The 41861-nt window shown below is 41.9% G+C and carries 42 protein-coding genes and 1 riboswitch; of the genes, 9 read left to right on the top strand and 33 right to left on the bottom strand.

Annotated elements, in window-relative coordinates; translation table 11 throughout:
• Positions 1-102: 102 nt before the first annotated feature.
• The 8 genes from cbiB to LJE11_RS13180 form a co-directional block, all read right to left on the bottom strand.
• Positions 103-1080: an adenosylcobinamide-phosphate synthase CbiB gene (cbiB, locus tag LJE11_RS13215; protein WP_062807572.1), complete on the bottom strand. Its 978-nt coding sequence runs from the start codon at positions 1078-1080 to the stop codon at positions 103-105.
• 100 nt (positions 1081-1180) lie between these two features.
• Complete coding sequence (locus LJE11_RS13210; RefSeq protein ID WP_161233281.1) at positions 1181-2575, bottom strand: cobyrinate a,c-diamide synthase; 1395 nt, start codon at positions 2573-2575, stop codon at positions 1181-1183.
• Between the two features lie 174 nt (positions 2576-2749).
• On the bottom strand, positions 2750-4801 hold the full coding sequence (cobK, locus tag LJE11_RS13205; RefSeq protein ID WP_173720149.1) for a precorrin-6A reductase: 2052 nt from the start codon (positions 4799-4801) through the stop codon (positions 2750-2752).
• Complete coding sequence (gene cobJ / locus LJE11_RS13200; RefSeq protein ID WP_161275974.1) at positions 4794-5525, bottom strand: precorrin-3B C(17)-methyltransferase; 732 nt, start codon at positions 5523-5525, stop codon at positions 4794-4796. The genes cobK and cobJ overlap by 8 nt, the downstream gene beginning before the upstream one ends.
• Entirely contained in the window at positions 5518-6639 is a 1122-nt protein-coding gene (locus tag LJE11_RS13195) for a cobalt-precorrin 5A hydrolase (protein ID WP_161275973.1), read from the bottom strand. The genes cobJ and LJE11_RS13195 overlap by 8 nt, the downstream gene beginning before the upstream one ends.
• A gap of 73 nt (positions 6640-6712) precedes the next feature.
• Positions 6713-7489 (bottom strand): precorrin-4 C(11)-methyltransferase, encoded by a 777-nt coding sequence (gene cobM / locus LJE11_RS13190; protein WP_161275972.1) that lies wholly within the window; start codon positions 7487-7489, stop codon positions 6713-6715.
• A 255-nt stretch (positions 7490-7744) separates the two neighbouring features.
• The gene (gene cbiD, locus LJE11_RS13185) at positions 7745-8905 is read right to left on the bottom strand and encodes a cobalt-precorrin-5B (C(1))-methyltransferase CbiD (protein WP_227226142.1); all 1161 of its coding nucleotides are present in this window, start codon (positions 8903-8905) and stop codon (positions 7745-7747) included.
• A 321-nt stretch (positions 8906-9226) separates the two neighbouring features.
• Positions 9227-10570: an MATE family efflux transporter gene (locus tag LJE11_RS13180; protein ID WP_025576959.1), complete on the bottom strand. Its 1344-nt coding sequence runs from the start codon at positions 10568-10570 to the stop codon at positions 9227-9229.
• Positions 10571-10929: 359 nt separating this feature from the next.
• Here LJE11_RS13180 and LJE11_RS13175 point away from each other — a divergent pair, with 359 nt between their 5' ends.
• Positions 10930-11829: an RluA family pseudouridine synthase gene (locus LJE11_RS13175; protein ID WP_055152929.1), complete on the top strand. Its 900-nt coding sequence runs from the start codon at positions 10930-10932 to the stop codon at positions 11827-11829.
• A gap of 93 nt (positions 11830-11922) precedes the next feature.
• On the opposite strand, the gene LJE11_RS13170 is transcribed toward LJE11_RS13175, so the two are convergent.
• Positions 11923-12687: a type III pantothenate kinase gene (locus LJE11_RS13170; protein WP_025576961.1), complete on the bottom strand. Its 765-nt coding sequence runs from the start codon at positions 12685-12687 to the stop codon at positions 11923-11925.
• 37 nt (positions 12688-12724) lie between these two features.
• Entirely contained in the window at positions 12725-13936 is a 1212-nt protein-coding gene (coaBC, locus tag LJE11_RS13165) for a bifunctional phosphopantothenoylcysteine decarboxylase/phosphopantothenate--cysteine ligase CoaBC (RefSeq protein WP_195382855.1), read from the bottom strand.
• Positions 13937-14403: 467 nt separating this feature from the next.
• Between coaBC and LJE11_RS13160 the strand changes: the two genes are divergently transcribed.
• On the top strand, positions 14404-14967 hold the full coding sequence (locus LJE11_RS13160) for a class I SAM-dependent methyltransferase (RefSeq protein ID WP_025576963.1): 564 nt from the start codon (positions 14404-14406) through the stop codon (positions 14965-14967).
• A gap of 129 nt (positions 14968-15096) precedes the next feature.
• On the opposite strand, the gene LJE11_RS13155 is transcribed toward LJE11_RS13160, so the two are convergent.
• Positions 15097-15912, bottom strand: coding sequence for a peptidylprolyl isomerase (locus LJE11_RS13155; protein WP_227296083.1), 816 nt, complete (start codon positions 15910-15912; stop codon positions 15097-15099).
• A 246-nt stretch (positions 15913-16158) separates the two neighbouring features.
• On the opposite strand from LJE11_RS13155, the gene LJE11_RS13150 reads away from it, so the two are divergent.
• Positions 16159-16638 carry an S-ribosylhomocysteine lyase gene (locus tag LJE11_RS13150; protein WP_008704822.1) on the top strand — a complete coding sequence of 160 codons (480 nt, stop codon included), beginning with the start codon at positions 16159-16161 and terminating at the stop codon, positions 16636-16638.
• Positions 16639-16862: 224 nt separating this feature from the next.
• On the opposite strand, the gene LJE11_RS13145 is transcribed toward LJE11_RS13150, so the two are convergent.
• Positions 16863-17345, bottom strand: a complete 483-nt coding sequence (locus LJE11_RS13145; protein WP_227296082.1) for an SH3 domain-containing protein — start codon at positions 17343-17345, stop codon at positions 16863-16865.
• 199 nt (positions 17346-17544) lie between these two features.
• The gene (locus LJE11_RS13140) at positions 17545-18540 is read right to left on the bottom strand and encodes an XdhC family protein (protein WP_227296081.1); all 996 of its coding nucleotides are present in this window, start codon (positions 18538-18540) and stop codon (positions 17545-17547) included.
• Between the two features lie 82 nt (positions 18541-18622).
• On the opposite strand from LJE11_RS13140, the gene LJE11_RS13135 reads away from it, so the two are divergent.
• Complete coding sequence (locus LJE11_RS13135; protein WP_118669996.1) at positions 18623-19834, top strand: dicarboxylate/amino acid:cation symporter; 1212 nt, start codon at positions 18623-18625, stop codon at positions 19832-19834.
• Positions 19835-19891: 57 nt separating this feature from the next.
• On the opposite strand, the gene yedF is transcribed toward LJE11_RS13135, so the two are convergent.
• On the bottom strand, positions 19892-20506 hold the full coding sequence (gene yedF / locus LJE11_RS13130) for a sulfurtransferase-like selenium metabolism protein YedF (RefSeq protein ID WP_022381449.1): 615 nt from the start codon (positions 20504-20506) through the stop codon (positions 19892-19894).
• A 29-nt stretch (positions 20507-20535) separates the two neighbouring features.
• Positions 20536-21906, bottom strand: a complete 1371-nt coding sequence (gene hydA, locus LJE11_RS13125; protein ID WP_227296080.1) for a dihydropyrimidinase — start codon at positions 21904-21906, stop codon at positions 20536-20538.
• 366 nt (positions 21907-22272) lie between these two features.
• Between hydA and LJE11_RS13120 the strand changes: the two genes are divergently transcribed.
• The 3 genes from LJE11_RS13120 to LJE11_RS13110 all read left to right on the top strand — a co-directional run bounded on the left by LJE11_RS13120 (position 22273) and on the right by LJE11_RS13110 (position 25284).
• On the top strand, positions 22273-22905 hold the full coding sequence (locus tag LJE11_RS13120; protein WP_020993722.1) for a helix-turn-helix transcriptional regulator: 633 nt from the start codon (positions 22273-22275) through the stop codon (positions 22903-22905).
• Between the two features lie 329 nt (positions 22906-23234).
• On the top strand, positions 23235-24503 hold the full coding sequence (locus LJE11_RS13115) for a sensor histidine kinase (protein WP_008704836.1): 1269 nt from the start codon (positions 23235-23237) through the stop codon (positions 24501-24503).
• 64 nt (positions 24504-24567) lie between these two features.
• Positions 24568-25284: a LytR/AlgR family response regulator transcription factor gene (locus tag LJE11_RS13110; protein WP_020993721.1), complete on the top strand. Its 717-nt coding sequence runs from the start codon at positions 24568-24570 to the stop codon at positions 25282-25284.
• Positions 25285-25376: 92 nt separating this feature from the next.
• Here the strand turns inward: LJE11_RS13110 and LJE11_RS13105 are convergent, their stop codons facing one another.
• Entirely contained in the window at positions 25377-25562 is a 186-nt protein-coding gene (locus LJE11_RS13105; RefSeq protein ID WP_062807559.1) for a hypothetical protein, read from the bottom strand.
• A 362-nt stretch (positions 25563-25924) separates the two neighbouring features.
• Between LJE11_RS13105 and LJE11_RS13100 the strand changes: the two genes are divergently transcribed.
• Positions 25925-26452, top strand: a complete 528-nt coding sequence (locus tag LJE11_RS13100; protein ID WP_062807558.1) for a hypothetical protein — start codon at positions 25925-25927, stop codon at positions 26450-26452.
• Between the two features lie 281 nt (positions 26453-26733).
• Here LJE11_RS13100 and ilvC read toward each other — a convergent pair whose 3' ends face one another.
• The 3 genes from ilvC to LJE11_RS13085 all read right to left on the bottom strand — a co-directional run bounded on the left by ilvC (position 26734) and on the right by LJE11_RS13085 (position 29660).
• A complete protein-coding gene (gene ilvC / locus LJE11_RS13095; protein ID WP_008704844.1) occupies positions 26734-27753 on the bottom strand; it encodes a ketol-acid reductoisomerase in 1020 nt (339 codons plus the stop codon).
• A 128-nt stretch (positions 27754-27881) separates the two neighbouring features.
• Complete coding sequence (ilvN, locus tag LJE11_RS13090; protein ID WP_008704845.1) at positions 27882-28379, bottom strand: acetolactate synthase small subunit; 498 nt, start codon at positions 28377-28379, stop codon at positions 27882-27884.
• A gap of 228 nt (positions 28380-28607) precedes the next feature.
• Positions 28608-29660 carry a tyrosine-protein phosphatase gene (locus tag LJE11_RS13085; RefSeq protein WP_227296079.1) on the bottom strand — a complete coding sequence of 351 codons (1053 nt, stop codon included), beginning with the start codon at positions 29658-29660 and terminating at the stop codon, positions 28608-28610.
• A 245-nt stretch (positions 29661-29905) separates the two neighbouring features.
• On the opposite strand from LJE11_RS13085, the gene LJE11_RS13080 reads away from it, so the two are divergent.
• Complete coding sequence (locus tag LJE11_RS13080) at positions 29906-30850, top strand: AEC family transporter (protein ID WP_025580981.1); 945 nt, start codon at positions 29906-29908, stop codon at positions 30848-30850.
• Positions 30851-30867: 17 nt separating this feature from the next.
• On the opposite strand, the gene LJE11_RS13075 is transcribed toward LJE11_RS13080, so the two are convergent.
• From LJE11_RS13075 to LJE11_RS13010, 14 genes are all read right to left on the bottom strand, one after another.
• Positions 30868-31677 (bottom strand): HAD family hydrolase, encoded by an 810-nt coding sequence (locus LJE11_RS13075; RefSeq protein WP_025580980.1) that lies wholly within the window; start codon positions 31675-31677, stop codon positions 30868-30870.
• Positions 31678-31730: 53 nt separating this feature from the next.
• Complete coding sequence (locus LJE11_RS13070) at positions 31731-32999, bottom strand: M18 family aminopeptidase (protein ID WP_177964118.1); 1269 nt, start codon at positions 32997-32999, stop codon at positions 31731-31733.
• 132 nt (positions 33000-33131) lie between these two features.
• A complete protein-coding gene (locus LJE11_RS13065; RefSeq protein ID WP_008704853.1) occupies positions 33132-33458 on the bottom strand; it encodes a cupin domain-containing protein in 327 nt (108 codons plus the stop codon).
• Positions 33459-33594: 136 nt separating this feature from the next.
• Positions 33595-34446, bottom strand: a complete 852-nt coding sequence (gene folK / locus LJE11_RS13060; protein ID WP_008704856.1) for a 2-amino-4-hydroxy-6-hydroxymethyldihydropteridine diphosphokinase — start codon at positions 34444-34446, stop codon at positions 33595-33597.
• 57 nt (positions 34447-34503) lie between these two features.
• Positions 34504-35313, bottom strand: coding sequence for a dihydropteroate synthase (gene folP, locus LJE11_RS13055; protein ID WP_020993717.1), 810 nt, complete (start codon positions 35311-35313; stop codon positions 34504-34506).
• A gap of 39 nt (positions 35314-35352) precedes the next feature.
• Positions 35353-35850, bottom strand: a complete 498-nt coding sequence (locus tag LJE11_RS13050; RefSeq protein ID WP_008704860.1) for an HD domain-containing protein — start codon at positions 35848-35850, stop codon at positions 35353-35355.
• Positions 35847-36404, bottom strand: a complete 558-nt coding sequence (folE, locus tag LJE11_RS13045) for a GTP cyclohydrolase I FolE (RefSeq protein ID WP_008704861.1) — start codon at positions 36402-36404, stop codon at positions 35847-35849. The genes LJE11_RS13050 and folE overlap by 4 nt, the downstream gene beginning before the upstream one ends.
• 135 nt (positions 36405-36539) lie before the next feature.
• Positions 36540-36636: riboswitch (THF riboswitch) on the bottom strand.
• 65 nt (positions 36637-36701) lie between these two features.
• Complete coding sequence (locus LJE11_RS13040) at positions 36702-37685, bottom strand: ATP-binding protein (protein ID WP_008704862.1); 984 nt, start codon at positions 37683-37685, stop codon at positions 36702-36704.
• Between the two features lie 5 nt (positions 37686-37690).
• A complete protein-coding gene (locus LJE11_RS13035; RefSeq protein WP_008704863.1) occupies positions 37691-38149 on the bottom strand; it encodes a DUF4869 domain-containing protein in 459 nt (152 codons plus the stop codon).
• A 237-nt stretch (positions 38150-38386) separates the two neighbouring features.
• Positions 38387-38800: a hypothetical protein gene (locus LJE11_RS13030; RefSeq protein WP_008704864.1), complete on the bottom strand. Its 414-nt coding sequence runs from the start codon at positions 38798-38800 to the stop codon at positions 38387-38389.
• Between the two features lie 14 nt (positions 38801-38814).
• Positions 38815-40344 (bottom strand): Y-family DNA polymerase, encoded by a 1530-nt coding sequence (locus LJE11_RS13025; protein ID WP_008704865.1) that lies wholly within the window; start codon positions 40342-40344, stop codon positions 38815-38817.
• A 36-nt stretch (positions 40345-40380) separates the two neighbouring features.
• A complete protein-coding gene (locus LJE11_RS13020; protein ID WP_008704868.1) occupies positions 40381-40836 on the bottom strand; it encodes a YaiI/YqxD family protein in 456 nt (151 codons plus the stop codon).
• Positions 40837-40846: 10 nt separating this feature from the next.
• Entirely contained in the window at positions 40847-41215 is a 369-nt protein-coding gene (locus LJE11_RS13015; RefSeq protein ID WP_020993716.1) for a VOC family protein, read from the bottom strand.
• Between the two features lie 27 nt (positions 41216-41242).
• Positions 41243-41653 carry a peptide deformylase gene (locus LJE11_RS13010; protein ID WP_008704871.1) on the bottom strand — a complete coding sequence of 137 codons (411 nt, stop codon included), beginning with the start codon at positions 41651-41653 and terminating at the stop codon, positions 41243-41245.
• Between the last annotated feature and the right edge of the window lie 208 nt (positions 41654-41861).

Genomic DNA, 41861 nt, shown 5'->3' with positions numbered 1-41861 from the left:
CAGGATTCTTACCGCTTTTTAGTCAGGATTGCGAACTTGTTTCGCAATTACCTATATACATGTTTTATATTAATAACTATTCAGCAATCCACGTTACCGGAATTATAAAAAGAAACAATATCGCACCGCGCTTCCGATCAGAAGAAATATCACAGCCCCCAGGATCGCTGTTGCATAAAGCAGACGATTGGAACGTCTGATATCCTCCACCTCCACAGGGCGGATTCCATCTCCTATGGTTGGTTTCTCATAAAGCTTTCCGAAATAGTAAGCATTGCCTGCAAGCTGTACCTCCAGCGCACCTGCCATTGCTGCCTCTGTCTGTGCAGAGTTGGGGCTGGCGTGATTTCTTCTGTCTCTGCGGTAGATCTTCGCTGCATTTTTCACATCCATTTTTACAAATGCAGAGGCTGCCACCATCAGCCATCCTGAAAGTCTGGCTGGAATATAATTGGCCACATCATCCAGCTTTGCAGCGCAGCGACCAAAATACAGATATTTATCATTCTTATAACCCAGCATGGAATCCATGGTATTGATTCCTTTGTAAAGAAACATCAGCCACACTCCGCCGATTGCCATATAAAGCATCGGTGCTATGACACCGTCAGAAGCATTCTCTGCCACAGTCTCTACTGCCGCCTTTGTAACCCCCTCCTCTGTCAGCGACTGGGTATCACGACCTACGATCATAGATACTGCATAACGGGCTTCATCCAAAGTTCCGTTTTTCAGTCTGTCATAGACTTTCATGCTCTCTGTTTTCAGAGATTTCGTTGCCAGAAGCTGATAACACCAGAAGGTTTCCAGTGCGAATCCCGCCCATACTGAGATTCCATAGAGAATATGCAGCATCAGAAATGGGATTCCACCGCTTAACAGACAGACAAGGATCACTTCCACTGTACCTGCAGCCAGTTCGCCCTTATCTGTTTTCGGAAAAATCTTTCGGAGTATTTTTTCCAGAAATGCGATCAGATTTCCGATCAGACATACCGGATGATACAGCCATCTGGGATCTCCTATCATAAGATCAAGTATGAAGCCTGCTGCAAGGGCAGGCATACTGTAATATAACATAATTATAAAACTCCTTGATGCCTTCCGGATGTTTCAATATTTCTGAAACGCCCGGAATTCGGTAATTTACTACTATTTTACCACCTCTAAATCCGGCTCATTATTCTTTTGAATTATGATATTCCAGACATTTCATGAGAAAAGCCCTGGGAATCTGGGGATTTCCATAATAATAGATATGAGGATATCCTGCCAGCAGGTTACTGCTGCTGTGCATACAGTCCCATCCTCTTTTGCTCATAGGCTTCGCTGCATGGAAATCACTTCCACAGTTCTCTGAATCAAAATAGTGGAATTCATGAGCCGGAATCTCACCGATCTCCTCTGCACTTCTGCCGAAAACAGGCTTCCCGGCAGTTAATGTGATATATCCAAATCTGGTCAGTCTGGGAGTGCGGAAACATTTTCCGGGGATCACTCCGCAGGTTTTCCGGAACACTCCGCCCATATCCTCCATCTGCTCATGAAGATACATAAAGCCTCCGCATTCTGCCATACATGGCATGCCCTGTTTAACTGCCTGTGCAATCTCTTCTTTCATGGATGCATTGCGTTCCAGTGCCTCTCCATTTAATTCCGGATAACCGCCATAAAGAAGAATCCCCTCCAGATCTGCAGGAAGATGTTCATCATGAACTGGCGAGAAATCAACCAGCTCTGCCCCCATTTCCTGAAGGAGACGAAAATTGTCTTCATAAAAGAAACAAAAGGCTTCATCCTTTGCCACTCCGATACGCAGCTTCTGTGGCAGACAATATCCATATGTCTCGTCTTTCTGTACCAACGATTCCGGCACCTGCAGCTCCTCTGCATGCCTGGCAAGTGCAAGGATCCTGTCAATCTCCAGTGTGTCTTCCAATATTCCGGCAAGCTTCTGCAAACGTTCCTTCAGATCAGAAATCTCCTCAGGAAGCACAAGACCCAGATGACGGCTCTCGATCACACAGTCCTCTACCTTTGGCACATATCCAAGAACCTCCACCTCAAGCTGTTCTTCCACCAGCTTCTTCATTCTGGGATAAAGCATGGGAGACATCTGGTTAAAGATCACGCCTTTGATATGGCTTTTCTCTTTGTACTCCATAAAACCTTTGATATAAGCTGCCAGGGAAATACTCATTCCTCTGCTGTTTACCACAAGGATGACCGGAGTATCTGTGGTATCTGCCAGGTCATAGGCGCTTGCTTTCGTGGATATTCCACCCACGCCGTCATAATAGCCCATAACACCTTCCATCACTGCAATATCGCAGTCTGCTGCATTTTTTCCAAGCAGGTATCGGGTAGTCTCGGCATCTGTAAAAAAGGTATCCAGATTTCTGGATTTCGTCCCGATGACTCTGGAATGAAACATGGGATCTATATAATCCGGTCCGCATTTAAAAGATGCCACTTTCATTTTTCGATTGACCAGTGCCTGCAAAAGTCCGCAGGTAATCAGAGTTTTGCCACTGCCGCTGGCTCCTGCTGCAAGAAGTATTCTTGGAATATTCATCCCTGTTCTCCTCTGTTTCTGGTTACTGTTCACTCCGTTTCCAGTGTAGTGCGTGAACAGTAACCTGTTTCTGTCCTATATTTTTTCAACAATTTCAGGGCATTCCAATCTATTAACTGTTAATCTGTATTTCCTTAACTGTTAATTTGTAATCCCTGATATCTGTATCATTTGTTATTTCCCGGGATTCTGAAGTGTAATAATATAAATGGGATTCTCGCCCATCATCATATGATAACGTCCGATTGCCTTTGAACGTGCCGCACCTAGCTGCACGATTTCATTTTCTTCAAATCCAAACTCTTTCGCTGTTTCCAATGCTTCAGACACAGTTTCAAGAGTGATACAGTTGATCACGATCCGAACCTGAGGGTTTTTTTCAAGTAACAACTTCACGATCTCTTTCAGATTTCCTGACGAGCCTCCGATAAAAGCATGGGTTGGTGCCGGAAGATCTTTCAGAGCCTCCGGTGCAAGTCCTTCCACGATCTCCAGATTATCCGCTGCAAATTTCAACTTATTCCGGTGGATCAGTTCAACTGCATCTTCCTTTTTCTCAATTGCCCATACCTGCCCCTGATGAGCACGAAGTGCCATCTCTATTGACAGTGAGCCTGTTCCTGCGCCCACATCATAGCACACAGAATCAGCGGTCAGACGCAGTTTGGAAAGGGATACCGTACGCACCTCTTCCTTTGTCATGGGCGCTTTGCCTCTGATAAATTCTTCATCTCTGATTCCATGTGTCTCCAGACGTGTTCCTGCATTTTCATTTACTGCACAGATGACGGACAAAGAATCACCCTTATATTCTGTCAGTTCGCTGGCAGGCTTTGCAAAAATCTTCTCATTTTCATAGGACAGATTTTCTCCCACATAAAGAAGCACATCACCCATCCCGTATTTTACCAGTTTCTCTGCCAGAACTGCTACACCGTCTGAAGTTCCGAGTATGGAAAAAACTTTCTCTGTATAACAGATATGTGAGATAAGATTACAGCCTCTTCCATGTGCACTGACGATTTTGGCATCATCCCAGGACAATCCTATTTGGGACATAAAATATACAACTGAGGAAATCCCGCATTGTATCTCTATCTCTCTATTGTTTTGTGCTGAACTATCCCGTTCTTCCTCACTCTTCTCTGATCCGTTCTTTCTCTGTACTCTCAGATCCGCACTGTCCTGACACAGTACTTCCAGAAGTTTTCTGGCCCCGCTGTAGAATCCCACATCTCCGGAAAGGACGATCACAATATTGTCATACTCCGGGTGTGCATCAATATAATCCCTGATCTCCTGGCTTCTGTATTCCACGAACACATCCTGTCCCGGACGTTTCACAGAATCCACCATCCTCCTGGCACCGATCAGAAGATCCGCCTGATCCAGGCTGTTTTTACCCTGGACAGTGAGAAGTTTTTGACTTCCCATTCCAATTCCCAGCAATGTAATATGCGGTCTGTGGGCTAAGCTGAAATGTTCTGTAAGAAATCTCTTACATTCTCTCACAGACATGCCTTCCTCCTTCAGAGGACGCCCGATGATCACAGGAACTGCATCACATTCCAGGGCAGCATCGATCTTATCCTGAAATCCCCCTGCTTTTCCTGTATCCTTTGTGACCAGATATCTGCAGTCATACTGTCTGAGCATTGCAGCATTCAGCTCTCTGGAAAAAGGCCCCTGCATTCCTATCAGATGTTTTCCCTCAAATCCCAGCTCTGCACAGGCTTTCATCACATTGGGCAGAGAAAGGACTCTTGCATAAAGACGGTTCTGATAATCCTTCATGCCTGTGAAGCCGGCCAGTTCCTTGCTTCCTGTTGTCAGCAATACATTTCCCTGGGTCTGATTCAGATAATCTGCAGCAGCCTTAACACTGTCCACATATACTGCCCTGTTCTCATGTTCCCCGGCCTCTCTCAGCACCCTGTAATATGCTGTCTGCGTATTTTCACAGGCTGTCCTGATATTTACAGTCACCTCAGCAGCATAAGGATGGGTGGCATCCAGCACCATTTCCGGTTTCTCCTGTAAAAAGACCTCTTCCATGTCCGCTGCATCCAGTCTTCCAGTCTGAACAGTGAGAAATTCATTTTCTGTAAGAGATTTGCTGCCATATTCTGTGGCAACAAATCCCTTTGTCTCTATCTTATGATCTGCCAGAAACCGGCAGATTTCGTATCCTTCTGTTGTTCCCGCAAAAACAAGAACTTTATACATTCCTATATCCCCTCGGTGTTACCATCTTATTGTTGATTTCCTTTGTCTGAGAATTACCGATAAATACTGTGGTAAACATATCCACCTGTGTATCTCTCAGTTCCTTTAATGTCATTACATGAGCTTCCTGGCCTTCTCTTGCAATATTGGAAACTGTTCCGCAGATGGTATCCGGTGATTTGTATTTCATCATCAGATCACAGGCTTTCTGCAGGTAATCATGACGTTTTTTACTTGACGGATTGTAAAGGCATACAACAAAATCTGCCTGGGCTGCTGCCAGAAGTCTTGCCTCTATCTTTTCCCATGGTGTGAGAAGGTCACTTAAGCTGATTAGACAGAAGTCATGGATCAGAGGTGCACCCAGAACAGCAGCTCCGCCTGTTGCAGCTGTCACACCCGGGATGATCTCCAGTTCTGTTTCCGGATAATTGACACCAACCTCATACATCAGACCTGCCATACCGTAAACTCCGGCATCACCACTGCAGATCATGGAAACAGTCTTGCCTTTTTTTGCCTCTTCAAAGGCAAGGACACAGCGGTCCACTTCCTTTTTCATTGGTGTAGTCATAAATTCTTTTCCCGGAAAATATTCCTTCACCAGGTCTACATATACGGTATATCCGATGATCGCATCACTTTCATTCATGGCGCGGATCGCTTTTCCTGTCATCTGGTCATAAGCTCCCGGTCCGATTCCGATTACATATATTTTACTCAAAATGTATCCTCCATTCCCTGGCAGCCACTGCTGTGGTCACACCATTTTCTCCTGTTTTTCTCTGCCGCAGCCTGCCATTTCCACTGGCAAGGACTGCACTTCTCTCACAGACATTATCCACACCTGTGATCTTTTTTACAAAAGGTGAGGGAGTAAATTCTCCAGGCACCTGTTTTAATTCTTCTTCTGTATAAGTCACAAAAGGAATCTGCCAGTCCTGTGACAATGACAGGATTCCCTTTTCTTCTTTCTTCAGATCGATGCTTGCGATCTGCTCAAATGCTTCTTTATGAAATCCGGATCTGTCCAGCACCTTCTGCGCTGCCTCTGCGATTCCACGGGCATCCTTGTCTTTCCTGCAGCCCATACCCAGAGTCAGACATTTCGGAACTACCTGTGTGGTAGAAATAAAAGGATTACAGGAAGTATGTACAGTAACTGCAACTCCGCAGTCTATATTCGTACAGTCTGTCCCTGTTCCATTAAAATCAGAGCTTTTCTGTGTTTCCTCTTCTGATCTGTCATCCATACTGCTGACAGGATTCCCATATTCATCACACCGGGCCAGCCCCTCCGGCAGTTCACCGTCCGTCGGAAACTCACTGTAAAATCCAACTTTCTTTCCTGCCAGAAGTGCAGCAGAGACTTCCTTTGCTGCTTTCATGTTAAAGATATTGCAATTATTTTTCTTTGCAAAAACATCTACTGCAAAACGGTGATGCAGGTCTGTGGCTGTTGTGACCACTGGTATTGCTTCCAGAATTTCTGCTGTTTTTAGCGCCAGTTCATTGGCACCGCCCAAATGTCCTGACAGAAGGGAAATGACAAACTTTCCACACTCATCTACGACCAGCACCGCAGGGTCTGACTTCTTTGACGCTACATAAGGCGCAATGCTGCGGACGGCAATTCCGGTGGCACCGATAAAGATCAGTGCATCTGAATCAGAAAATTTCTCTCCTGCCCATGCAGAGGTACTGACCTGAATAGAATCCAGAAGATATTTACTTTTTTTATCCAGTTCTGCTGTCATACCGGCAGCTTCCAGCCCCCGGTATAATCTCTCCCCGGTCTGCTGACCGGTAAGGCTGAAGCATATAAGTGCAACCTTCACTGTTATATTCCTTCTCTTTCTCCTGTTTACAGTAATCTCATAAACGATAGCAATTCCTTAAGGTTACCAGATTCTATGAGTGATGTGTTTTTGATTTCACAGCTTCACGAAATTCTGTAGTAAACTCCGGATCATACAGCTTGGAACGGTCATAATGTGCTGCTGCAACTGTATCTCCGATGATCATCAGAGCAGTTTTTGTAATATTATTTTCTGCAGCCGTTTTTGCCAGTGTTCCCACTGTGCAGACGAAGGTCTTCTGTTCCGGCCAGGTTGCCTTATATACAATGGCTGCTGGTGTATCTGCTGTATAACCGCCTTCAATAAGACGTCTGCTCAGCTCTTCCAGCATTCCTGTACTTAAGAATACAACCATGGTTGCCTGATGAGCAGCAAATGACTGAATGCTTTCCTTGGACGGAACCGGAGTTCTGCCTTCCATTCGTGTAATGATCACACTCTGGGAAATATCCGGCAGAGTATATTCCAGATTCAGGGCACTTGCAGCACCGCAGAATGCACTGACACCCGGACAGTAATCATAAGCGATATTTTTCTCATCCAGAATATCCATCTGTTCACGGATCGCACCGTAAATACATGGATCTCCGGTATGAAGGCGGACAGTTGTCTTTCCCTCTGCTTCCGCCTTCTCGATCACATGGATCACTTCCTCCAGTGTCATTTTTGCACTGTTGTAGATGGTGCAGATGTCCTTTGTATATTCCAGAAGCTTTGGATTTACCAGAGATCCTGCATAGATCACCACATCTGCTTCCTCCAGATACTGTTTTCCTCTTACTGTGATAAGATCCGATGCTCCCGGACCTGCTCCTACGAAATGTACCATAATCTATCATTCTCCTTATTATAAATTTATTTCAACTGTTCAATACTTTCACAGTTGTGAGTCAAAATCCATTCAAGCGGATATTCGCAATCCGCTTCGCTACTTGCTCATAACCGAATAACTGCTCCGCAGTTTATCAGAAGGAGCTTGCACTCCTCCTGATACAAGCAAGTCCCCACCCACTGCTTATTGCTTTTCGCAATTGAAGCAGGGGACTTACTTGATTCGGTTAAAATCGCCTTTGCGATAGGATCTTTACTGTGCCTCATCATTCTGTGCATTAATCAGCTTTATCAGCTTCTCTGCATCTGCAGTCTGTCCCAGATACCCATAAGTATTATTAAAGATCACTGCCCCCAGAAGGATCTGCTCATAGGATCTGTGATTTAAATAAAACTGGATCCTGTCCAGGATCTCTTTCATGGTCTTCTGAAGTATCTGATATTTTTCCAGAATGTCTATTGCTTCATCTGTAGTAGATGCATTCAGGATTTCCTTTGCACACTCCAACGATGCTCCTGCCCGGATCGCATTGGATGCCAGCACTTCCATCCTGGCATCTGCACTGTGGGAATGGGTATTCATGATCCCTGCTGCAACTTTTACAAACTTTCCGATATGAGCAATGAAAAGGATTCCCTTAACTCCCATATCAATTGCCATGTCAATGGTCTCACCTACATAATTGCTGCATTTGATATTTTTTTCATAAGGGAGATCCATATGCTCCCGCAGATAATCTGCCCCGTAATTTCCCGGTGTTACCAGAAGATATTCTTCTCCCTGGGAAAAATGCTGCTTCATCTCTACATTGATACTCTGTACAAGAGCAGCTTCGCTCATAGGTTCTACAATCCCGGAAGTTCCCAGAATGGAGATTCCTCCCACAATTCCCAGACGTGGATTAAAGGTTTTCTTTGCAATTTCCACACCTTCAGGAACGGAGATGATGATCTTCAGTCCGCCCTCATAATCATATTTCTCAGCAATTTCTGTAGCTTCACGCAAAATCATGGCCTTTGGCACAGGATTGATGGCTGCTTCCCCGATTTTCTGGGAAAGCCCGGCTTTTGTTACCCTTCCCACACCAACGCCTCCGTCGAGGATGATTCCCGGTTCTTTTGTTTTCTGCACCGTAGCATAAACCAGTATTCCGTTTGTAGTATCCGGATCATCTCCTGCATCCTTCTGAATTGCACAGGTCACCTGATTTCCTTCAATCCGGATGTCTTTCAGTTCCAGTGTAAGCATGATTCCCTTAGGAGTCATCAAGGTGACATCCTTCTGCATGACACCACCCAGCAGGATCTTTGCAGCACCCTTACATGCAGCTGCTGCGCAGGAGCCTGTTGTATAGCCAAACCTCATTTTTTTATTGCCACGTATCACGTAGTAATCTTCCAGTCCGTTTTTCATGACGCCTCCTTTGCTGCATTGTTGTCACATCCTGTCTGCAGATTACTATAATGTCATTTATATAACATCTACATAAAAAGGAGGGATTTCTGTGTGCAACAAAATCCCTCCTGAAAGTTCTTTTCCCGAAATATCCTCTGGTTGCCGCAGATCATATTTCCTCTCTACAATGAAAAGCAGACAGTATCTGGCTGTTACAGTAACGGACTTGCGCAGGAATTTCACCTGACTTCCTGTAATGCTTTTCCAGAATTATTTCCGAGAATCATTATATAATTTTGAGCAGTAAAAGTCAACGCATTTCATGGCTATACCACCTTGTTATACTACCTTATGCTTCAGCCATTTCCTACTGTGGAAGCGAAGAGAAAATACGATTCCCCGCACTGTCCAGTCAGTAAACATTCCAATCCATACAGCCATTGGGCCGAAGCCTCTGAAACGGATCAGATATACACAAAGGCAAAAACGGAATGTCCACATAGTGATACAGGATGTGATCATGGAAAATTTTACATCTCCGGCTGCTCTAAGGCCATAAGCAGGGATAAATGCCAGAGTCCATACAATAGGTTTGACAACCGTTATCCAGGATATCATATGGAAACACATTCTTGCACTTTCCGGTTCCATACCACCCAGCTTTGTGACCGGAATGGTTAAGGCAAACACCAAAAGACAGCTTGCAACAACAATGATTTCTGCAAGAACACTTAATTTCTTAATATAGTAAACTGCCTCATCCTTTCTGCCCGCTCCCAGACACTGTCCTACTACAGTCATCAGACCGATTCCTACACCGATAGCTGCAATACCGTTAAGGTTCTCAAGGATATTCGTCATTGCCTGAGCTGCAATGGCTACCGTCCCCAGTGTAGATACGGAAGACTGTATTGCCAGCTTTCCAAGCTGAAACATGCTGTTCTCTATGCCGGACGGGATTCCCAGAGCCAGAACTCTTCTGATCATTTTTCCATCCGGACGGATCTGTCTGTAATTTCTGACTACAATAGGCTGTCTGTCCATACGAAGCTGCCAGAGTACCACTACAGCACAGAAGACTCTGGATGCAAGAGTTGCGATGGCAGCTCCTGCCACTCCCATATTGAATCCCCAGATCAGCGCCGCATTTCCGCCGATATTAATCACATTTGAAATAACCGATACTGTCATTGGCCCTCTGGTATTTCCCTGGGATCGGAATATGGATGCTCCCGCATCATAAAGTGCTATAAACGGAAAAGACAACGCCGTATAGAAGAAATACACCTGAGAGGCAGTCATAACATCTGATTCTACTTTTCCGAATATCAGTTTTAACAGCGGCACACGAAACAGCAGGCACAGAGCAGTCACTGCTACGGATATGGCAGTAATGATAAATAATACCTGTCTTGCTGATTTATTTGCCATTTCATGATTTTTCTGACCTATGTACTGTGAACAGAGGATTGCACCGCCTGCTGCCAGCGCTGAGAACGCCTGGATCACCAATACATTGATGGAATCCACCAGAGATACCGCGGATATTGCAGCAGAGCCTACATTGCTGACCATCATGGTATCCACAGTTCCCATCAGGGAATTCAGTACCTGTTCAAAAATAACCGGTATCAACAGGGTTCGGAGCATTTTGTTTGTAAAAATATGTTGCTGTTCTTTCATCTTTTTCCACCTGAATCTATTTTCTTTTTTTGATTATACGCTTAATTTTCTGTGATGCAATAGAATAAAATGTATTTTTTAACGTTTTCAGGGTTACTGTTCACCCGCCACTATTCCGCGAGGTGTTTTGGCATGAATATGCCAAAATCCCGAGACATACAAGCCAAAATTCCATTGCCGCAGGCAATCTGGAATGAGTTTTGGCTACATTACTGTGAACAGTAATTTTTCAGGAAATCTGATAATTGTTCTTGTTATGTTCTTCAAAATCTGATACAGTAAATCTGTTAAAAATAAGGCAGGGCATATCAGCCCGCAATTCTTAAATCTTATACAAATCAAGAAAGCAGACAGATCATATGCAAAGAATCCTTAAATATATTATCTCCGAAAATACAACTCCGGTCACGATTCTGGACTTTCTAAAAAAAGAGGGGTTTTCCCGCCACATATTAAGCTCAATGAAGAACACTCCCAACACCATCATTCTCAATAGTGAACGTGGTTTCGGACGATCAGTGCTTAAACCGCAGGATCATCTGATCATCACTGTTCCTGAAACCGAATCAGGAGAAAACATTATCCGTACAAAGATGGATTTGAATATCATTTATGAAGATGAGGATATCCTTGTGATAAACAAGCCTGCAGATATGCCTGTGCACCCTTCTGCGGGAAATTATGAAAATACTCTGGCAAATGGAATCGCCTGGTATTTTGCAGAAAAAGGAGAGGATTTTGTTTACCGCTGTATCAACCGGCTGGACCGGGATACCACCGGTGCTCTGATCCTTGCCAAAAATCCCCTCAGCGCAGCGATTCTGTCAGTTCAGATGAAAAAACGTCAGATTCTCAGGACTTATCTCGCACTTGTAGACGGGCTTCTTCCTGACTCCGGAACGATCAACGCTCCTATCGCACGAATGGAAGGCTCCGTGATCACCAGAGAAGTAAATTTCGGAACCGGGGAGTCTGCAATAACTCATTATGAACGGCTGGCGGCAGGAAAAGAATATTCTCTGGCCGAACTTCATCTGGAAACAGGGCGCACACACCAGATACGTGTGCATATGAAATATATCGGGCATCCTCTGCCCGGAGATTATTTATATAATCCTGATTACCGTCGGATAAACCGTCAGCCCCTTCATTCTTATCAGTTGGAGTTTACTCATCCTATAACCGGAAAGGTCATGCTTTTTACTGCTCCGCTTCCTATTGATTTTATTTCTGCCTTTTATAGCAATTCTCTAAAATAATGCATTTATAGCAATCCCATAAATTACTGCAAACAAAACAGTTCATCAGTTTTATGTCTGATGAACTGTTTTGATATGAATGCATATACATTCTTACTTATTTTTCTCATAAATGATCAGAAGACCTCTCAGAAGAAGTTCCTCGTCCAGAATGATTTCTCTCTTACAATGAGGAACGATTTTCTTTGCCAGACCACCGGTTGCCACTACAGTTGCCTTCTCCCCCAGTTCCTCTTCGATCCTGTCAATAATTCCATCCAGAGCTGCTGCATTGCTGTAAAGAACCCCGCTCTTCATACATTCGATCGTGTTTTTCCCGATCACATGTCTTGGCGCATCAATACTGATTCCGCTGAGCTGGGAAGCCCTCGCAGTAAGTGCATCCAGGGAAACCCCTACACCCGGAAGAATCATTCCGCCTACATACTGCTTCTTACTGTTGACAACAGACGCTGTGGTTGCAGTTCCCATATCGATAAGGATCAACGGCACCGGATAACCGGCAATTCCTGCCACTGCATCAGCAACCTGATCTGCGCCAAGCTGTCCCGGATTATCCATCATAATGTTCAGTCCTGTCTTTACACCGGGTCCGAGAACAATTGCATTTTTCTTAAGAATTTTCTCTGCGGCAAGTTTCACAATATTTGTGATCTGCGGCACTACAGAAGAAATAATACAGCCCTCAATCTCTGTTTTTTTTATATGATAGATATCAAGAACATTCTTTAAATCCACTGCATATTCCAGTTCCGTCTTTGTACGGTTGGTAGAAAGGCGTTCTATAAAATATGTTTTCAGGTCATCAATACATCCAACTACAATGTTGGTGTTTCCAACGTCAATTGCTAAAATCATAATTATTTATCTCCAATTTCTTAATCGTCCTGTTCCTTTAACAGACAAAATCCTGCATCATCATCGAAAGGATTTTATCCAGGATCCTAAAAGCAGCGTCTTCTTTGCTCATAAGCGGAAGAGAGATTTCTTCATCCTGTGTGATCAGTGTCAGCACATTGGTATCTCCCTGAAATCCGGCACCCTCCACTTTCACATTGTTGGCAGCCACCATATCCAGATTTTTCTTTGCCAGCTTGGCTCTGGAATTGTCGATCACATTCTGTGTCTCCATGGAAAATCCGCAGAGAAACTGTCCGGCCCGTTTGTGTTCTCCCAGAAACTTCAGGATATCATCTGTTCTTTCCAGTTCTATGGACATCTGTCCGTCACTTTTCTTAACTTTTTCTTCACTGATCCTGGAAGGGCGGTAATCTGCCACAGCAGCAGCTTTAATAATGATGTCCTGTTCGTTGCTGACAGAAGTTACGGCTTCATACATATCCCTTGCAGTCACAACAGGCACCAGATTTACAAACATGGGAGGCTCAATTGAAGTACGTCCGCTGACCAGCGTGACATCTGCACCGCGGAGCATGGCAGCTTTCGCAATAGCATAGCCCATTTTTCCTGAAGAATGATTGGTAAGATAACGAACAGGATCGACAGATTCCTGTGTAGGGCCTGCAGTTACAAGGATTTTCTTTCCTTTCAGATCTTTCTCACAGGCAGCTTCGCGCTCAATATAGGCAAGTAATGTCTCAGGTTCCGGCATTTTTCCCGCTCCTGTGTCACCACATGCCAGATATCCGCACGCCGGAGCGATCACTTCATATCCGTAATGCTCCAGAATCTTTAAATTATCCTGTACTACAGGATTCTCAAACATATTGGTATTCATGGCCGGGGAAATGAATTTTTTACATTTGCATGCCATGATCGTGGTAGTAAGCATGTCATCTGCGATCCCATGTGCCAGTTTACCGATCACATTAGCACTTGCCGGTGCGATCATCACTACATCTGCTTTCTTTGCAATCGATACATGCTCTACCTGAAACTGAAAATTCCGGTCAAAGGTATCCACCAGACATTTATTTCCTGTGAGAGTTTCAAAAGTGATCGGATTGATAAAATTCGTGGCATTCTCTGTCATCAGCACATGAACATCTGCATGGCGTTTCTTCAGCGCGCTTGCCAGATATGCAATCTTATACGCCGCAATGCTGCCTGTCACTCCCAGTAATACTGTTTTTCCTTCCAGTGTCATTTTCCTTTACCTCTTTCTCCGAACCATATTATATTATATTATTTCTGGCTGTTTCTACGTCTTTATACTTACATGTCAAAATCTATCATAATTCATCTTTGATAACAGGATTCTGACTTTTACAATTCTATTTATTATAGACTAATTATTATCAAAAATGCAATAAGTGATTTGTTTTATTTGCGAAACAATCTGGAATGAATTTTGGCTTGTATGTCTCGGGATTTTGGCATATTCATGCCAAAACACCTCGCGGGATAGTGGTGTGTGAACAGTAACGGTGAACCTCAGCAAGATTACACTTAACCGTTGTTTATAAAGATTTCCTGCATTATAATAATAATCAGTCAGATATCCATAATTTGCACTGGACTCTACCTGACTTAACTGACAGACCGGATTACTATAACATACTGATATCAACATATAAATCCGGTGTATGACTTTGTGGAGGAATATAGGAATATATGAAGAACTATCAGATCACACAATGGTGCGCAGCTTTTATCAGACAGCAGGTACAGGAAGGAGACTTCTGTATTGATGCTACAATGGGAAACGGAAATGATACGCTTCTGCTTTCGCAGCTATGCGGAGAATCAGGAAAGGTTCTTGCCTTTGATATTCAGGAGCAGGCACTGACTGCAACCCAAAAGAGACTGAACGCCGGACATGTTCCGGAAAATTACAGACTGCTTCTGGAATCTCACGCAAATATGGCAGAATATGCCACACCAGACAGTGTAAGCTGCATTGTATTTAATTTTGGTTATCTTCCCGGTGGAGATCATTCACTTGCAACCAGAGGTGAAACCAGCATTCAGGCGCTGACTCAGGCTTTAACACTTCTGAAAAAAGGCGGGATGATTTCTCTTTGTATCTACAGTGGTGGCGATTCCGGATTTGAAGAGAGGGATCAGATCCTTGACTGGCTGAAAAATCTTGATTCCCATCAATACCTGGTAATCAAAAGCGATTACTACAACCGCCCCAACAATCCGCCAATCCCGGTACTGGTAATCAAAAATTAATCCGTAATTGTTCCCTTCTTAAACCAAACAGCAGGAAAGATTTTTTCATATCTTCCCTGCTGTTTTTTGCTGTGCCTTTTTTCAATTTTTGTTCTGTTTTTCGGACACTTGCTTTATTTTCTGTTTTACTTAATCTGTAATGGTAATCTTCTCAATAACCGGCTGCTGATCTGACGGGATTGTTCCATTGTCGTCTGTCGGTTTTGCATCCTCGCAGATCTTATCAACAATATCCATGCCTTCTGTCACATGGCCAAATCCTGCATAATCTCCGTCCAGAAATGTACTGTCTGCCTGAACAATAAAGAACTGCGAGCTTGCGCTGTCCGGATCACTGGCTCTTGCCATGGAAATAGTTCCTCTTGTGTGGGAAATATCATTGTCCACTCCATTGTTACTGAACTCACCCTTAATATTCTCTTTTGATCCACCTGTTCCGTCTCCGTTGGGATCACCACCCTGAATCATGAATCCTTCCATAATACGGTGGAATGTCAGTCCGTCATAGAAACCTTCCTGTGCGAGTTTCACGAAATTTGTCACTGTGATCGGCGCTGTATCTGCATCCAGTTCCACATCAATCGTACCGTAATCCTTTACTTCGATCTCTGCGTGATGAGTTCCTGTCAGTTCTTTGGAAGTATCCAGAAGCACACTGGTTGTACTGTCTGAAGAATCTGTACTTTCAGAATCTGTATCAGCAGAATCACTCTTTTCATCAGAACCATCAGAAAATCCGGCTTTTTCTGCCTCTTCTTCACTTGCTACATTATCACTGTCAGAAGAAGCAGCTTTTGTCTCCGTCTCTTCCTGAGAAGAAGTCTCCTCTTTCGCTGTTTCCTCTGTTTTTGTACTCTCTTCTGTTTTATCACTGTTGCCACATCCTGCCAGTAAACCTGCTGACATAGCTGTAACACAAAGTGCTGCCAGTAATTTTCTTTTCATTTTCCTTTACCTCCGAAATCATTTACAACAATCTGATTATAACCTATCTCAGAAAAAAAACAACTCTTTTCACAAAATGTTCAGATTGTTACAGATTCCTGTGTTTACTTCCTTCGGATTGCCTGTTAAAATATATATGGCTGTTCAGCATGTTCAGTTCTGTATCTTCCCTTTTTGCGGTGAAACCGGAACAACAGACTGATGAACAGTCAGAATATATCTGCAAAAGAAAGCGAGGAATCCAAAATGGAAAAAATAACAAGTTTTACCATTGACCATATCAAATTACAGCCTGGAATTTATGTTTCACGTAAGGATCCGGTTGGCGGCAGTATGATCACTACCTTCGATATCCGTATGACTTCTCCTAACGAAGAACCTGTGATGAATACCGCTGAGCTTCACACGATCGAGCATCTGGCAGCAACATTCCTGAGAAATCATAAAGAGTTCGGCTCTAAAATGATCTACTGGGGACCGATGGGATGCCGTACAGGCAATTATCTTCTTTTAAATGGAGATTATGAGTCCAAGGATATCGTTCCGCTTATGATCGAGACTTTTGAATTTATACGTGATTTTGAAGGTGAAGTTCCGGGAGCATCTGCAAAAGACTGCGGAAATTATCTGGATATGAATCTGCCTATGGCAAAATATCTGGCAGGAAAATTTCTGGATGAAGTTCTTTATGATATCAAGCCGGACAGACTTATTTATCCACAGTAACATTCTACAGTATTATAGCAATCCTCATAAACAACACACCGAAAAAGATTTCTATCGTATTTTTCAGACAAAAAAAGCAGAAGCTGACAGGTCATTATCCCCTGCAGCTTCTGCTTCTGCTTTTACTTATACATTTCTGTCAACATTTTTCCAAAAAAGCCTTTATTGTACCTCTCATAGAAATATATTCAAAGAGGACTGATACAAATTTTTATATCATCAGATTATTCTGAACTTTCATCATAAGACGTATCTGCTGATGTATCTGCTGTAGTCTCACCTGCGTCTGCTGCCGGAGCTGTTGTTGTCACAAAATCTCCGCTTGCATAACAGGTCTGTCCATTATAATCCACACGAATCCATCCATTCTCGCATACACCTGTACTGTTCAGCTGAGTTCCGGCTGCCACACTTGAAATCAGATCCGCATCTGAACTTGCATCAGAACGAAGATTTAATTCTGATGACGCATAATAGGTATCGGATTTCACTTCTACTTTTACACCACTGGCTGTCTGCTCTGCTGCCGGCGTTGGTGTTGCTTCCGGTGTCGGTGTTGCCTCTGAAGCCTCAGGAGTAGGTGTGACTTCCGGTGTTGGTGTTACTTTAACGATCATAACGCTGGAATCAATAGTAGGATCAAATCCGCATCCCTGAGCAGCAAATGCAAGTCCCAGTACAAGAACCAGCCAAAGTGATTTCTTCATAAGTAGTTTCCTCCTTTATCAAACACGCTCTGTCCCCTCGTGTTTTCTGTGTTCGCTTTATGTATTAATATACACGATTCTTACAGATAATTCAAGTATGCGTTTTGTCCTGCTTTGTCTGCTTTCTTCCATTTGCGCGGAATTGCTGCAGGGTTACTGTTCACTCCGTTCTCAGTAACGCTGTAGGTTCTGTGTTTATCTACAACAATTCATAAAGGACTTCCACCTCGCCGCCACAGATCATTCCCAGATTCGCACCGCCCTGGTTAGACAGATTATATTTTCTGATTTCACCATGCTGCGCTTCTGGTGCATATTTCAAAGCCTGAAATTCTACATTTCCGCCTCCGATGCTTCCATATGAATTCCCGTCTTTATCAATAAACATTTTACTTCCTGTCCCTCTTGGAGAAGAACCACTCTTGGATATGATCGTGATCATAATTCCATTTTCTTTTTTCCTGACAGCATCCTCCACAGCTCCATCAATATAAGAAACATCATACCTGTTCTTTTCCTGAACGATCTCCGCAGCAATACTTACAGCAATCTCTGCCGGCATATGTCCTCCGATCGGCAATCCAATCGGTGCATGGATACTGTTGAGCTGTTCTTCGCTGAAACCTTCTCCGAGTAATTTTTCTCTGGTCAGTTTTATCTTATTTTTACTGCCGATCATTCCCAGATAAGTATAAGGGCGTCTCAGGATCTGTCTGGCACAGGCACTGTCTCCGAGGTGACCTCTTGTCACGATCACATAATAAGCATTTTCATAGGCCGGTATTTTGTCTGAAAGCTCATCATAGCTGCCTTTGATCAGCCGATCGGCATCCGGAAATCTCTCTGAAGTCACAAAATCTTCTCTGTCATCCATAACAGTCACATGAAATCCCAGCATTTTTCCGATTTTTGCAACAGGCTGCGAAACATGTCCGCCTCCAAAAATGATAAGCTGCGGATTTTTCACATAAATTTCCACAAAGAAATCTACATCTCCCATATGAACAACTTTTGTCTCCTGGCACTCCGCCAGATCAGCTTCATATTTTTTCCAGAAATCTGCTGTATTTTCATCGGATGATAAACAATGGTTTTCCTTTATCAGACATTTTTCGCCCTTATGATTCCCGTTTAAAACCATTGCTGTTTTTACTTTTCCTGTTTCTTCCAAAATTTGATAAATTTTTCTATACATAACTCTCTCCTGTTTCGATATAAAATACCTTTTGACCATGACATCATTATATATTATAATTGACAGAAAAAGGGGGATTATTATGAAAAAAAACTTTTTTCTACACAGTCTGCCCTTCAGACTGCTTGTCGGCGTGGCTTTTGGAATCTGTATCGGACTTCTTCTTAATATAATAGATGAATCTGCCATTACGACTGCAGTACTGAATGTGGTTGTAACATCGAAGTATATTCTTGGTCAGCTGATCAGCTTTTCTGTTCCGCTGATCATCATTGGATTTATCGCACCATCTATTACCAGACTCGGAAACAATGCTTCCAGAATGTTAGGTGTTGCAGTCAGTATTGCTTATGCTTCCTCACTGGGAGCTGCTTTATTCTCTGCATTATCCGGATACCTGCTGATCCCACATTTGTCCTTCAGCTCCACTGCCAGTCATCTCAAAGCTTTGCCGGATGTAGTTTTTGAACTTTCCATTCCACAGATAATGCCTGTCATGAGTGCACTTGTACTGGCCATTATGCTGGGACTTGCATCTGCATGGACAAAAGCCAGTCTGATTTCTTCTTTTCTTGAAGAATTTCAGAAGATCATACTGGCTATTGTATCAAGAGTCATTATTCCGATTCTCCCATACTTCATCGGACTGACTTTCTGTTCACTGGCATACGAAGGAACAATCACCAGACAGCTTCCTGTATTCCTTCAGGTAATCGTCATTGTTCTGATCGGACATTTTATCTGGATAGCTCTTCTATATATACTTGCAGGAATTTATTCCAGAGAAAATCCTCTGAAAGTTGTGAAACATTATGGTCCCGCCTACCTCACAGCCATAGGTACCATGTCATCTGCTGCCACAGTGCCGGTCGCCCTCCAATGCGCACACAGGGCAAAACCTCTCCGAAAGGATCTGGTAGATTTTGGTATTCCGCTGTTTGCCAATATTCATCTCTGTGGTTCTGTCCTCACAGAAGTATTCTTCTGTATGGCAATCTCCAAAATTCTCTATGGTGCAGTTCCTGCACCGGGGGCCATGGTTCTTTTCTGTGTCTTGCTTGGAATTTTTGCCATTGGTGCTCCGGGTGTACCGGGAGGCACTGTTATGGCATCTCTCGGTATTATCACCGGTATCCTGAAATTCGGCGATTCTGCTACAGCTCTGATGCTGACTATCTTTGCCCTTCAGGACAGTTTTGGGACAGCCTGTAACGTAACAGGCGATGGTGCCCTGACTCTGATTCTTACCGGATATGCCAGATACCACAATATCAGAGAACAGAAATTGCAATAAAAGTTCAAAATACCATCATATCTGTCTTTTTTCTCAGATATGATGGCCTTCATTTTCTTACGGACGAATCACCTTATCTGCACCTGTCATACGCTCTGCAATCGTATACATATCGGTAACTTTTCCAACCATCAGTTTCTCCATCAGTCCATAATGCTTCAGGCAGGTACCGCAGGTCAGGATTTCCACGCCCTCTTCTTCCATCTTTTTCAGATCTTCCAGACTTTCAGAGTCTTCTGTTGTAAGTTTTGCACCTCCATTATAGAAAAGGATTGTATCCGGATGTGTTTCCATCTGAGAAAGGGCATAGATAAATCCTTTGATCAAAATCTTTCCCAGTTCATCATCACCATTTCCCATAACATTTGAGGAGATTACCGCTACCGTCACTTTTTTATGCGGTGCTTCGCAGACAAATTCCTCTTCTTCCAAGGTCCCACCTGTCTGTTCAGTCTTTACTGCCATCTTCACCTGATACTTTTTGTCTCCCAGTTTTTCAGATACAAACGTACAGCCTGTTTTATTTGCAAGTCTGCTCAGATTATTCACTGCGGTTTCATTATCGATCAGAATTTCAATCTCATCACCGACTGCCGCATTATCAATAACCTTCTTTGTCATCACTACCGGAATCGGGCACTGTTTTCCCATTGCATTTACTTCATGTTTCATTTTCTGTCACCTCTTGTTATTCTTTATATTCACTGCTTATTACCGCGTTTAATATATTTTCCTGTTTTCTCCAGAATTACTTTTCCATCCTGCACCACATGAGCTCCTCTTAAATATACGCTGTCAATATCTCCATGAAGCTTAAATCCCTCATATGGATTATTATCCGTATGATACAGATGTGTCTTTGCAGAGATAACGTTTTCCTTCTCAGGATCAAATACAACAATATCTGCATCACTTCCCTCACGTATCACGCCCTTATTGGGATACACTCCGTAAAGTTTAGCTGCATTCTCACTTAACAGACGGCACATCTGTTCCTGCGTGATCCTGCCTGTGCGTACACCGTATGTATAAAGCAGAGTTCCTCTCGTCTGTACTCCCGGCAGCCCTCCCGGAATCTTCGTGAAATCATCTTTACCAAGAGCTTTCTGCTCCATTGTAAAGCTGCACTGGTCAGTTGCAACCGTCTGGATCTGATCATTCGCCAGTGCTTTCCACAGGCAGTCCTGATCTGCTTTCTTACGGATTGGAGGTGCACACACGTATTTGGCACCTTCAAAATCCGGTTTTGAATATACACTGTCATCCAGAAGTAGATACTGCGGACAGGTTTCCGCATATACCTTTTGTCCGTTCATTCTGGCACGCATCACTTCTTCAAATGCTTTCCGGTTGGTAAGATGTACTACCATTACAGGAGCATCTGCTGTATCTGCGATCACAAGAAGGCGGTGAACTGCCTCTGCCTCCATAATATCCGGACGCACCAACGGGTGATTCTCAGGTCCCAGACGTCCCTCTTTTTTGGCTTCTGCGATCAACGCATCGATTGCCCCTGCATTCTCACAATGTACCCCTGCAAAACATCCGTATTCATTTAATTTCTTAATAATCTTATAAAGGTCACCGTCATCTACGATCATTGCCGGATAAGTCATGTAAAGCTTAAAACTGGTAATCCCTTCATTGATCATATCCTGTATTTCTCTCTCAGTTTCCTCATTCCATTCCACAACAGACATATGGAAAGAATAATCACAGGAACATTTCCCATCTGCTTTCTTATGCCACTTCTCAAGGCCTTCCTTCAGCGTATGACCACCTTTATCCTGAGACGCATAATCGATCACCAGAGTTGTTCCTCCTGCAATGGCAGCTCTTGTTCCTGTTTCAAAATCATCTGCCGTCACTGTTCCTGCCACTTCCAGGTCAAAATGTGTATGTCCGTCTATAAATCCCGGAAAAAGCAGCTTACCGTTTACATCAACTATCTGTGCATCCTCTGCTTCCAGATTCCGGCCTACTTTTACAATCTTCTCTCCATCTATAAGAACATCTTCTATAACAGACATATCCCCCGATACTACTGTACCATTCTTCAGTAAAGTTTTCACTGTTTCTGACACCCCTTTCTTTATTATAAGTTAGGGACAAAAAGTATTTTACCCCTAACTTATCGCAATTCTCATGTTTAAAATATACCACGATTCCTATATCACTTCAATGATTTATGATTATAATCACAAATTTTTTAAGGTATTCACATTTATTTTTTTTAGGCTCTTTTTATTTCCTTTTTTTTATGATAGAATATAAAAAATGTGCAGTTTCCATGTATCTGCACTGAACGTTTTGACGGATAAATTTATCCGCTTTACTACATGCTCATAATCGAATGACTGTTACTGCTCAGACTATAGAAGCCCCTGCCTGATTCGGTTATGATCCGTTTAAAAGTTATATTAATAGGAGGAAATCAAATGGGACGACTTACTGTGTTAAAACAAATCGCTGCTGATCTTGCTTCCCAGTTCGGACCTGACTGTGAAGTAGTAATCCATGATCTGAAAACTTCGGAGCCGGAACATTCCATCGTCTACATCGTAAATGGTCATGTTACAAACAGAGATATCGGAGACGGACCATCCAATGCTGTTTTTGATGCGATCCGCAATCAGGAAAAAGGAGCAACCCCCGAAGACCATACCGGTTATCTGATGAAAACAGCAGACGGCAAGATCCTGAAGTGCAGCACTTCCTACATTCATGATGACGATGGTACCCTTCATTATGTTTTCGGAATCAATTATGACATTACCAAGCTTACTATGATCGAATCTGCCCTTCATTCTCTTGTCACTCCGGAAAATAAGGAAGAGAAGCCCAAAGAGATCACTCATAATGTCAATGATCTTCTTGATCATCTGATCGAAGAATCTGTAGCTCTGGTAGGCAAACCTGTTCCTTTAATGAATAAGGAGGATAAGGTTACTGCTATTCAGTTCTTAAATGATGCAGGTGCTTTCCTTATTACCAAATCCGGAGATAAGGTTGCAAATTATTTCGGAATCTCCAAATATACATTGTACAGTTATATTGATGTAAATAAGTAAAAACAGGAAAGAATGATATAAAAACAGACCTGCATGGTACTTTTCCATCAGGTCTGTTTTTCTTCTGTTTTCTTTTTTCATCTAGCGCCGGTATATCGTTAAATATGCTCTCTCTTTCATCTCCTTCCTCGTAATTTTTTTCGATATTCCTTTATAGACTGATTATAACACAGAACAACAACATTTTTTCTCTTTCACGCGAACAGTAATTATATGGTGTGAATGGTATGGAAAAAGGTTGTCTTTAAATTTGAAATCTTTTATACTTGATATATATACAACATTTTGATGATAAATTTTATTAATCCTTATCAGACGGAGGTGCTGTTATGTCTGAACAGATTTTATCTGCTGTTCATGGTGTCACTACCATGCTCTTTGGAATTTACTGTTCTGCATTTTTTCTTGGAATCAAACCGATCAGAAAAAATATCCTGACTATGTTTCTGTTATTTTTAGGGCAGGGACTGTTATATGTAATTGATCTGGCATTATTTGGGGAAACTCTTGCAAATATGTCCTATCCTCTGATCGTACATTTTCCATTGGTTTTATTCCTCTCCGTTCATTATAAGTATCCTCTGATTTCTTCCGCTGTTTCTGTCTTTTCTGCCTATCTGTGTTGCCAGATAAGCAACTGGACCGGATTATTCGCTTTGGCAATAACAGGATTACAGTGGTGCTATTATTCTGTGCGGATCTTAACAACAACCTTAACTTTTGTCCTTCTTTATCGATATGTATTTCGATCTACAAAAACAATTTTTACAAAAAATGCACGTGAGCTTTCCATCATCGGTTTCCTGCCATTTGTATATTACGTTTTTGATTATGCTTCCACCAAGTTTTCAACTTTACTTTATTCCGGAAATAAAGCAGTTGTTGAGTTCATGGGATTTGCATTCTGCATTGCCTACCTGGTATTTCTCATCATCTACTTTCAGGAATATGAGAATAAACAGGAGATAACGCAATACAGCAATCTTCGTGAAATGCAGCTTCAATCCATGCAAAACGAAATTGAACAGGTAAAGATCAGCAGCCAGAGACTGGCGATCCTGCGGCATGATATGCGCCACCATCTGAGTATTATTCTGACCCAGCTGCAAAACGGACATCCGGATAAAGCACAGGAATACATCCATGAAATTAATTCCGCATATGACGATACGATCATCGCCGCCTATTCCGGAAATGAAATGCTGAACTCTGTGCTTTCCATTTATCATTCCCGTTTCACAGACAGAGGATTGTCTCTTATATGCAATGTTTCTACAGGAAAAGAACTTCCATGCTCCGATCTGTCCCTCTGTACAATCCTGTCCAATGCGCTGGAAAACTCCATGCATGCACTGGAGCAGCTGGAATCACCTTCAAAATGGGCCCGGCTTACTCTTTCACAGAAAAAGAATCACATTCTGTTCCAACTGGAAAATCCCGTAGAAAAAATTCCGGCATTTGTAGATGGAGTTCCGGTTTCTACCAGAAACGGGCATGGAATCGGTGTCAGGAGTATTATTTATTATGTGGAACAATTACATGGACAGTGTCATTTTTCTATCGTGGACCATTGCTTTGTCCTGCGAATCATCATCTGACACAGGATTTTCACTGCCGGATACAATACATACATTTATTCACAGAAAGGTTTTGATAAAAATTATGAATATTGCAATTTGTGATGATGAAATACTCTTTACCCGGGAATTAAGTTCACTTCTGACTCACTGGGCGGAAAAAAATGATTTTTCACTTACCCTGTATCCATATTCCAACGGTGATGATCTGTTAACAGCTCTCCGGACAATTCCGGTAGATCTGATCTTTCTCGACATCATCATGCCATTATTAAACGGCATAGATACAGCAAGAGAAATACGCAGCATGGGACTGACTGTTCCTGTGATTTTTCTGACTTCTTCCAGAGAATTTGCCCTGGATTCCTATGATGTAAAAGCTTTTCATTATCTTTTAAAACCAGTAAATACTCTGAAACTTTTTTCTGTTATGGATGATTTTTTTAAAACTTATCATGTTCCGGCTGAAACTTTCGTCGCACATACTGCAGACGGATTCTGCTCAATTACGCTCAATGATGTAGATTATCTGGAAGCTCAGAATAAACAGGTTCTGGTCTGCCTTTCAAATGGAACTACTTTAAAAATCCGCGAATTATTTGTAAAGTGTGAAGGGGTCTTTACTCCGGAAAAAGGATTCTTTAAATGTCACCGAAGCTATATTGTAAACCTGTCCCACATAAAACAGTTCACAAGAACTATGGTCACTACCGGCATTTCCTCTGTCCCTATTTCCAGAAATAACTATTCTGCATTCAAAGATGCCTATTTTTCATATATGTTTGATTCCAACTCCGGTTAATCCGATAATTACAGCATTTGCGGGTTACTATCCCCTCCGTTCTCAGCAATACATTTTGCAGTTCACTGCTTTTCGTACACCCTCACATATTCTTATCGTTCCATTTCATGTGCCTGTTTGTAGATTTCACAGGCAGCATAATTCACACATCTGTCATGTGCACAATCCATAAACGTGAGGGTTCTTTTATCTCCTTCTATCGTATATTCGCAGCAGACAGTCTGCCCGCCATTACATGTTCTGCAAAATCCCGAAATAAACTCTTCTTCTATCTCCATTTTATCCTCCTCAATTTTCCTTATATCTCATTATCCTTCCGAGAAACAAAAATACAGGCAACAATATATTCGTTACTGTTCACAAATATTTTTATTTATTCGTCCGTTTTTTGTTGCATTTTACAACAAACAGATTTATAATCAGTATAACATAGAAATGTGCGGAAACACTATAACAAACATAAAATAATCGTAACTGTTCAGTACCTTCACAGTTACGAGTCAAAATCCATTAAAAATCGCCTTCGGCGATGGGATTTTGACTTGTATGTCTCGGGATTTTGGCATGTTCATGCCAAAACACCTCGCGGGATAGTAGACTGCTGAATAATTACAAATAATCAAAAAAGAGGGAAAATGTCATGAACAAAGAACTTTATGATGAGGCAATACGCTCCAATATCCTGTCACGCAAACTAATCGAACAGTTGATGGAAAGTATGAATTACAGTAGTATCTCTTTTATCAACTGGACTGTAGAGGTACTAAAGATTATTAAAACACGTCTGGAACGCGGAGATAAAATCACAGACGAAGTATCCGGAATTACTTATGATATAAAATCTTTCCGAAATTTTGTAAGCACCAATTTTTCTTCCTATATTACAAGTCAGGTCTTTGATGCTCCTGATAAGGCAGAGAAAGTATATTTTTCTCTGGAAGCCACCGAAGACGGACATGCCTACAATATGGTTATGGCAAGTTCATCAAAGAACAAAACATATAAGTGGATTTCCAGTCTCAGTGAACGCTTTTCATTAGTGGAGATGATCGCTACCGGAATTGTATATCTGAAGGATAACAGGACAGATACATATCAGCCATTTATTTCCGGAAATGGTAAGTACTGCAGATATGACGTAGAAAAAGGACAGATTATCGAATTATAAAATGCTGAGATTGATTTGCATCTTGTTATATTATGCATAATCTTAAGAATTGCATAATACAGAACAAACAACAATCATTGAGTCAGTACATACAAGAAAGAATCCTGCTTGCAGGATTCTCCGCCTGCGGCGGGTCGCTTCAGCGACATAATTCCTCTCCGCCGCAGTGCGATCCTGCCCGGAGGGCTTTTTTATGTTATAGGAACATTACGGAGTAATTTCCTATAACATAAAAAATCCCCTGCCATTCAGCAGGGGATTTTAATTTAATCATATTCAGATTAGTTGTTGATAAGTTTGTCTTCGCCATTCCAGCTGTAAAGTTTACGGATTTCTTCGCCAACTTTCTCAGACTGATGCTCAGAAGCTTTCTTTCTCATAGCTTTGAAGTGAACCTGTGCACCTGCATCAGACATATCAAGTAAGAAGTCTTTTGCAAATGTACCATCCTGGATATCAGAAAGAATTTTCTTCATAGCTTTCTTTGTATCTTCTGTGATGATCTTAGGTCCTGTGATGTAGTCGCCATATTCAGCAGTATTGGAGATAGAATATCTCATTCCTGCGAATCCTGACTGATAGATCAGGTCTACGATCAGTTTCATTTCATGAATACATTCAAAGTATGCATTTCTTGGGTCATAACCAGCTTCAACAAGTGTTTCGAAACCAGCCTGCATAAGTGCGCAAACACCACCGCAAAGTACAGCCTGCTCACCAAAGAGGTCTGTCTCTGTCTCTACACGGAATGTAGTTTCAAGAAGACCAGCTCTTGCTCCGCCGATTCCAAGACCATATGCCAGTGCAAGATCCTGAGCTTTTCCTGTGTAATCCTGCTCTACAGCGATAAGACAAGGTGTTCCTTTTCCAGCCTGATACTCACTTCTTACTGTATGACCAGGTGCTTTAGGAGCGATCATTGTAACGTCAACATTCTTTGGTGGTTTGATGCATCCGAAATGGATATTGAAACCATGAGCAAACATTAACATGTTGCCTTCTTCAAGGTTTGGCTCGATGGATTCTTTGTAAAGTTTAGCCTGTAATTCATCATTGATAAGAATCATGATGATATCTGCCTGTTTAGCTGCTTCAGCTGCTGTATATACCTTAAAGCCCTGCTCTTCAGCTCTCTTCCAGGATTTACTGCCTTCATAAAGACCGATAATGACATCACATCCGGAATCCTTTAAGTTCAGAGCATGTGCATGTCCCTGGCTTCCGTATCCAATAATTGCAATTTTTTTACCATCCAGTAAGCTTAAATTACAATCTTCCTGATAAAAAATCTTGTTAGCCATTTTATTTTCCTCCTGCTAATCGTAAAAAAATTTATCGTTAAGGGATGCTCCCCTAGCAAACTATATATGTACTGTTTCTGAGATATTCTTCCATTTCCTGCATTCCGAAAAGCCTTCCGGTCTTTTCATCAGAAATAGGTTACATCCTGCGAACCTCGTGATAAACCGGTCATTCCTGTACGTGCAAGTTCGAGAATCTCGTAATCACCCATCAGCTCAAGAAATGCTTCCAATTTATTATGGTTACCTGTCATCTCCAGTATCATGGAATCCACACTTACGTCTGCAACTTTCGCATGGAAAACATCCGCTATGGAAATGAGTCCCTGTCTCTGCTCCGGTTTCGCAGCCACCTTGATCATCATTAATTCATGGCATACGCTGTTGTCCGGCTCCAGGATCTTAATATCTCTTACATCTACAAGCTTGGCAAGCTGATTCGTGATCTGCTCCAGAATCAGTTCATCCCCGCTGCACACAACGGTAATTCTGGAAAAACGCTCGTCCGCTGTTACACCTCCGGTAATGCTGTCGATGTTATAGCCTCTGCGGCTGAATAATCCAGATACTCTGGTTGTTACACCTGCAGTATTATCTACTAACAGGGATAATACTCTCTTCTGCATGTCCCACCTGCTTTCAACGTGTACATTTTCACCACGTTAATATAATAAATAGCTCGTATGGTTACCATTATATCAATAATCGTGATTTTGTCAATAAATTTTTCGCACAAAAACAAATGTCTTTCTGTGACGTTACTGTTCACTTCGTTCCCAGCAACACGCTTCGCGGGATATTACCAGTGAACAGTAACTCTATGATAACTTTTGTAAAAACATCAAATCAACTGCCTATATCAGATATTTATTTCTGAATTCTTCGATCATTTTCGGTTTCAGATAAAATACGGTCTGGAAAAACTTTTCCATAGAACCATAAGTCTTTTTCACTGTTTCAAAAACAGCAGCCAGATACTCCTCTTTTACATTATATATAATTGGAAGCTTCTCGGTCATTTTCTCATCTGCCTCCGGCCAGGTCTGTACAAGTCTCTGCATATATACCAGTTTGGGCTCCATATAACGGTTTGTGCGCAGATAGTCTTCATATATCACATCTTCCTCCACCCCCAGCAGACTGAGCAGAAAAGCAGTCCCGATCCCTGTACGGTCCTTTCCAGTTCCGCAATGCCACAAAACAGCACCTTTTTCCTGCCTGAAAAGAATATCGATAAACTTCGCATACTGTTTCAACACCAGCTGATCCATGCATAAATTCCGGTACTGTCTGATCATATATTCTTCCATATCATCCGGGAGTCCTGCAAGCATTTTCACAAACTGTTCTCTGTTGCTGATAACCTGCACATCCTCATCCACAACCGGTACATGGTAGTATTCTACTTCTGCTATAATAGTATCCGGTTTACATTTTCTCTCCTCTGCCGAACGCAGGTCGATCACCGTCTTCAGATTGTATTCTTCTCTAAGTCTGTTCTTATCGCTCTCTGAAATGTGATAAAGTTCCCCGCTTCTCAGAAGCCGCCTCGGCAGGATGTGTCTGTCATCAGCTGTAACAATCGCACCCAGATCTCTGGTATTCGGCAGACTATAAAGAGATATCCTGCCGCCCTTCGGGAAACCTGTTGCCATATCCGGGTTTAATATCTTAAGAATGCGGATACACTCATGAATCTCTTTTTCTGTCATATCGAACTTGTATCTCTTCTTACGTCTGGTAACAATTACAAGATAATTTACACTCAGCTGTCTGTCATCACCTTCATCTGCTCCCTCTTTTCGCATATATGCCCATACAATGTCTTTACATGGAAGATTGTTTATCATCATATGTCTGGTAAAAACCAGAAATCCATCTTCTATCCTTATCTTTCCATATTTCATGATCCACCACTCCACTGTCTGCAATTTTATTACTGTTCACTCTGCTCTTAGAGCGTGTCTGAAAAATCATTCCCGCAATCTGCAAGGCATACTGAACAGCAACCATTTTTTTCAGAATAACACAGAAATCGGAATTTGACAATTCCTGTCAAACGTTTATAATCATGGTGTTATTGTGATATAGCAGTCACCTTATGAACCGTACTTTTTGTACAGAAATCATTTTTTTGAAAGGATTTATGAAAATGGAGAATCTTATTTTCTGTCTTAATGCTACAATCCCGATTTTTCTCACCCTGATGCTCGGGCTCTTTTTTCGGAAGATCGGACTCTTTGATGACACCTTTGTCAGCCGTCTGAATAAGTTCGTATTTAATGCAGCTCTGCCTGCGCTTTTGTTTCTGGATATTGCAAAGTCAGATTTCTACAGTGTGTGGAATACGAAATTTGTATTGTTCTGCTTCTTTGTCACACTGATCAGTATCGGAATTTCCACAGGACTTTCCTATCTGCTGAAACCGCGAAATATCCAGGGTGAATTTATCCAGGCTTCTTACCGGAGCAGCGCTGCGATCCTTGGAATTGCAATTATCCAGAATCTTTACGGAAACGCAGGAATGGCACCGCTTATGATCATCGGAAGTGTGCCGCTTTATAATGTGATGGCAGTTATAACACTGTCACTGTTCGCTCCCGGCGGCGGTAAACTTGATACCGCAAAGCTTATCCGAACCCTGAAAGGAATCGCCACGAACCCTATTATCCTTGGTATCCTGACAGGTATGGTGTGGTCACTGCTTCATCTGCCAATGCCAACAATTCTGAATACTGCCGTAGATAATCTCGGAAAAACAGCGACTCCTCTTGGGCTGATGGCCATGGGTGGCGCACTGAAATTCGGCAAGGCATTCGCAAGACCGAAGCCACTGATCGCATGTACCTTTCTGAAGCTTGTGGGATATGAAGCTGTATTTCTTCCACTGGCTGTGCTTCTGGGATTTTCCCATGATATGCTGGTTGCGATCATTATCATGCTTGGTTCTGCCACTACTGTAAGCTGTTATATCATGGCCAAAAACATGAAGTATGACGGCGATTTTACTTCCGGTGTGGTTATGACTACCACTCTATTAAGCTCCTTTACCATGACAATCTGGCTCTATATATGCAAAAGCCTGGGACTCATCTGATCCCAGGTTTTTTGTGTTTATATCAGCTTCAGATATTCCAGTCCGTTTCTGATTCCATAATGGAACATATCCTGTGTAATATGATCAGCCAGAGCTTTTATTTTCTCCGAACCATTTCCCATGGCAACCTTCACCGCCGCATATTCAAACATGGCGAGATCATTATTGCTGTCTCCAAACACGATCGTATCCTCCCATGGAATATCAAAGAGTCTGCACACTGCCGAGATCCCCACTGCCTTGTTAAAGCCCTTTGGGACAAGTTCAATGGTGGTTCCCGCAATCCCTGAACCACTCTCATGACGGATAATGTCATAATACTCACTCAGTTCCCTGCAGGCAGCTTCTGCATCACAGCCCTTTATCATTTTGGCACTGATCTTATTAATGCGCATACAATCTTCATTTCCCCTGATGGGACGCCATTTAGATCCTAAAGATTCTGTGATCAGATCCGTATACCAGTTCACATCTGTATTATATTCATCCTTATCATAATACATGAAATCTGCACCTTCCATAACCGGGACCAGACCATATCTGCGCAGGATTTCCACTGACTTTTTTGCAACTTCCGGGGGCATCTCTTTATTAAAAAGACGTTCTCCATCCTTTTCAATGGTAGCCCCGCAGGCACTGATCATACCGGTAAACGGAAGCTCTTCCAGATACCAGGAAACAAAGGCCCTGCTCCTGCCTGTGCAAAGCCATGCGTCATGACCGTTTTCTCTTAATTTCTTCAATGCCTCCTTTGTGCTCTGGGGTACACCCTTTTCCATATCGCAGAGTGTTCCGTCTGCATCAAAAAACACTGCTTTTCTGTTCACTTTCTTATCTCCTGATTTTTATGTTTACGTTTATCTGCCAGTGTGCCGACAAGCTATGCAAAAAATACTGTCGCTGCCTTAACCAGGCTCTCTGTATCTTTCGCACCTGTTGTTTCATATACAGAGTGCATGGCAAGCTGTGCCAGACCGATATCCACTGTTTTCACAGGAACCTGGGTATTGGAAATATTTCCCAGCGTGGATCCGCCTGCCATATCCGAACGGTTCACAAAGGTCTGGTACGGCACCTTTGCCCTGTCACAGATATCCTTGAAAATTGCAGCGGACACTCCGTCTGTACAATATTTCTGGTTTGCATTGTACTTGATCACGATTCCCCCGTTCAGCACCGGACGGTTTACCGGATCTGTCTTATCCGTATAGTTTGGATGGAGAGCATGGGCATTATCTGCAGAAATCATAAAACTGTCTGCAAGTGCCATATAATATTCCTCCTGGGTACGTCCCAGTCCCATATTGATCCGCATCAGAGTATCCTTCAGGAAAGCAGAAGCAGCGCCCTGTCTTGTACTGCTTCCCACTTCTTCATTATCCAGCACACAATGTACAGAAATGCTTTCTTCACGATTTCCCTGCAGGAATCCCTCCATAGAAGAGAATGCACACTGCAGATCATCCAGTCTGGGTGCAGAGACAAATTCCTCATTTACTCCCCAGAGAGTTCCCGGAGTTCTGTCATAAAGAAACAGATCATGTCCCAGAATATCTTCTGTCTTTACTTCTGCGGCCTCAGCCACAGTTTCCATAAATCTGCCCTTTCCTTCCTTATCGCTGAAAAGAGGCAGCATATCCTTCTGCACATTATATTTATATCCGTCATTTACTTCCCTGTTCATATGAATGGCAAGATTAGGAATGACCAGCAGATCTCTGTCCACAGTCACCATCTTCTCTCTGATTTTTCCATCCTGACGGACGATCAGCCTTCCTGCCACTGACAGAGGTCTGTCAAACCATGGAGACAGAATCATTCCACCGTAACGCTCCACATTCAGTTTGATATAAGCATTCTCCACCTCTATCTCAGGATTCTCCTTAATCTTAAGGGAAGGGGAATCACTGTGGCTTGCCATAATATGAAACTTCCACACAGGCTTCTGCGGAATGGAAAAAGCTATGATCGCAGAATGATTTCTGGTCACATAATAATTTCCGCCTTTTTTAAGCTTCCAGTGATCCTCCTCTTTCAATTCTTCAAAGCCTTCTTTGTCAAGCCTTTTGGTCATCTCCGTCACTGCCTGAAATGCAGTAGGGCTTTTCTCTATGAATTTCAGTAACTTCTTTGCTGTTTTTCTGTACATAGTTTGATTCTCCATTTGAATGATTATGAAATGATACCTGGTTTATACTATTTTTTATTATAATCAGTCTGTCCTGGTAATAAAAACAGCAGTCATTATTTCCATAAGAAATATGTGCTGCTGTTTTTTATATCAGTCTTTAATGATCAGAGCCATAAAAACCAGATCTGTATTTCCTGTATTTGCAAGTGCATGTCCATGATTGTCCGGTGTGAATGTAATATCTCCTGCTTTTACCGGACGATAGGTACCGTTGTCATTGTATTCGCCCTGTCCCTGTAAAATATAGTAGGTTTCACTTTCTCCATGATGTTCATGATATCCCAGTGAACATCCCGGCTCCAGGGTTACCTGTGCATACAGTCCACATTTACCATTCAACTGTTCTGCATCAAGGATTTCTTTGATGATTACGTGACCATTTCCACCTGCCATGTGTTCTTCGCGTCTGATTTTCATAATTTTTTGCCCTCCTGTAGATGTTTTCTCTTTTATAGAATTTCCATTGAATATATCATAGCACTGTTTGTAAAAAATGGCAAAGTAAATATCAATGGAACATTCAACAAAATATCGTTACTGGTTACTGTTCACTTTATTTTGCAGTATTTTCAGATTTGTTCAGAAGGCTGTCCAGAAGCTGCGAAATGGTCTGATTTAACACAGGATGTCGCAGATACGGAGCAATCTGATTCATTGGTACAAGAACGAAATCGCGGTTGTGCAGATCAATATGAGGAATATGAAGATCTGGCATATCAATAATTTCCTGATCATAAAACAGGATATCCAGATCCAGTGTCCTTGGTCCCCAGTGGATGATACGTTCCCTGTTTGCCGCCTGTTCTAACTGATGCAGTCTCACAAGCAATTCTCCAGGAGTAAGAAGTGTCCGCATTTTCAGAACTCCATTTAAAAATTCATCCTGATCAGTAACTCCGTAAGGTTCTGTAATAAGATAATCGGAAATTGCCTCTATACGGCATCCTTTTGTCTCTGCCAGACCACGGATCCCATTGTCTATATACATCTTTTTATCACCCATATTAGAGCCAAAAGCAATGTAAGCAGTATGCCATTTCCGTGTAATTTCCACAGATACGGTTTTCAAAGGAAGACCAACCGGTGCCCAGGGCTTTTCAATCTTCAGAGTAATTTTTTCAAGTCCGGAAAGAGAGCAAAGAAGCATTTCTGCAAGATTCTCTGCAAGAGATTCCAGAAGTTTATAAGTATGTTTTCTGGTGAAATCAGTGATCATATGGCTGACTTCGCCATAGTTTATGGAAGCAGACAACTCATCGGTTAATCCCGCCAGACGTGTTCTGGTAAAAAGCGTGGCAGAAATAACAAATTTCTGTCCCAGAACATTTTCCTCGGGATATACACCATGGTTTGCAAAAACCTCCAGCTCTTTAATTTCTATTTTGTCTAATCTGGTCTCATCCATAACAGCAAATCCTTTCTGTATGTTATTTATATTTACCATCTGTTTTGTGCCAGTAATTTATCTGCGTCCCAGGATTGCTTCTGTCATCTGGATCACACGCTTGTTTTCTTTAACATCGTGGACACGGACAAAAGAGCATCCCTTCATTACGCCAATTACACTGGTAGCCAAAGTCCCCTCCACGCGCTGATCTACAGGAAGATCCAGTGCCAGTCCGATCATGGATTTGCGGGATGTACCAAGGAGAACCGGAAATCCCAGATTCTGAAAAAGCTCCAGGTGATTCATTGCTTCCAGATTCATTTCAAATGTTTTTCCAAAACCAATTCCCGGATCAAGCATGATTTTTTCATCTTTAATGCCAGCCTGTCTTGCAAGATTGACACATTCCTGTGTTTCGGCGAGCATATCAATGAGAAAGTTTTGATATTCTGTATTAGATTTGTTGTGCATCAGGCAACAGGCCACATCATATTTTGCGATCACAGCTGCCATTTTCGGATCATATTTTAATCCCCAGATATCGTTAACCAGGTCAGCTCCTGCCTGGATAGAGCTTTCAGCAACACTGCTCTTAAAAGTATCTACAGAAACAGGAATGTCAAAATGTTTTTTGACCGCTTCAATAACAGGAAGAACTCTCAGTGCTTCCTCGTCAGCACTGACAGGAGTATGACCGGGACGTGTAGATTCGCCTCCGATATCAATAATATCTGCACCATCAGCAATCATTGCCTCTGTATGTTTCAAAGCTTCATCCATATGATTCCATTTGCCGCCGTCAGAAAAGGAATCAGGGGTAACATTCAAAATTCCCATTATGTAAGTATGATTCTTAGTATCAAAAAAACGGTTTCCAATTTTCATGAGCAGAACCCATCCTTTCTTTTGTGCTTATGAAGAAGATCAGTATTCAATTTTCATATTTTTTTTATCATCAGACCAATAGCATTCGGAAGCAGCGGAACATAAAAAACAATTTCTGGACTGCTTATCCGCTTTATAAAGAAGTGCTGCCAGCGTACTGCAGGAATCTCCTTTTCGGTGATGTCCAATGGAAGACAGAATCAGTTCTTTTTCCTGTTCTGTAAAGTGCAGATCTGTCAGAATTTCCCGTGCGATTTCTACTCCTGCAATATCATGGGGAATGTTGTACTGATATTGCTGTGCACGTCCTATATCATGAAGAAGTGCTGCTGCATAGATAAGCTCTTTGGGCAACTCCAGATGTTCCTCCAGTGCATAAATGTACATCAACCGTGCAACATCCAGAAAATGTTCAGGGGTATGACGGCAGAAGATCCGTTCACTTTCAAGTTCCTGTATTTTTTTATAATGTTCCTGATAAACCGGGTGCCTCCAGATCCGATTGACACGATCCATATCTGAAAAATTGTTATTCATCCTTTTACCATAGAAAGGAACATTTTCTGCAGTTCCTTATCTTCTGTAAACGCACCACGGGTTACAGTAGTGATTGTTTTGCTTCCTGGTTTTTTTATTCCGCGCATGGTCATACAGGTATGTTCCGCTTCCAGCATTACCATAATTCCTTTTGGATCCAGAGTACGCTCCAAAGCATCTGCAATCTGAACAGTAAGCCGTTCCTGGATCTGTGGCCTTCTGGAATAAACCTCTACTGTACGTGCCAGTTTGCTTAAACCGGTAACTTTGCCGTTGGGGATGTATGCAAGATGAGCTTTTCCATAAAAAGGCATCAGATGATGCTCACACATGGAGTAAAAGGTGATGTCTTTTTCCAGCACGATTTCATTATTTTCTACAGGAAACTGCTTTAACAGATGCTGATCCGCTTCATGACCAAGACCTCCGTAAATTTCTTCACACATGCGGGCAATCCTGTCAGGAGTATCAATCAGACCTTCCCGTGTGATATCTTCACCGATACCTTCCAGAAGCAGACGGACTGCCTGCTCAATTTTCACTTTGTCAACCATTAAAAAATAACCTCCTTTGTATTTTTGAAATGGAGATTATCCTTTTGACCAAATTAAAAAGGATATCTCCAATTGTGATAGAATGTATGTCGAAAACATTCCCTAACACAATATGAGATATCCTCTTATATTGTTTGCAACGGGTGCGGATAATATACCGTAAGACGCACTTTTCGTTTCAGTGACAACTCCCCATTCACCGAACACTTGACGCATAAAATCCTATTTTGCATATCATTCATTTCGGTATTCAGTATACCATGTAATACGATAATAGAAAAGGGTTTTTCTGACTTTTCAGAATGATTTTTCCCAGTCTACCAATTTCATGATTGTTTTTACCGCATTCACTATTCTTGGAGCAAAGTACGCCTTTGTAAGCCTTTTCTTCGAATATGCCCATATAAAATTCTTACTGGTACTTTCTATCAATAAATCTGTAAAATATCGTTCCCAACTGATATACTCTTTACTGTCTATATATTCTTCCGGATTCTGAAGTATTGTTTCTACTTTTACTTCCGGTATTTCCTTTGTTGAAAGTAACAACCACTCAAAAGATTCTGGTGCATAGAGTACAATGTTTCCCTGTGTTTTAATGCATTCACTGATATCTTTCATCTCTGAACCAAATGCAGCTCCATCTACAATGACCAAAATTGTACCCTCTTCATTCGGTCTCTGTTCCAACTGTCTGATGATATTTGACTTCCCACCAGCAGAAAAACAGTTCACACCCTTCTGTCTGGACATTTCTTTAAAAAATTCAAATCCAGAATTGGAATCCTCTGTTATTACAAGTTTCGGATTGATATTCTTTTCCTCTGATATTTCACCGTACAAATGATAAATCTCATTATATTTCTGTTTCGCATCATGAAATTTTCCAGATTTGCGAAATCCATATATTTCACTTACACTATATGGCAATGCCGGAAGCTTTTCTCTTGTGGCCAGTACAAAGTAATTATCAGATCCCTGCACAAGCTGTGCAAACTTCTTTGAAACGAGGAAGCGATTTCCTTCATCAATAAAAATAATGCTTCCTGTTGTTTCTTCTATCTTTCTTTCCCAATCCTCACTATCAATCACTTTACAGGGGCAGTCACAGGAAAGAAATACACCGCTGTCCGCACCATATCTTCCATAATCATGTATAAGATCAATTAAAACAGTCTTACCTGATCCACTGTCACCAGTAATGATTGTAATATTCCTATGAATTACAAAATCATATTTCACTTTTCTGGATTCTACAATGATTCTATGTGAACCTTTCATAATCACTACTCCTGTTTCATTTCATTTAAATACTTATTTGCTATAGGAACAAGTTCCTTCATTGAATGGACCGTTTCTCCTCCATTTTGGACTTTTATCTCAAATTTTGTGTCTTTTCCAAAACTCATCATATGTCTGAGATTAATGGTAACATCTTTAATCCTGCCTATTTCCAATATCCATTTTGCACAGTTATCGCCACAGGTCGAGGCATTGAAAATCCGATCCGGTTCATTTAAAATCAGCAACAACGTTTTCACTCCTCCTGACAGTCTTTCAGGAGGAATCTGTCCCAACACCGGACTGTTAATGCATTCACCACTCAATACTTCTGAATCATCAATATCTTTAATCATCTTTTTCGCCAGTTCTGCATCAAGCCATTCTGGTTCATAACTGTTTTTAAAATAAACATTTGTATTATAAATACTGTTTTTCACATCTCCATAAATAATGTTCAACATTTATAAGAGCCTCCTCTCAAAATACAATTCTTCTTATAACATGGTTTCGTTCCGCCAAAGAATCCCGGTCTGATTTCTCCAACCTTGTGTCCTCTACTGCCAGAACTATAGCAATCCTCTAAAATAATGCATCTTAATCCAGCCCATCAGAGTGTGAAATCCTGCGTCAATATAGCAGAAACTTAATTTTCGCTGTACTAGTGAAACATTCTATATTCTTTGTATCTGTTTTCGCATTTACCACTCTTCACATTTAATATCACTTATCCGTTCGATTGGAATGACCGTTTGATCCGTCATAATTATGGTATGCTCGTATTCGTCTACCTTTTTTACAATACCGGAGCACATAACATAGGATCCACCGGCTTTTTTTGCATCGGGAATAAAATAAGTTATCGATACATTCTGTTCTATACCGATATTATTTCTGATTATGTTGATTTTTTCGTTCAGCTGAGCAATCACTTCCTCACTCAATTCCAATCTTTCATCAGTTAATCTTGCCGTTTCTTTTATCGCAGCATCATGTCCAGTCAAGGCTGCAAAAGGAGCAAACTGCGCTGCCCGATCCCGAAAAGGCATTTGCGGATGATTCTTAGAGACCGGATGCGGTAAATTAATGATATCGTCATAAGAATTATTTTTCATCCCTTCCAACTCCTTTACGCCTTATGTCCGCCAATCTGTTCATTTCTGTCCCGGGCGGTTGCACCTTCCTGAAGATTCATCCCCTTCAGCATAGCATTTTTTCCAAATTTCTTTTTAATACTGAGCATTGCTTCCTGCATACGTTTTTCGCGATCCAGCGCAGCCTCTTCCTCTTCCTGCTTTTTCCTTTGCGCCTCATAATCCGTAAAAAGATCCAACTGCTCATACACTTTTTCTTTCTTTACAGAATTTTCATCCACAAGCCTGTTCGCTGTGATATTAATTCTTCTGATAAGCAGGTTTCTGTCAACAATACCGTCATATAGTTCTATTACTGCATCCGTTATCATTTTTGTTGAGGAAGTCTGCCGTTTCAGATTGGTCGTTCCATGTGCGTGTTTCGGAATTCTTCTTCCATAACGGTCGATCGTAACCTCACCATGATATTTCTTTTTCCTGTCGGTATTATTCAAATTCTCAATATCATAACCAACTGTCAATACAATCTGATCCGTCACAAGCTTCTTATCCACCAAATCCAAAACCATCTGGTCCGTCATCTCTTTGACGACTAATTTTGCTTTTTCAAAGTCATAAGGACAATGAAGTACCTGTCCGGAACAAACACTGTTCGTTTCCGGTTTGTAAGCCTTGACCATTTTCATGGTACAGGGCTCATATCCCCAGGCATGATCGATCAGCAGCTCTGCATTAACGCCAAACAGTTTATATAGCAGATCTTCGTTATATAATTCATTCTCTTTTCCGATGGAACATCTGGCAATATCACCCATCGTATAGAGGCCATATTCTTCCAACTTCTTTGCATATCCCTTTCCGACTCTCCAGAAATCAGTAAGAGGTCTGTGGCTCCAGAGTTTCCTTCGGTATGACATTTCATCCAGTTCTGCAATTCGTACACCATCTTTATCTGCTTTAATGTGCTTCGCCACGATATCCATCGCAATCTTACACAGATACATATTCGTTCCAATTCCGGCAGTTGCCGTTATACCTGTCGTTTTCAGCACATCCTGTATCATGGTCATTGCAAGTTCCCTTGCTGTCATATTATAGGTATGCAGATAATCCGTTACATCCATAAATACTTCGTCGATCGAATAAGGGAAAATATCTTCCGGCGCAATATATTTCAGATAAATGCTGTAAATTCTGGTGCTGTATTCCAGATAGAGAGCCATCCGGGGAGGAGCAACAATATAATCAATCTCCAGTGCAGGATTGATATTTAATTCTGTACTGTCATCAGAAGAACCAATAAATGTTCTGTTCGGTACTTTCCACCTGCGGGCACTATTGGCTTCTTTTACTTTTTGAACAACCTCAAATAAACGAGCCCTTCCGGGTATCCCATAACACTTTAAAGCTGGAGATACCGCAAGACAAATCGTTTTTTCTGTTCTGCTTTTATCCGCAACCACAAGATTGGTCGTCAAAGGATCTCTATTTCGTTCTTTACATTCCACAGACGCATAGAATGACTTAAGATCAATTGCAATATAGGTTCTTTCCTTTTCCGTCATTCTGCACCTCCCAATTCTCCTGTGTTCCGTTTGTGATTATTTCTCCTTATCCATTGCCATATGTATCATTTTCTCGAAGGATTCTCTGAAATGCTCATCATCCTCCGATATTCGTTTTCTTGGTCCTTTTAAATGATTCTTTCCGAATGCTCTTCGTGCCTTCTTATTCAGATGCCGTTCCATAAGCATCTGGTCAATATTCTCATTGGTATACCATTTCCCAGACTGATGAATCGCATAAGCACCTTTTCCTAATACCATTGCCGCCACTCCATAATCCTGTGATACAATAATATCGCCTTTATGACAAATACTGATCAGTTTATAATCCACTGCATCTGCACCGGCTCCAACTACGATCACTTCACTGTAATCAGATGATAACACATGATTGGTATCACACAACAACGTTACCGGAAGATTATGCTCTTTTGCAACTCTTTCAACGATACTGACTACCGGACAGGCATCTGCATCAACCAAAATCTGCATATTCCCTCCTTTAATTGCACCTGAACGGAGTGCGAACCTCAATAAGATTACCACTGGGATCATACAGTCTTACAAGCTTCTGCCCACCTGCAAGTTCTGTCAGTTCGGTGGCATATCGGACGAAATACTTACCAGATTCATATTTCGCAAGCAATCCATCTATATCAAAATCCTCGAAATACAATTCCATCATGTTATTGAACGGCGTAGAAGTTTCATTCAATGTTTTCCCCCATATGTCGGCATCCTGCAAAACAAGTCCCTCCGATAAGATCACATTACCTTCATTCTTAAGAATCACTTGCAGTCCAAATAAGTCCCTATAAAATTCTATGGATTTTTCTATATCATCCACCACAATCAGTACATTCTTTAACATACCGGCCACCTCGCAATCCGCATTCGATTATATGATCTTCCCAGACAAATGATCAATTTCATGTTGACAGATCTGTGCCGTCCATCCGGACAGCTTCTGCCGCTGTTTTTTCCAGTTGAAGTCATAATATTCTACTTCAATTTCCTGATATCTGGTCGTCTTACGAACACCATCCAGAGACAGACAGCCTTCTTCCGTCTCATACATGTCATGCTTTGAAACAATCACAGGGTTAAACATAACAACATCTATAAATCCCATATTCACAATGATAATATTCTTCCTTACACCAATCATATTTGCAGCCATACCAACGCACCATTCCCGGTTCGCCTGCAGTGTGTCCTGCAGATCCTTCCCAATCTGGATATCTGCTTTTGTGGCTGGCTTGGATGGCTGGCCTAAAAAGAAAATGTCTCTTACGATTTGCTTTACCATTTATTTTCTCCTGTATTTAATTTCTAATTCTTATTTATCCTGACCGGAAATCTTTCTCATCGGCTCAAGATTAATTTTACAGCATCAATCAAGTCCTCAGTGAATTACTCGGTAACTGAGTTACCAGAGCATCTGAATTAAGGCGGGATACCTCCTTTTTTCAGGGTGCATCCATGGCACCACTACTGTTTGCTCTTTAGAGCTATAC

The organism is Blautia sp. DFI.1.216, assembly GCF_020594215.1.
GTDB lineage: Bacteria > Bacillota > Clostridia > Lachnospirales > Lachnospiraceae > Blautia_A > Blautia_A wexlerae.
This window is presented reverse-complemented; position numbering and strand designations above follow the sequence as displayed.

Coding starts and splice junctions, on each gene's coding strand:
- cbiB (WP_062807572.1), bottom strand. CDS start 1,080: ATGTTATATTACAGTATGCCTGCCCTTGCAGCAGGCTTCATACTTGAT.
- LJE11_RS13210 (WP_161233281.1), bottom strand. CDS start 2,575: ATGAATATTCCAAGAATACTTCTTGCAGCAGGAGCCAGCGGCAGTGGC.
- cobK (WP_173720149.1), bottom strand. CDS start 4,801: ATGTATAAAGTTCTTGTTTTTGCGGGAACAACAGAAGGATACGAAATC.
- cobM (WP_161275972.1), bottom strand. CDS start 7,489: ATGGTACATTTCGTAGGAGCAGGTCCGGGAGCATCGGATCTTATCACA.
- cbiD (WP_227226142.1), bottom strand. CDS start 8,905: ATGAAAAACGGACTGGAAGATTACTACGTGATACGTGGCAATAAAAAA.
- LJE11_RS13180 (WP_025576959.1), bottom strand. CDS start 10,570: ATGAAAGAACAGCAACATATTTTTACAAACAAAATGCTCCGAACCCTG.
- LJE11_RS13175 (WP_055152929.1), top strand. CDS start 10,930: ATGCAAAGAATCCTTAAATATATTATCTCCGAAAATACAACTCCGGTC.
- LJE11_RS13170 (WP_025576961.1), bottom strand. CDS start 12,687: ATGATTTTAGCAATTGACGTTGGAAACACCAACATTGTAGTTGGATGT.
- coaBC (WP_195382855.1), bottom strand. CDS start 13,936: ATGACACTGGAAGGAAAAACAGTATTACTGGGAGTGACAGGCAGCATT.
- LJE11_RS13160 (WP_025576963.1), top strand. CDS start 14,404: ATGAAGAACTATCAGATCACACAATGGTGCGCAGCTTTTATCAGACAG.
- LJE11_RS13155 (WP_227296083.1), bottom strand. CDS start 15,912: ATGAAAAGAAAATTACTGGCAGCACTTTGTGTTACAGCTATGTCAGCA.
- LJE11_RS13150 (WP_008704822.1), top strand. CDS start 16,159: ATGGAAAAAATAACAAGTTTTACCATTGACCATATCAAATTACAGCCT.
- LJE11_RS13145 (WP_227296082.1), bottom strand. CDS start 17,345: ATGAAGAAATCACTTTGGCTGGTTCTTGTACTGGGACTTGCATTTGCT.
- LJE11_RS13140 (WP_227296081.1), bottom strand. CDS start 18,540: ATGTATAGAAAAATTTATCAAATTTTGGAAGAAACAGGAAAAGTAAAA.
- LJE11_RS13135 (WP_118669996.1), top strand. CDS start 18,623: ATGAAAAAAAACTTTTTTCTACACAGTCTGCCCTTCAGACTGCTTGTC.
- yedF (WP_022381449.1), bottom strand. CDS start 20,506: ATGAAACATGAAGTAAATGCAATGGGAAAACAGTGCCCGATTCCGGTA.
- LJE11_RS13120 (WP_020993722.1), top strand. CDS start 22,273: ATGGGACGACTTACTGTGTTAAAACAAATCGCTGCTGATCTTGCTTCC.
- LJE11_RS13115 (WP_008704836.1), top strand. CDS start 23,235: ATGTCTGAACAGATTTTATCTGCTGTTCATGGTGTCACTACCATGCTC.
- LJE11_RS13110 (WP_020993721.1), top strand. CDS start 24,568: ATGAATATTGCAATTTGTGATGATGAAATACTCTTTACCCGGGAATTA.
- LJE11_RS13105 (WP_062807559.1), bottom strand. CDS start 25,562: ATGGAGATAGAAGAAGAGTTTATTTCGGGATTTTGCAGAACATGTAAT.
- LJE11_RS13100 (WP_062807558.1), top strand. CDS start 25,925: ATGAACAAAGAACTTTATGATGAGGCAATACGCTCCAATATCCTGTCA.
- ilvC (WP_008704844.1), bottom strand. CDS start 27,753: ATGGCTAACAAGATTTTTTATCAGGAAGATTGTAATTTAAGCTTACTG.
- ilvN (WP_008704845.1), bottom strand. CDS start 28,379: ATGCAGAAGAGAGTATTATCCCTGTTAGTAGATAATACTGCAGGTGTA.
- LJE11_RS13085 (WP_227296079.1), bottom strand. CDS start 29,660: ATGAAATATGGAAAGATAAGGATAGAAGATGGATTTCTGGTTTTTACC.
- LJE11_RS13080 (WP_025580981.1), top strand. CDS start 29,906: ATGGAGAATCTTATTTTCTGTCTTAATGCTACAATCCCGATTTTTCTC.
- LJE11_RS13070 (WP_177964118.1), bottom strand. CDS start 32,999: ATGTACAGAAAAACAGCAAAGAAGTTACTGAAATTCATAGAGAAAAGC.
- LJE11_RS13065 (WP_008704853.1), bottom strand. CDS start 33,458: ATGAAAATCAGACGCGAAGAACACATGGCAGGTGGAAATGGTCACGTA.
- folK (WP_008704856.1), bottom strand. CDS start 34,446: ATGGATGAGACCAGATTAGACAAAATAGAAATTAAAGAGCTGGAGGTT.
- folP (WP_020993717.1), bottom strand. CDS start 35,313: ATGAAAATTGGAAACCGTTTTTTTGATACTAAGAATCATACTTACATA.
- LJE11_RS13050 (WP_008704860.1), bottom strand. CDS start 35,850: ATGAATAACAATTTTTCAGATATGGATCGTGTCAATCGGATCTGGAGG.
- folE (WP_008704861.1), bottom strand. CDS start 36,404: ATGGTTGACAAAGTGAAAATTGAGCAGGCAGTCCGTCTGCTTCTGGAA.
- LJE11_RS13040 (WP_008704862.1), bottom strand. CDS start 37,685: ATGAAAGGTTCACATAGAATCATTGTAGAATCCAGAAAAGTGAAATAT.
- LJE11_RS13035 (WP_008704863.1), bottom strand. CDS start 38,149: ATGTTGAACATTATTTATGGAGATGTGAAAAACAGTATTTATAATACA.
- LJE11_RS13030 (WP_008704864.1), bottom strand. CDS start 38,800: ATGAAAAATAATTCTTATGACGATATCATTAATTTACCGCATCCGGTC.
- LJE11_RS13025 (WP_008704865.1), bottom strand. CDS start 40,344: ATGACGGAAAAGGAAAGAACCTATATTGCAATTGATCTTAAGTCATTC.
- LJE11_RS13020 (WP_008704868.1), bottom strand. CDS start 40,836: ATGCAGATTTTGGTTGATGCAGATGCCTGTCCGGTAGTCAGTATCGTT.
- LJE11_RS13015 (WP_020993716.1), bottom strand. CDS start 41,215: ATGTTAAAGAATGTACTGATTGTGGTGGATGATATAGAAAAATCCATA.
- LJE11_RS13010 (WP_008704871.1), bottom strand. CDS start 41,653: ATGGTAAAGCAAATCGTAAGAGACATTTTCTTTTTAGGCCAGCCATCC.